The organism is Streptomyces sp. NPDC052042 (genome assembly GCF_044548345.1).
In the GTDB taxonomy this organism is placed as follows: Bacteria; Actinomycetota; Actinomycetes; order Streptomycetales; family Streptomycetaceae; genus Streptomyces.
Window position 1 is genome coordinate 57,672 of record NZ_JBIUBU010000005.1, and the last position, 57,671, is coordinate 115,342.

A 57,671-nucleotide genomic window follows, 5' to 3' on the forward strand; every position below is an offset into this window, starting at 1 on the left:
GGCCAGCTGATCCATCTGGAGGACGTCGTCAAGGTCAAGGTGGTCGACCGGACCGCCCTGATCCTCGACATCTTCGCCCAGCACGCCAAGTCCCGAGAGGGCAAGGCGCAGGTCTCGCTGGCGCAGATGCAGTACATGCTGCCGCGGCTGCGCGGCTGGGGTCAGTCGCTGTCCCGGCAGATGGGCGGCGGCGGTTCCAGCGGCGGCGGTGGCATGGCCACCCGTGGTCCCGGTGAGACCAAGATCGAGACCGATCGGCGCCGGATCCGCGAGAAGATGGCCAAGATGCGCCGGGAGATCGCGGAAATGAAGACCGGCCGCGAGATCAAGCGGCGGGAGCGCAAGCGCAACAGGGTGCCGTCGGTCGCCATCGCCGGCTACACCAACGCGGGCAAGTCCTCGCTGCTCAACCGGCTCACCGGGGCGGGCGTCCTGGTGGAGAACGCGCTGTTCGCCACCCTGGACCCGACCGTGCGCCGGGCCGAGACGCCGAGCGGCCGGGTCTACACCCTGGCCGACACCGTCGGGTTCGTGCGGCATCTTCCGCACCACCTCGTCGAGGCGTTCCGCTCCACGATGGAGGAGGTCGGCGAGTCGGACCTGATCCTGCACGTGGTGGACGGCTCCCACCCGGCGCCGGAGGAACAGCTCGCCGCGGTCCGCGAGGTCATCCGCGACGTCGGCGCGGCGGACGTGCCCGAGATCGTGGTGGTCAACAAGGCGGACGCCGCCGATCCGCTGGTGCTCCAGCGACTGCTGCGCATCGAGAGGCACTCCATCGCCGTCTCGGCCCGAACGGGTGAGGGCATCGACGAACTGTTCGCCCTCATCGACACCGAACTGCCCAAGCCGTCGGTCGAGGTCGAGTCACTCGTGCCGTACACCCGGGGCGGCCTCGTCTCCCGGGTGCACGCCGAAGGCGAGGTGATCTCCGAGGAGCACACCCCGGAGGGAACCCTGCTCAAGGCTCGGGTCTACGAGGAACTGGCCGCGGAACTCTCCGCGTTCGTCGCCGTGACGCACTGACGCCGCCGCGGCGCCGTCCGATACGGCCCCGAAGGCCCGCTCCCCGCAAGGCACTTCTGCCGGGGAGCGGGCCTTCGCACGACATGTCCGGCCGGTCACCGGCACCCGGCCGCGGTCTCCCGGCCGGACGGCCGAGCCGCCGTGGGCGGGACGCCGCACGAGGGTTGAGACACCGTCATCGACGCGGTCGAGTGCGCACGGCCGAGCCGGGGCCGAAGCCGCGCCGCCGTGGGGCGAGCCGTCGCCGGACACGGGCCCGGCGACGGCTCGGTCTCACTGCCCCGCGTACTTCTTGCTGACCGACTCGTAGACGCCCCTGGCCTCCTCGCCGAACCGCGGCCCGGCCAGCCAGCCGGCCGTCACCGGGCCGATGGAGGTGTTCGAGACGAGCGCGGGCTTGCCGTCCCGCCCGGTCGCGACCCAGCCGCCACCGGAGGCGCCGCCGGTCATGGTGCAGCCGATGCGGTACATCGTGGGGTCCTGCGCGCTCAGCGACAGCCGTCCCGGCTTGTCCTCGCACCGGAACGCCTTCTGACCGTCGTAGGGAGGTGCCGCCGGGAATCCGGTGGCGGACATGCCGGCGATCTCCGGCACGGCCGGGGCGTCGAACTCGACGGGCAGCGCGGAACCGACCGTCTCCTCCAGGGACTTGCCCGGCGACCCCTTCTCCGGCGTGACGCGCAGCACCGCGAAGTCGTACGGGGCGCCCTGCCCGCCGACCGAGGACCCCTGCGAGATCCACTGGTCGGACGTCTGCGCCCACTGACCCCACCACACGCCGTAGGGGGCTATCTGCTCCCTGGTCGCCGCCTTCAGCGCGGCGGTCGGCAGACCCTCGTTGTTGTAGGACGGCACGAAGGCGATATTGCGGTACCAGCCGCCCTTCTTGCCCGCGTGCACGCAGTGGCCCGCCGTCCAGACCAGATTGGACTTCCCGGGGTGCGCCGGGTCCTTCACCACGGTCGCGGAGCACACCATGGAGCCCTCGGGGCCGTCGAAGAACAGCTTCCCGGCCTCCGGGGCGGTGGTGTGGTACGGCGTGGCGACGGCCGCGGCCCGGACCGGCGCGGGCGTCGGGTCCGTCACGCCGGTGTCGCCCGAGATGTCGTTGTCGACCGGACGCTCAGGGGCCTTGTCGGCGTCCCGCATCCGGTCGGGATCCCAGAGGTCCTCGATGATCGGGTTGACGAAGTCCCTGGCCTCGCGCAGCCACTTCTCCTTGTCCCAGTTCTTCCACTCGCCGTTCCTCCACCGGTCGAGGTCGATGCCGCGCTCCTTGAGCCGGTCCTTCAGATCGTCCGGAATGGTGATCTTGCCGTCGGAGGCCTGGGTCGCGGTCGCGCTCGGAGCGTCGACGTCCTCCTCCGGGCCGCACGCGGTGGCGGTGAGCGCGAGGACCGCGGTGACCGCGGTTACGGCCGGCACCGAGAAGCGGGTTCGCCGCACACCCCTCCGGCGTGCGGCGAGAGCCGGTCGACTGAGTCGCATGTGGTGATCCCCCTGGGACTTCGTAACCCAACACTTCGGTTCCGCACTTCGGCGCTGCTCCGGGCCCGAGGCCCCGAACGCCCTGTCGGCACGCGGAAGGCCGCGCGAGCGCCTCGTGCGGCCCCCCACTATGCCGGTGCCAGTGGGGACGGTGCGCGGCAGGTCCGTGGTTCCACCCCCGCAAGGATCTTCGGATATACCCGTGATCCCCCGGGCCCGGCGTCGTTGGTACGTGCGAGGGACCTCGGGGACGGTGCTCTTCCCCGAGGTCCGTCCGTTCGCGCACCGACACGCCGACGTGCGACGCAACCGTTACAGCGGGAGGACCGACAGCCGTGGCCGTGACCGAACCAGCTCCGGTGGCAGCACCGGCGGTGCACGAGGGGATCCTGCGCCGCCAGTCGTTGCGCGAGTCCGCCGCCCGTACCTACGCGCGCTCACTGCCGATCGTTCCGGTGCGGGCCAGGGGGATGACCATCGAGGGCGCGGACGGGCGCCGGTATCTCGACTGCCTCTCGGGGGCGGGCACCCTGGCGCTCGGTCACAACCATCCGGTGGTGCTGGAGGCCATCAAGAAGGTGCTCGACTCGGGCGCGCCCCTGCACGTCCTCGACCTCGCCACCCCGGTCAAGGACGCGTTCACCACCGAGTTGTTCGCCACCCTGCCGCGGCGGTTCGCCGACGACGCCCGGATCCAGTTCTGCGGTCCCGCCGGCACGGACGCCGTGGAGGCCGCCCTCAAGCTGGTCCGCGCCGCCACCGGCCGCGAAGGACTCCTCGCCTTCACCGGCGCCTACCACGGGATGACCGAGGGGGCCCTGGCCGCCTCGGGCGGAGCCGAGGACGTGAGGGTGACGCGCCTGCCGTTCCCGCGCGACTACCGCTGCCCCTTCGGGATCGGGGGCGAACGCGGCGCGGAGACCGCCGCCCGCTGGACCGAGAACCTCCTGGACGATCCCAAGGGCGGTGTACCGGCACCGGCCGGGATGATCCTGGAACCGGTCCAGGGGGAGGGCGGAGTGATCCCGGCCCCCGACGGCTGGATGCGCCGCATGCGTGAGATCACCCGCGCCCGCTCCGTACCCCTGATCGCCGACGAGGTGCAGACGGGCGTCGGCCGCACCGGCGCCTTCTGGGCGGTCGAGCACAGCGGGATCACGCCCGACGTGATGGTGCTGTCCAAGGCCATCGGCGGTTCCCTCCCGCTCGCGGTGATCGTCTACCGCTCCGCTCTCGACACCTGGCAGCCCGGGGCGCACGCAGGCACCTTCCGGGGCAACCAGCTCGCGATGGCCGCCGGAACCGCCACTCTCTCCTTCGTCCGGGAGAACCGCCTCGCCGAGCGCGCCGCGACGCTCGGGGCCCGGATGCTGGCGCGCCTCCAGGGCCTGGCGGCGGAGCACCCGTGCGTCGGGGACGTCCGGGGCCGGGGACTGATGATCGGGGTGGAACTCGTCGACCCCGGGGCCCCCGCGCCGGGCGGCGGCTCCGAACCGCCACCCGCCCCCGCACTCGCCGCCGCCGTCCAACAGGAATGCCTGCGCCGCGGGCTCATCGTCGAACTCGGCGGACGCCACTCCGCCGTCGTACGCCTCCTCCCGCCCCTCACCCTCACCGACGAACAGGCGACGGCGGTCGTGGACCGCCTCGCCGACGCCCTGGCAGCCGCCGAGCGACTGCCGCATCGCAGGACCACGACCGGGCCGACCCACTGACCCGGCCACCACCACAAGGAAGACCGCAGTGAACTCCACCCCCCCGCCCCAGGCCGACGGCCCGCCCTCCCTGCCGCAGCGAGCGGAGGCCGGACACGCCAAAGACCTCCTCGTCGAGCCCACCGTGCCGCGCCAGAAGGCCGCACCGCACGACGAGCGGTACGTCCCGCCGGCCGGGACCGTCGACGCGACACCGGCCGACCACCTCGATCACCTCGACCGCGCCGATCACCTCGACCATCCGGACCCGCTGCACGCCGCCGACGCGGCGGGCACCGAGAACCTCCTCCGCTGCTGGGTCCGGGAGAGCGGCCTGGCCCGCCCCGAGGCGGATGTACTGCGCGTCCCGCTCCCCGCGAGCGGAACGGCGCTGCTCGTCCCCGTCGTGCACTGGTCCACCACGGGCTGGCACCGGTTTGGGCAGCCCGCCCTGGAAGGGGCGCCCGAGGACGCTCCGTACGCCGACGCCGTCACGGTCGCCGCCCTGCTCGGCCGCGAGGCCGACCGCGGCGAGGGCACCGACATGGTGGCCCGGGTCGCCGATTCGGTCCGACGCACCGCGGGCTTCATCGCGGAGCGGCGCCGAGCCCCCGAGCCCCCGGCGGCGGCCGACCCCTTCCTCGCGGCCGAGCAGTCACTGCTCCTCGGCCACCCGCTCCACCCCACACCCAAGAGCCGTGAGGGACTCTCCGACTCCGAGGCCCGCCGCTACTCGCCCGAGACGTACGGCTCCTTCCCCCTGCACTGGATGGCCGTCGACCGCTCCGTCCTGGCCACCGACTCCGCCTGGACCGACCGTGGCCGCCCGGTGCCCGCCGCGGAACTGCTCACCGCCCAGGCCGAAGGGCTGCGCCTGCCCGACAACACCGCACCGCTCCCGCTCCACCCCTGGCAGGCCCGCGACCTCCCGCACCGGCCCGAAGCCGCCGCCCTGCTCGACGCCGGACTCCTCCACGACCTCGGACCGCACGGCGGGCACTGGCACCCCACCTCCTCCATCCGCACCGTGCACCGGCCCGGCGCCCGGCTCATGCTCAAGCTCTCGCTCGGCCTGCGCATCACCAACTCCCGCCGTGAGAACCTGCGCAAGGAGCTCCACCGCGGTGTGGAGGTCCACCGCCTGCTCCGCAGCGGACTCGCCGCGCGGTGGCACGCCGCCCACCCCGGCTTCGACATCGTCCGCGATCCCGCCTGGCTCGCCGCGAACGGCCCGGACGGCGCACCGGTCGCCGGTCTCGACGTGGTGCTGCGGCACAATCCGTTCGGCCCGCACGACGACGCGGTCTGCGTCGCCGCGCTCACCGCGCCGCGTCCGTGGCCGGGCCGCAAGAGCGTGCACTCGCGCCTCTCGGAGGTCGTCCTCTCCCTGTCCTCCACGACCGGGAGGGCCGTGGGCGCCGTGGCCACGGAGTGGTTCCTGCGCTACCTCGACCGGGTCGTGCGCCCGGTGCTCTGGCTCGACGCCCACGCGGGCGTGGCCCTCGAAGCACACCAGCAGAACACCCTGGTGCTGCTCGACCGCCACGGCTGGCCCGTCGGCGGCCGGTACCGCGACAACCAGGGGTACTACTTCCGCGAGTCCCACCGCGCCGCCCTGGAACGGCGGCTTCCCGGCATCGGAACGGCCAGCGACACCTTCGTCTCGGACGAGGTCACCGACGAACGCTTCGCCTACTACCTCGGCATCAACAACGTGTTCGGGCTGATCGGGGCCTTCGGCTCCCAGAAGCTCGTCGACGAGCGGGTTCTCGTCGCCGCGTTCCGCCGGTTCCTGGGCACGGCCGCCGCACTCGGCTCCCCGTTGCCCGCCCATCTCCTGGACAACGCCCGGCTGCGGTGCAAGGCCAACCTGCTGACCCGGCTGCACGGCCTCGACGAACTCGTCGGTCCCGTCGACACCCAGTCCGTGTACGTCACCATCGCCAACCCGCTGCACGCCTGAAGGAGGCACGCCGTCCGAGGAACGGGGCGGCCCGGAACCATGACCACCGAAGCACCATGACCCCCGCCTGAACGACCGAGAGGAGAGCGGCACCATGGCTTCCGCCGATGCGCCCGCCGGCGCCGGTACCGGCCCAGTCCCGCACACCGACCCGAGTGCCGAGGACACCCTGGATCTGCCGCTCTCCGAGGAACTCCTCGGTCTGTTCGGGGACGGCACGGGTGCCACGGCGACTACGACGGCGCCGAACGCGCCCGGGCCGACGGCACCGTCCTCCGTGCCACCCCCACCATCCGCCATGCCGGCAGGAGACGTCGGCGCGGACCCGACGGGGCCCATGCGCACGACCCCGAACAGGGCGGCATCCTCCGACCTGCTCGACCGGCCGGCCGACTGGGGCCCCGTCAACACCCCGGCCGGAGTGTTCCAACTCGTTCCCGTGCGGCTGGAACGCGATCTCGCGCTCATCAGCCGGTGGATGAACGACCCCGCGGTGGCGGCGTTCTGGGAACTCGCCGGAGCCGAAACGGTCACCGCGGACCATCTGCGTCCGCAACTGGACGGCGACGGACGCAGCGTCCCCTGCCTCGGCGTGCTGGCGGGCACCCCCATGAGCTACTGGGAGATCTACCGCGCGGATCTCGATCCGCTGGCCCGCCACTACCCGGCACGTCCGCACGACACCGGCGTCCATCTGCTCATCGGCGGGGTCGACGACCGCGGACGCGGCGTGGGCACCACCCTGCTCCGGGCCGTCGCCGACCTGGTCCTCGACAACCGTCCCCTGTGCGGGCGCGTCGTCGCGGAGCCCGACCTGCGCAACACCCCGTCCGTGTCCGCCTTCCTGAGCGCCGGCTTCCGCTTCTTCGCGGAAGTCGAGCTTCCCGACAAACGAGCCGCCCTGATGGTCCGCGACCGAATCCACCGGGCCCACCTGTGAACGAACCGCTGCGCTACCCACACCGCCTGAACCCCATCGGTTCCCTCCCGAGGAGTCCCCGTGCCGACATATCCCGCGCGCAATGACGCGGCCGAAGACGCCGCATCGCTCAGCACACCGGAACTGAACCGGACGGTCTGGGAGGGAGCAGCCGCCCGACTGCTCGCGAAGATGCTCGGTCAGTTCGCCTACGAAGAGGTCATCGAACCGGTCGGCCCCGCCGAGGACGGCGAGACGTACACCCTCCGGCTCGACGACGGGGGCACCCTGGCCTTCAGGGCCCGGCGGGGGGTGTACGACGGCTGGCTCGTCGCCCCCGACTCGATCCTGGAGCTGCGCGGAGACGTCGGGGAGACCGGGGACGTGCCGTTGGGGGCCGCACACGACACCGATGGGAGCGCGTCGCCGGAATCGACGCGCCACCGGGCCCGGGACCTCGCGACGCCGACGGAACCGGCGGCCGGATCGGCACGGAGCGGCCCGTACGGCGCCCCCGACGAGCCGCCCCGGGACCGGAACGTGGACGCCGCCGGGCCCCGGGAGCGAGGAGCCCACCCCGCACCGGTCCCGGGTCCGGACACGGACGATGCCGTACCGCCGAGGCGCCCGAGCACCGGCGCCCTGCCCCCACGGCACGCGAGGACCGGCGCCGTCCCCTTCCGCGACCCGCTGCGCTTCCTCGCCCGCGCCCGCCGCCTCCTCCGGATTGACGGGGCCACGCTCGGCCATCTGATCCGAGAGATCACCACCACCCTCGCCGCCGACGCACGGCTCGACCACACCGCGCTCCCCGCCGCCCGCCTGGCCGAACTCGACTACGCCGAGCTGGAGGGGCACCAGACCGGCCACCCCTGGCTCGTCGCCAACAAGGGCCGCATCGGATTCTCCGCCACCGACGCCTCCCGCTACACGCCCGAGGCCCGCCAACCTGTACGGCTCCCCTGGATCGCGGTGTCCACCCGGATCGGGGCCTACCGCGGCGTCGCGAGCCTCGCCACCCCCGAGCAGCTGTACGCACGGGAACTCGACCCGGCCGTCCGCGACTCCTTCGCCGCCGCGCTCCGCGCCCGCGGCCTCGACACCGCCGACTACCTCTGCCTGCCCGTACACCCCTGGCAGTGGGACGAATGGATCGTTCCGCTCTTCGCCCCGGCCATCGCCTCGGGCGACATCGTGCCCCTCCACGCCGACCCGGACCTCAGACTGCCCCAGCAGTCCATCCGCACTTTCACCAACGTGGCCCGGCCCGACCGGCACACCGTCAAGCTGCCGCTGTCGATCCTCAACACCCTGGTCTGGCGCGGCCTGCCGACGGAGCGCACCTTCGCGGCCCCGGCCGTCACCGCCTGGGTCCAGGGCCTGCGTGACCACGACAGCTATCTGCGCGACACCTGCGGGGTCATTCTGCTCGGCGAGGTGGCCTCCGTGACCGTGGAGCACCCCCTCTACGACCATCTGCCGGAGACTCCCTACCAGTTCAAGGAGATCCTCGGCGCGATCTGGCGAGAACCCCTCCGGCCCCGGCTCGCCCCCGGAGAGCGGGCCCGGACCCTCGCCTCGCTGCTCCACACCGACCCGCACGGGCGCGCCTTCACCGCCGAACTCGTCGCACGATCCGGTCTCGCCCCCACCACCTGGCTGACCCGGCTCTTCGCCGCGCTGCTGCCCCCGCTGCTGCACTTCCTCTACCGCTACGGCACGGTGTTCTCCCCGCACGGCGAGAACGCCATCGTCGTCTTCGACGAACAGGACGTCCCCGTGCGTCTGGCCATCAAGGACTTCGTCGACGACGTGAACATCAGCGCCCAGCCACTGCCGGAACACGACTCCATGCCGCGGGAGGTGCGCGAGATCCTGCTCACCGAGGAGCCCTCCTTCCTCACCCAGTTCATCCACGCGGGACTGTTCATCGGCGTCTTCCGCTTCCTCTCGCCGCTGTGCGAGGAGCAACTGGGCGTCTGCGAGGACGACTTCTGGTCACTCGTACGGGCCGAAGTGCGGCGGTACCACGCCTGTTTCCCGGAGCTCAAGGACCGCTTCGAGATGTTCGACATGCTGGTGCCGCGCATCGACCGACTCTGCCTGAACCGCAACCGTCTGCATGTGGACGGCTACCGGGACCGCCCGGGCCGCCCGCACGCCGCCAGCCACGGCAGCGTTCCCAACCCGCTCCACCCCCTGGATTCCGACCGGGAGTGATCGCCGTTGTCAGTGGCGCCCCTTAGGGTGGTCGGGCTATGACGAAGCCATCCCTCCCCGAGCTCCTCCACGCCGCCGTGACCGCCGTCGGCGGTACGGAACGGCCCGGCCAGGCCGCCATGGCCGAGGCCGTCGCCGAGGCCGTGGACGACAACTCCCATCTGCTCGTCCAGGCCGGCACCGGCACGGGCAAGTCCCTCGGCTACCTGGTCCCCGCGTTGGCGCACGGCGAGCGCGTGGTGGTGGCCACGGCGACCCTGGCACTGCAGCGTCAGCTCGTGGAGCGCGACCTTCCGCGCACGGTCGACGCACTGCACCCGCTGCTGCGCCGACGTCCCCAGTTCGCCATGCTCAAGGGCCGGTCGAACTACCTGTGCCTGCACCGGCTCCACGAAGGGGTGCCGCAGGACGAGGAGGAGGGCCTGTTCGACCAGTTCGAGGCGGCGGCGCCGTCGAGCAAGCTCGGTCAGGACCTGCTCCGGCTGCGGGACTGGTCGGACGAGACGGAGAGCGGTGATCGCGACGATCTCACCCCGGGAGTCTCCGACCGCGCCTGGGCGCAGGTCTCCGTCTCCTCCCGGGAGTGCCTGGGCGCCACCAAATGCGCCTACGGAGCCGAGTGCTTCGCCGAGCAGGCCCGTGAGCGGGCCAAGCTCGCCGATGTCGTCGTCACCAATCACGCACTTCTCGCCATCGACGCCATCGAAGGCGCCCCGGTGCTCCCGCAGCATGAGGTGCTGATCGTCGACGAGGCCCATGAGCTGGTCTCCCGGGTCACCGGCGTGGCCACCGGCGAGCTCACGCCCGGCCAGGTCAACCGCGCGGTGCGCCGTGCGGCGAAGCTGGTGAACGAGAAGGCGGCCGACGCCCTCCAGACCGCTGCCGAGGGCTTCGAGCGGGTGATGGAGCTGGCGCTTCCGGGCCGCCTGGAGGAGATTCCCGAGGACCTGGGGTATGCGCTGCTGGCCCTGCGCGACGCCGCGCGCACGGTGATCACGGCACTGGGAACCACGCGCGACAAGTCCGTCCAGGACGAGGACGCGGTCCGTAAGCAGGCTCTCGCGTCCGTGGAGACGATCCACGGCGTCGCCGAGCGCCTCACCCATGGCTCCGAGTACGACGTGGTCTGGTACGAGCGCCACGACCGCTTCGGAGCGTCGCTGAGGGTCGCCCCGCTCTCGGTCTCCGGGCTGCTGCGGGAGAAGCTCTTCTCCGAACGGTCCGTCGTCCTCACCTCGGCCACCCTCAAGCTCGGAGGCGACTTCAACGGGGTGGGGGCCTCGCTGGGGCTCGCCCCGGAGGGCACCGAGGGCGACGACCTCCCGATGTGGAAGGGGCTCGACGTCGGATCGCCGTTCGACTACCCGAAGCAGGGCATCCTGTATGTCGCCCGGCATCTGGCCACGCCTGGCCGGGACGCGTCCCGCACCGACATGCTGGACGAGCTCGCCGAACTGGTGGAGGCGTCGGGCGGGCGCACGCTCGGGCTGTTCTCGTCGATGAGGGCGGCCCAGGCGGCCGCCGAAGAGCTGCGCGGCCGGCTCGACAAGCCGATCCTGCTCCAGGGGGAGGAGACGCTCGGCGAGCTGATCAAGAACTTCGCGGCCGATCCCGAGACCTGTCTCTTCGGCACCCTGTCGCTCTGGCAGGGCGTCGACGTGCCCGGTCCCAGTTGTCAGCTGGTGGTCATGGACCGGATTCCCTTCCCGCGCCCCGACGACCCTCTGATGAGCGCGCGCCAGAAGGCGGTGGACGAGGCCGGAGGCAACGGTTTCATGGCCGTCGCGGCGACGCATGCGGCGCTGCTGATGGCCCAGGGGGCCGGTCGGCTGGTCAGGGCCACCGGGGACAAGGGAGTGGTCGCGGTCCTCGACCCGCGGCTGGCCAACGCCCGGTACGGCAGTTTTGTGCGCGCCTCGCTGCCCGACTTCTGGTACACCGTCGATCGCAATCAGGTGCGGCGCTCCCTCGCGGCGATCGACGCGGCGGCCAAGGCCGACGGCCGCTAGTGCCGCGGCAGGCAACGGTTGCCCCGTCGCGACGCCTCGCACGCATGCTCGCGGCGGTGGCGGAGTCGTCCTCGTACGGTTGAGTGCCAGGACGACTCCGCCTCACGATGGCACGTGCCGGGCGCCGCACCGCTCGGCCGACGGCTGAACGCCGTCGGTGCGGAGACAGGGGCCAGTGCTGTGGCCGGGAGGTCTGCCATGCGTCTGGGGCGCTCCTCGGGAGTTTCGGTCCGGGCCGCCTCCCGGTTTCCGGCCCGCTTCTCGCTACCGGCCGGGGAGGGGCGTTCAGGCGCAGGGCGGGAGCGGGGGGCATGAAAAAAAGGGGCCCCGGGATCGGCGCAGTGGATCCCGGGGCCCCGCTCGGGGCCTGCGACGTCTCAGACGCGCCGCAGAACCGCCACCACCTTGCCGAGGATGGTCGCCTCGTCACCCGGGATCGGCTGGTAGGCGGCGTTGTGGGGGAGGAGCCAGACATGGCCGTCCTCCCGCTTGAAGCGCTTGACCGTGGCCTCGCCATCGAGCATGGCGGCCACGATGTCACCATTCTCCGCGACGGGCTGGCGGCGTACGGTGACCCAGTCGCCGTCACAGATCGCCGCCTCCACCATCGAGTCGCCGACGACCTTGAGGACGAAGAGCTCGCCGTCGCCGACCAGCTGGCGGGGGAGCGGGAAGACGTCTTCGACCGATTCCTCGGCGAGGATCGGGCCACCGGCTGCGATCCGCCCGACGAGCGGCACATAGGACGCGGAGGGCTTGCCGGCCGTGTCGGCGGGCTGCGCGCTGGGCTGGTCCGAACCGCGGACTTCGTACGCCCGCGGGCGGTGGGGGTCGCGACGGAGGAAACCCTTGCGCTCCAGGGCCATCAGCTGATGGGCCACGGACGACGTGCTGGACAGCCCCACCGCCTGACCGATCTCCCGCATGGAGGGCGGGTAGCCGCGCCGCTGCACGGAATCCCGGATCACCTCGATCACGCGCCGCTGCCGGTCTGTGAGCCCGGAGCTGTCCGCGCGGATCCCTGGAGGTCGACCGGGCAATGAGCGTGTTGGGCGCATGGGCTCTGGCCCCTCCGTGCTCGTGAGATGGTCGTTCATGGCCCGTACCGGCTCAAGTCGGCCCTGGGAGCGGTCCTGGGTGGTGATGGTGGCGCTGTCTGCGGTGGTGGTCACGTCGGCCCCTCTCGAATGGTCTCCCTGGCTGCACAACGGTAGTGGCTTTCGAAAGGTTGCGCCAAACACACGTTCGAGTGAAAAACGAATAAAAGCCTGTCACGGACTTGCTGGGCGGTGTATACGGGTTCAATGCCGGGTGTATGTGCGAACGGGCACCGGAAAGGGTGGCGGGGGCGGCCTGGCAGAGTGCTGGCTGCTTTTCTGCGGTGGGGCGTTTCGGCCCCGGAGGCTGTCCGGCCACTCCGCCCCGCCCGGTGGCCCCTTCCGCCCCGTCGGTGGCTTCTTCGGCCCTGCCCGGCGGGCCCCGCTCCTCGGGGCGCCTCCCTCCGCCCTCCTCGATGGTCTTCCGTTCCCTCGAAGGCTCCTCGCATTCCCCCGGAGGCCCGGAAGATTGCGTCGGAGCGTCCGTCGTCCGGATCGCGTCCTTCGCTGATCCCGCTCGTAGCAGTGACGTCCGCGGCGCGGAGTTGCCGCGGCGTCCCGGCCGACTCGCCGCGCCGGTGCGGCGCCGGGCCCCGCAATGCCGGCGGCCGGGTGGGTCCCGTACCCTCGTGCACGGCCGTACGCTGCCTGCCGACTGTTCGCGCGCCGCGACACGCTCGCAGGGCCGAATGCGCGACCAAACCCAAGATCTAGTGGTTGGATTGTTCCAGCCACCCAGAAGTTGTGGTCCCTGGTCCGCTGGGGGTGTGGCCATCGCCTATGCTTGTGACTGCTTCGAGGGGCCCCGACGGGCCCCGGCGAGGCTGTTCAGTCGTGCTGTGAAGGAGGGTTGGGAGCCATGCACTGCCCCTTCTGCAGGCACCCCGACAGCCGGGTCGTCGACAGCCGCACCACCGACGACGGCACGTCGATCCGCCGTCGCCGCCAGTGCCCCGACTGCTCCCGCCGTTTCACGACGGTGGAGACCTGCTCGCTGATGGTGGTCAAGCGCAGCGGCGTGACCGAACCCTTCAGCCGGACCAAGGTCATCTCCGGCGTGCGCAAGGCGTGCCAGGGGCGGCCGGTCACCGAGGACGCCCTCGCCAAGCTCGGCCAGCGGGTCGAGGAGGCGGTGCGTGCCACCGGAAGCGCCGAGTTGACCACGCATGACGTGGGCCTGGCGATTCTCGGCCCCCTGCAGGAACTCGACCTCGTCGCATACCTGCGTTTCGCGTCCGTGTACCGGGCGTTCGACACACTTGAAGACTTCGAGGCCGCCATCGCGGAACTCCGCGAACAACGGCCTCCCGCGGAGGAGTGCGGGACCGGCGCGACCCATGAGGTCCCCGTTCCCGCCGTTGCCGCCGACTGAGCGGCACCGGCCGATCCCGCGGCGTGCCCGCGGGTCGGCGGTCAGCGGCTTTATGAACCCGCTCAGGGCACCCTCTGTGGCGCCCTGAGCAGCAGAGACAGACTGTGCCCTGGGAAGTTCTGGGCACTTCAGGGCGTTTTTGCCCACATATGGGAGGCGGCATGACAGAGACGGCGAGCGGCCCGGCACGAGGTTCCCGCGCCAAGGGTTCCAAGGCGAACAAGGGGCTGCGCATCGAGCGCGTCCACACCACCCCCGGCGTACATCCGTACGACGAGGTGGTCTGGGAGCGCCGTGACGTCGTCATGACCAACTGGCGCGACGGTTCGATCAACTTCGAGCAGCGCGGCGTCGAGTTCCCCGACTCCTGGTCGGTGAATGCGGTCAACATCGTCACCAGCAAGTACTTCCGCGGGGCCGTCGGCACCCCGCAGCGCGAGACCGGCCTGCGGCAGCTCATCGACCGGATCGTGAAGACGTACCGCAAGGCCGGCGAGGACCACGGCTACTTCGCCTCCCCCGCGGACGCCGAGATCTTCGAGCACGAGCTGGCGTACGCCCTCCTGCACCAGATCTTCAGCTTCAACTCCCCGGTGTGGTTCAACGTCGGCACGCCCCAGCCGCAGCAGGTCTCCGCCTGCTTCATCCTGTCCGTCGACGACTCCATGGAGTCGATCCTCGACTGGTACAAGGAAGAGGGCATGATCTTCAAGGGCGGCTCCGGCGCCGGCCTGAACCTCTCCCGCATCCGCTCCTCCAAGGAACTGCTGTCCTCCGGCGGCAACGCCTCCGGACCGGTCTCCTTCATGCGCGGCGCCGACGCCTCCGCCGGGACGATCAAGTCCGGTGGTGCCACCCGGCGCGCCGCCAAGATGGTCATCCTCGACGTCGACCACCCCGACATCGAGGGCTTCATCGAGACCAAGGTGAAGGAGGAGGAGAAGATCCGCGCCCTGCGCGACGCGGGCTTCGACATGGACCTGGGCGGCGACGACATCACGTCCGTCCAGTACCAGAACGCCAACAACTCGGTCCGGGTGAACGACGAGTTCATGAAGGCCGTGGAGTCCGGCGGCAAGTTCGGGCTGCGCGCCCGGATGACCGGTGAGGTCATCGAGGAGGTCGACGCCAAGGCGCTCTTCCGCAAGATGGCCGAGGCCGCCTGGGCCTGCGCCGACCCGGGCATCCAGTACGACGACACCATCAACCACTGGCACACCTGCCCCGAGTCCGGCCGGATCAACGGCTCGAACCCGTGCAGCGAGTACATGCACCTGGACAACACCTCGTGCAACCTGGCCTCGCTGAACCTGATGAAGTTCCTCAAGGACGACGGCAAGGGCAACCAGTCCTTCGACGTCGAGCGCTTCTCGAAGGTCGTCGAGCTGGTCATCACCGCGATGGACATCTCCATCTGCTTCGCCGACTTCCCCACCCAGAAGATCGGCGAGAACACCCGCGCCTTCCGCCAGCTGGGCATCGGATACGCCAACCTCGGCGCCCTGCTGATGGCGACCGGCCACGCCTACGACAGCGACGGCGGCCGTGCCCTCGCCGGTGCCATCACCTCGCTGATGACCGGTACCTCGTACAAGCGCTCCGCCGAGCTCGCCGCGGTGGTCGGCCCGTACGAGGGCTATGCCCGCAACGCAGAGCCGCACCAGCGCGTCATGAAGCAGCACGCGGACGCCAACGCCGTCGCCGTCCGCATGGACGACCTGGACAACCCGATCTGGGCCGCCGCGACGGAGGCGTGGCAGGACGTGATCCGCCTCGGCGCGAAGAACGGTTTCCGCAACGCGCAGGCGTCGGTCATCGCGCCCACCGGCACCATCGGTCTCGCGATGTCCTGCGACACCACCGGCCTGGAGCCCGACCTCGCCCTGGTCAAGTTCAAGAAGCTGGTCGGCGGCGGCTCGATGCAGATCGTCAACGGCACCGTGCCGCAGGCGCTGCGCCGCCTCGGCTACCAGGAGGAGCAGATCGAGGCGATCGTCGCTCACATCTCCGAGCACGGAAACGTGATCGACGCCCCGGGCCTGAAGACCGAGCACTACGAGGTCTTCGACTGCGCCATGGGCGAGCGCACCATCTCTCCGATGGGCCACGTCCGCATGATGGCCGCGATCCAGCCGTGGATCTCCGGCGCCCTGTCCAAGACGGTCAACATGCCGGAGTCGGCCACCGTCGAGGAGGTCGAGGAGATCTACTTCGAGGCGTGGAAGATGGGCGTCAAGGCGCTCGCCATCTACCGTGACAACTGCAAGGTCGGCCAGCCCCTCTCCGCGAAGACCAAGGAGAAGGAGAAGGCCGAGGTCACGGCCAAGACCGAGGCGACCATTCGCGACGCGGTCGAGAAGGTCGTCGAGTACCGTCCGGTCCGCAAGCGCCTCCCCAAGGGCCGCCCGGGCATCACCACCTCCTTCACGGTGGGCGGTGCCGAGGGCTACATGACCGCCAATTCCTACCCGGACGACGGTCTCGGCGAGGTCTTCCTGAAGATGTCCAAGCAGGGTTCCACCCTCGCGGGCATGATGGACGCCTTCTCCATCGCCGTCTCGGTCGGTCTGCAGTACGGCGTTCCGCTGGAGACGTACGTCTCGAAGTTCACCAACATGCGCTTCGAGCCGGCCGGCATGACGGACGACCCGGACGTGCGGATGGCGCAGTCGATCGTCGACTACATCTTCCGCCGCCTCGCGCTGGACTTCCTGCCCTTCGAGACCCGCTCGGCCCTGGGCATCCACTCGGCCGAGGAGCGCCAGCGCCACCTCGACACCGGTTCGTACGAGCCCTCCCTGGAGGACGACGAGATCGACGTCGAGAGCCTGGCCCAGTCCGCCCCCCTGCGTACGGAGCCGCTGAAGGCCGTGCCCGTCGTACAGGAGGCCGAGACGCCGGCCCCGAGGACGGCGCACACCTCGGCGGAGCTCGTCGAGATGCAGCTCGGCATCAGCGCGGACGCGCCGCTCTGCTTCTCCTGCGGTACGAAGATGCAGCGCGCCGGCTCCTGCTACATCTGCGAGGGCTGCGGCTCGACCAGCGGCTGCAGCTGAGCGCGCCGGGTCGCGGTCCGGGCGGCGGCGCAGGCCGGCCGCTGAGCACGCCGTGACACATGCGAACGCCGTGACACATGTGCAGGAGGGTGTCGGCCATGGGCCGGCACCCTCCGCCACGTCCTGCCGCGTCCGCCGCGTCCTGCCATGTCACCGGCCGAACGAGGTTCGCCGCACCCCGTGCCGGGGGACGGAGCAACCGGTCTTTGGCCCCCGGGTTTCGGTGACGCCGGGTTCCGGAAACGCGGAACAGGGCGCGGCCGATGCGACTTCAGGGCGGCCCGTGCGGCCGGCCCGGCGCAGTGACGGCAGAGGCGGGCGGCTCCGCGACCGGCGTACGCGTCACGCCCCGGACGGACGGCCTCCCATCGACGCGGCGAAGGACTCCGGGTCGCCGTCGAAGCCCCTGACCGTGCCGTGGAACTCCCACACGCCAGAAGCGCCGCGCACGAACTCCGCGACGGTCGCGGCGGTGGCGCCGCCCACCGAGGAGAAGTCGTCCTCCGACAGATTGGCGTAGCCCTCCCGGACCTGCACACCGGTGTTCGCGATGTCCCCGAACGTCCTGCGGCCGTCGCGCTGTTGGATGACGACTCCGACCACGACCCGCGTGTACGCGGACGACAGACGGCTCAGTTCCAGCGTCAACACCTCGTCGAAGCCGAAGCCCTGACCGGTCCTGCTGTCGCGGTTGAGCGTGATGGTGCCGTCCGGCGAGCGGCTGTCGAAGTGCACGAGGTACGCGGGGCTGCCGTAGGGAGTGTCCGCGGTGTAGGTGCCCGCGATGAGGTCGAGGTCGTGGTCCGGGGCGCCGTGCGGGCTGGGATCCCACTTGAGCCTGACCTCGACCTTGTCGATGTCCTTGTTGGGGGTGCTCATCGGACTTTCCTCCTTGGTGCGCCGTTGTGGCGTCGGGCGGTTCATACCACTCGATCACGTCCGTAACCGGCCGCGGAACCAACCGGGTTGGACGGCGACGGATTCGGGCCACCTCGCACGGTCCGGATCTTCGGCGACACCGGCGTGCGGTGCGCGTACCGCGAATCGGTGCCCGTGAAACGGGGGTTGGTGAACCGAGGAGCGGACGGTCCCGAACGCCGTTGCCGGGAGGGCCGGTTGGAAATGGTCGCCTCCCGGGTGTGACCTCGGTGATGTCCGGCACCGTACGATGGCGCGGTGCTGGTCAAGTGGATTCGTTGCACCGTGGTGGACCGTCGGGGTTTTGAACGGGAACAGCGAAAGTGGGCGGAGCTGCTGGGAGAGTCGGGATTCAGCGGGCAGGGCGGTGGGTGGAGCCGAGAACGCCCCGATGTGGCTCACGTCTTCGCCTTCTGGGAGAACCGCGTCTTCTACGACTCGTTCATGGCACGCGGGCACGACCGGTTGGCCGCCGCGCAGTCCGGTACGTACAGCGGTCTCCAGGTCAAACTGTTCGAGCACCGCTTCGACGTGAAGACCGGTTTCGAACCGCGCTTCACCGATGCGGACGTCATCAGGGTGGCCCACAGCACGGTGCACGAGGACCGGGCTGAGCACTTCGCGCTGATGCAGGAACGGGTGTGGAATCCGGCGATGGCCGGATCGCCCGGTATGTTGCGAGGGATGTTCGGGGAGGCGCCGGGGCACGAGTTTCTGGTGTTGTCGATGTGGCAGTCGAGCGCCGAGCGGGGCAAGTACCGGGCGGGCAGCATAGAGCGGCTGACGCAGCGGACACAGCTCGAGGACGATGTGGCGGCGGTGGCGGGAGACGTCGTGCAACTCGAACCGTCCTGGACGGTGTGACCGAGGCACCGGACGCGTGCGCCCGACCTCGGGCTTACCTGCCGGGCGGGGAAGACGTCCCTTACGCGCCGGTCCGGCACGGAAAGGGCCTTGTCGCCGGGGGGAAGGAACTCGCCCGGCTCCGTTCCGCTACGTGGCGGCATCACGCCGGGCGGGGCCGACGGCCCGGCGGTCCCGACGGCCCGGCGGAAGAGCGGACCGGGCGAAACGGGCCGGCGAAGGGGTGAGCACCGCGGGCGCGGGGAGCCTGCGGGCGTCAGCAGGGCCGTTCGTACTCGACCTGCTCCAGAGGGTTTCCGTCGCCGAAGTCGAAGGTGCGCGTGGCCCCGCTCTCGGTGAAGCCGCACTTGGCGTAGAAACGGCGCGACTGCGGGGTGTCGCGCAGGGTCCACAGGTGGGCGCGGGGAAAGCCGTCGGCGGCCAGTCGGCGCAGGGTCTCGGTCATCAGGACCGTGGCGATGCCGCTGCCCCAGCCGTCGGGATGACCGTAGAAGCTGTGGATCTCGGCCTGGCCCGGACGGGTCGTGGACGGGGCGAAGAAGGAGAGCGCCAGCGGGCGGCCGTCCTGTTCGGCGAGCAGGATCGTGTCCGTCCGTCGTTCGACCCGCTCGTGCCACCGGGTCAGTCTGCTGAAGACCCCGCGGGCGGCGAACTCCGCATCGAAGAAAGGCGTGTAGGCCGCCTGCCAGGCCGTGGCATGGATCTCGCCCAGGACGTCTCCGTCACCCGGCCCGGCACGGCGCACTTCGATCATTCGCTCACCTTAGCCGCGGCGCCGCCGTGTCGCTGGTGCTTTTCCGGTCCCGCCCGTCCCCCTTCCCCTCGGTCTCCTCTCCCTTCCTCCCCGGCCTCCTCTCCGGTCTTCGTTCCGGCACGCGGATGCTCCGGCCCCGCCCGTCCGAGCCGCCGGGGCTGGCGCCGGTCCGGGGCGGAGCGGCAGCGCTTAGGGTCGAGCCATGGCACGACCGCAACGCATCGTCCTCGTCCGGCACGGTGAGTCCGAGGGCAACGTAGACGACTCGGTGTACGAGCGTGTGCCGGACCACGCGCTGAGGCTCACCTCCACGGGGCTCCGGCAGGCCGGAGAGACCGGCGCGCGGCTGCGCGAGCTGTTCGGCTCCGAGCGGGTCAGCGTGTACGTCTCGCCCTACCGCCGCACGCACGAGACCTTCAGGGCCCTGGACCTGGACCTGCGGCGGGTGAGGGTGAGGGAGGAGCCGCGGTTGAGGGAACAGGACTGGGGGAACTGGCAGGACCGGGAGGACGTGAGGCTGCAGAAGGAGTACCGGGACGCCTACGGGCACTTCTTCTACCGCTTCGCACAGGGCGAGTCCGGGGCCGATGTGTACGACAGGGTCGACGCCTTCCTGGAGAGTCTGCACCGGAGCTTCGATGCCCCCGACCACCCGCCGAACGTCTTGCTGGTCACGCACGGACTGACCATGCGTCTGTTCTGCATGCGGTGGTTCCACTGGTCGGTGGCCGAGTTCGAGTCGTTGTCCAACCCCGGCAACGGGGAGACCAGGACACTGATACTCGGAACGGACGGGCGCTACACCCTGGACCGGCCGTTCGAGCGCTGGCGCACCCCTGAGCCCTACGGCATCACCGGATAAAGTGGAAGGTGATGACGACCGCCTCCTCCGACTCCGACCAACGATTCCAACGTGCTCTGGCCAGCCTGCGCGGGCTGGCCGTGGGAGACGCGCTGGGATCCCAGTTCTTCGTGCCGGTGAACTACCCGCTGCTGAAGCGGCGCGATCTGCCACCGGGGCCGTGGCAGTGGACGGACGACACCGAGATGGCCACCTCGGTGCTGGCCGTGTTGGTGGCGCACGGGCGGATCGACCAGGACGCGCTGGCCCGCTCCTTCGCCGAGCACCACGACTTCGACCGGGGGTACGGCCCCGCTGTGAACCGGCTGCTCAGACTGGTCCGGGAGGGTGGCGACTGGCGAGATCTGTCGGCCGCGCTGTTCCAGGGGCAGGGCTCCTGGGGCAACGGTTCCTCGATGCGCATCGCGCCGCTCGGGGCCTGGTACGCCGACGACCCGGAGCAGGCCACGCACCAGGCCGAGATCTCTTCGTACACCACGCACCAGCACCGCGAGGCGGTCGCGGGCGCGATGGCGGTCGCCGCGGCGGCGGCGCTGGCCGCGGCGAGCGAGGGGCCGCCCACCCCGGCGGAGTTGCTCGACGGAGTGATCGACCTCGTGCCGCGCAGTGCGGTCGGCGCCGGACTGCGCCGGGCACGCGACATGCTCGACTACGACGACGAGGGGACGGTCGCCGCGGTACTCGGCAACGGGCGGCGTACCAGCGCCCATGACACCGTTCCGTTCGCCCTCTGGTCCGCGGCGCGGCACCTCGGGGACTTCGAGCGGGCGTTCTGGGGCACGGCTCGTGCGGGCGGCGACGTCGACACCACCTGCGCGATCGTCGGCGGCATCGTCGCGGCGAGCGAGGCGGGCGCACCGCCCGCAGCCTGGTCGGCGCAGACCGAGGAACTGCCGGACTGGCTCGCGCGATGACGGGAGCCGGGCGGACGGCGGCCCGAACCGGGCGGTGCTCCCGAACCTCCTGATGCCCTGGCCCAGAGGCCCGACCGGGCCGGAGCCGGGCCGGGCCTCCGACACCCGTACGGCACGGTCCTGGAGAGCCTGCGGGGAGCGGTCGGCCGGGGCGTACTGTCACGGCCCCGCCACAGCCTCCCCTCGAACGGATGTCCAATGAGAGTGGGGGTTACCCTTCCGTCACGCCGCCCGTGTCGATCGACGGGACGGCCGTGCACCGAAACGAGACGCCGGGGCGATCCCGCGCTGCAGCTCTCTCGCCGAGGGGACGGCCTGGGGCTGGAGAGGCGTGCGCGAACGCATGGCCGGGTCCCGGAAACGGTGGGATGCCGTACTCCGGACCACCGGCGTGGCGGCCGTCCTGCTCATCGTGTTCGGCACGCTCTTCGCGAGTGCCGATGTCGCCTTCGCCGATGTGCCCAGCGGTCTGATCCCCGACGTGTCGCTGGGTGACGGCCCCTGGCGGCTGCTCCTCTTCGCGCTCGGTCTGGTGGGTTCCCTCGCCGCCGCGTACACCGCCGCCGCCCCGGTGCGCTGGGACGGCCTCGGCCTCCAGCCGGGAAAGGCGCGCGGGCGGCTGGAATGGGCGCTGCCGCTCATCGTGCTCAACCTGCTGTTCGCCGCCTTCGTCGCCGTCCAGCTGACCGTGCTGCTCGGCGGATACGACAAGGTGATGGCCGAGACCCACCTCAGCCATGCCGAGTACGCGCGACAGGGCTTCTGGCAGCTTCTCTGGGCCACCTTCCTCACCCTGCTGGTCAATCGGGATCGCCCTGCGCCAGGCCCCGCGCGGACGGGACGGGGACCGCACTCTCGTACGGAGCGTGCTCGGCGCGCTCTGCCTGCTCGCCGTCGCCGTCGTGGCGTCCGCGCCCAGGCGCATGGACCTGTACGTCGACGCGTACGGTCTGACGCGGCTGCGCATCTTGGTGGCCGCGGTGGAACTCCGGCTCGGCGTGGTCCTCGCCCTGATCACGGTTTTTGGCGTAGTCCGTCCCCGTCTGCTCCCGCGCGCCGTCGCCGCGAGCGCCGCCGCGGCGGCGCTCGCGTTCGGGCTGGCCCCGCCCGACGGGCTGATCGCGGAACAGAACGTCCGGCGCTACCACGACGACCGCTCCATCGACGTCGCCTACCCCCGCGCCCTCTCGGCCGATGCCGTGCCGGCCCCCGACACCCTGCCCGAGCCGCTGCGCTCCCGCGCCCTTCGGGGCACCGAGCGTTCGCTGCGGTCCTCGGACATGCCCTGGTACGCCATGAGCCTGGGCGAGGCTCGGGCCCGGGAGGTCCTGCGCGAGCGCGGTACGAACGAGCCCGGGTACTCCTGTGCCGCCGTGCGCACGGGCGCCGGGGGACGCGTCGACCGCGGCCACGAGGACGCCCGCCCCGAGCCGAACGGCCTGGACTGACACGAACGTGCCGCGGGCGCGGGCCGGTGTGGGCGAGCCGCCGCCGTGCCCGCTGCGATCTTCGCCGTTCCTGCCCTGCCGACCGTCCGCAGGGTCGGCCGGCAGGGCCGATCCGTACCGTGTTCCGGGCTTCACGAATGTGACGCGGCCCCGCGCGAGGGCCCTGGGCCGCAATCCTCGACCGGATTCCCCCGACGTCGCCGCGACCGCTCGCGGACCGTGCCAGCCGCGCCCTGCCCGCCGCGTCGTGTACCGCAGCAAACCCGGCGCGAGGGACCCCGCTCCGGCGGCGGTTCGTCCCGCCGACCGGGTCGGCGTTCCGTGCGGTCATCAGGCGCCCCGGGGTGTTGCGTGCGTCCCCGTCGGCGTACGCTGACAGGCGCCATGCCGTACGAACCACCCACGCACACCGTCGAGCGCTCGCTGCGCGCCACCACCGGTGCCAAGATCGTCGCCGGTGTCGACGAGGTCGGACGCGGAGCGTGGGCGGGGCCGGTCACCGTGTGCGCGGCCGTCACCGGCCTTCGCAGACCTCCCGTCGGCCTCACCGACTCCAAGCTGATCAGCCCCAGGCGCCGCACCGAGCTGGCGACCCAACTGGAGCAGTGGGTCACCGCGTTCGCTCTGGGGGACGCCTCCCCGCAGGAGATCGACGCCCTGGGGATGACGACGGCTCTGCACCTGGCCGCGGTACGCGCGCTGGAAGCCCTGCCGGTGCGGCCCGACGCCGTGATCCTCGACGGCAAGCACGACTACCTGGGCCGGCCCTGGAAGGTCCGTACGGTGATCAAGGGCGACCAGTCCTGCGTCGTCGTCGCGGCGGCCTCGGTGATCGCGAAGGTCCGACGGGACGCGATGATGGCCGAACTGGGCGCGGCTTCCGGCGAGTACGCCGCGTTCGGCTTCGGCGCCAACGCCGGTTACCCGTCGCCCGTGCACAGGGCCGCTCTGGAGGAACGGGGCCCCACGCCCCACCACCGCCTCTCATGGTCCTACCTCGACGCGCTGCCCAGGTGGCAGCACCTCAAGAAGGTCCGAATCTCCGCCGAGGCGGCCGCACTGGAAAGCGGGGGCCAGCTCGGCTTCGACTTCTGACTGCGCACAAGTACCCACCCGCCGATGTCTCGCATGTCGGCGTTTGATAGACAACCACCCATGCCTCTCATCCCCGAGGAGCCTCAGATTCACGAGAGCGCCCAGGGTCCCCGCGTCACTCCGGCCGCAGGCCGCACCGCGTCGACCCCCCGTCCCGTACCCGGTCCGCGTTCAGCGGCCACGCCGCGTCCCGGCCGCCCGGTCCCCGGCCCCGCGAGGCCCGCGCCGCCGCGCCCGCACTCCACCTCCGGCACGCCGGGGACAGCCCGCCCGGAGAAACGTTCCGCACCGCAGTTCCAGCTGATACCGGCCTCGGCCGCCGCCGCGCTCGACGCCGCGGACGAGGCGGTGGACCTGCTGCTCGACTCCGGACGCACTCCGGGCGACATCCTGGTGGTCACCACCGGAGAGCAGCACCCCTGGGCCGCGCACGAACTCTCCTTCGGCGAGGCCGCCTACTGGGCCCAGTACGACTCCGGTGAGGACGTCTTCTTCGCCCATGCCGAGGCCACCGGTCGTCTGGCGCCCCGTCCCGTCGTGATCGTCGCCGTCAACGACGACGGCGGCGAAGGCATCGCGGACGTACTGTCCGGTGCCGGCGAACGAGCCGGTGCCCTGCTGATCGTGTGCGGGGACCCGCAGCGGGTCAACGCGGCGCGCGGCGCAGGGGTCTGAGCGGCGCCGCGCACGACGTCGCGGTGGGGCGCCCCGGCTGCCCGGCGGGGCGGCCGGGGGCATGCGCACCGGTCAGCGTGCCGCGGCGCGGCGCAGTGCCGGGGGCGCCCCGCCGCCGGTGCGCACGGGCATCGAACCGGTGGAACGCGCCGTTCCCCCGAGGGGTGACGGCTCAGAAGCGGCGTGGGGCCGCCGGCCGCCGCGTCCCTCGCCCAGCACCTGCCAGCCGCCCCGGGTCAGCGTGATGTACGCGCCGCAGCGCAGGCCGTGCAGGGTGCAGGCGTCCCGCAGCCCCCACATCCACGCCCCGTCCTCCTCCGTCCAACGCTCGTCGCCCTCGCGGCAGTAGAGCAGTGCGGCGGTGCGGACAGGGGTGCGGCGGCGGAGGTCGTGGGGAATGACCCGGCGCAGATGGGCCAGCAGCGCGTTGCGGAACTCCCAGCCGTCCGTGGCCGTGGCGCGGCGGGTGAACGAGGCGCTGGCCACGAGTCGTTCCTCATGGTCCAGCACGGCGACGACGGCGGTTCCCGGAGTGGGCCGGTGTCGGGCGTGCAGCCCACCGACGACCTCGCGGGGACTGCGCAGCAGAGGGATGCCCGCCTCGGCCCATTCGGCCGGTTCGAGCAGCCTTGTGAGGTGGTTGGGGGAGTCGGCGGACGTGGACGATGCCGGCATCGAGAAGGCCACGGGTGGGGCGAATTCGAACGTCACGATCCTCCCTTCGCGTACGCGCCCACATGGCGGGCAGGGGCGACTGGGGCGCACCGAGGCACAGCCGTTCCGATCAAGGGAACATCTGTGCGGGGGTGGGTTCGATTCTTCCTGGCACCGAGGCCGGCGGCAATGAGCATTCCCCGGAGCCCGACGGGAATGCGGGGAATGTCGGTGATATCCCCCCCCGCTGCGGGGCCCTCGTGGCCGAGTGCTCCCTTGCGGACCTCCCCTCGACCGGCGCCCGGCGGTCCACCCTGCGCGATCCGCCCGTCGCGCTGGGTGAATTGGCCGACAGCCCTCGGCATCGGGTTGCATGAGGGCATGGACAATGTGGAGCTCCGTTCCGAAGCCGATGCCGTCCTCGCCGAACTGGTCGGTGCCCCCGGCAGTTCGGCGCGGCTGCGGGAGGACCAGTGGCAGGCGGTGGCGGCACTGGTGCAGGAACGCCGGCGTGCCCTGGTGGTGCAGCGCACGGGCTGGGGCAAGTCGGCGGTGTACTTCGTCGCCACCGCTCTGCTGCGCCGGCGCGGCTCCGGTCCGACGGTGATCGTCTCGCCGCTGCTGGCCCTGATGCGCAACCAGGTCGAGGCGGCGGAACGGGCCGGTATCCGGGCCCGCACCATCAACTCGGCCAACCCGGAGGAGTGGGAGGCGATCTACGGGGAGGTCGAACGCGGCGAGACCGATGTGCTGCTCGTGAGCCCGGAGCGGCTCAACTCCGTGGACTTCCGCGAGCAGGTGCTGCCCGGGCTCGCGGCCACGACCGGTCTGCTGGTGGTCGACGAGGCGCACTGCATCTCCGACTGGGGCCACGACTTCCGCCCCGACTACCGCCGGCTGCGGGCGATGCTCGGCGACCTCGCCCCCGGTGTGCCGGTGCTCGCCACCACGGCGACCGCGAACGCGCGGGTGACGGCGGACGTGGCGGAGCAGTTGGGCACGGGCGCGGGGGAGGCCCTGGTGCTGCGCGGCTCACTGGAGAGGGAGAGTCTGCGGCTCGGAGTCGTTCTGCTGCCGGACGCCGCGCACCGGCTGGCCTGGCTGGCGGAGCACCTGGACGAGCTGCCGGGCTCCGGGATCGTCTACACCCTGACCGTCGCCGCTGCCGAGGAGGCCACCGCTTTCCTGCGGCAGCGCGGCTTCCGGGTGGCCTCGTACACGGGGCGCACGGAGAACGCCGACCGGCTGCAGGCCGAGGCCGATCTGCAGGAGAACCGGGTCAAGGCACTGATCGCGACCTCGGCGCTGGGCATGGGCTTCGACAAGCCGGACCTGGGATTCGTGGTCCATCTCGGTTCGCCGTCCTCGCCGATCGCCTACTACCAGCAGGTGGGGCGTGCGGGGCGCGGGGTGGAGCGCGCCGAGGTGCTGATGCTGCCCGGCAGGGAGGACGAGGCGATCTGGCGCTACTTCGCCGACACGGCCTTCCCGCCCGAGGCGCAGGTCCGCCAGACCCTCGCCGCCCTCGCGGACGCCGGGCGGCCACTGTCCGTGCCGGCCCTGGAAGCGGCGGTGGACCTCCGGCGCACCCGACTGGAGGCCATGCTCAAGGTCCTCGACGTGGACGGTGCGGTCAAGCGGGTGAAGGGCGGCTGGGAAAACACCGGGCGGCCCTGGACGTACGACACGGAGCGGTACGCCCGGGTGGCGAGGCAACGGGCGGCCGAACAGCAGGCGATGCGCGACTACGTGAGCACGTCCCGTTGCCGGATGGAGTTCCTGCGCAGGCAACTGGACGACGAGGGAGCCGCCCCGTGCGGCCGCTGCGACAGCTGCGCCGGTCCCTGGATCGACGCGTCCGTCTCGGCCGAGGCACTGACGGGGGCGGCGAAGGAACTGGACCGCCCGGGGGTGGAGGTCGAGCCGCGCCGGATGTGGCCGACCGGAATGCCCGCCCTCGGTGTCGACCTCAAGGGGCGCATTCCCGTCGGCGAGCAGTGCTCCACCGGGCGGGCGCTGGGCCGGCTCTCGGACATCGGCTGGGGCAACCGGCTGCGTCCGCTGCTGGCCGAGAACGCGCCCGACGACACGGTCCCGGACGACGTCCTGAAGGCCGCGGTGGCGGTCCTCGCCGACTGGGCGCGCTCCCCGGGCGGCTGGGCTCCGAGCGTCCAGGACGCCTCCGACCGGCCGGTGGGCGTCGTGGCCGTGCCGTCCATGGCCCGCCCGCGACTGGTCGGCTCTCTCGCCCAGGGCATCGCGGACGTCGGACGCCTCCCCTGGCTGGGCGCCCTGACGTACACCGGGACGGGCGGGGCGCACGCGGCACGCCGCAGCAACTCCGCCCAGCGCCTCAGGACCCTCTCCGGCGCCCTCACCGTCTCCGAGGAACTGGCCGCGGCTCTGGCCCGCACCCCGGGCCCCGTGCTGCTCGTGGACGACTACACGGACTCCGGCTGGACCCTCGCCGTCGCTGCCCGGCTCCTCCGCCGGGCAGGCGGTGGACAGGTCCTGCCGCTGGTCCTCGCCGCGGCGGGCTGAGCGGGAGCCGCCGGTGAGCGCTGTCGGAAGCCGGGAAACCATGGCGATCGGCCGCCTCCCGGCGGGCGTTGCGCTCTCCCGAGAACAAGCCGCCCGCCGGAGAGATCCCGGGCTGGGCAAGCAACGGGAACGGCCCGCCCTGCCGTCGGCCCGGAGCCCACGGCGCGACCGGAGAAGCGGGGCCTCGTTCTCCGGCGTCCCGGGCGCGCGGCCCAAGACCCCTTCCGGCAGCGGACTTGTCGGTCGGAATCGTCGGGTCGAGCCGTCGCCGACCGGGCGGGCAGGCACGGCAGCGGTCGAGCCCCGAACGCTGAGCAGGCTACGTCGCTCAGCCCCATACAACACCGCGGCTACGACGAACCGCGAGTCCCCTCCTGCGCCTGTGGATAAAGTTATCCACAGGGGTCGCGGAAACCGGTCGTTCGCGGGACCGTCATCCCATGAACCAGCACCACGAATCCACCGGTCCGGCCGAGGAGCAGCAGATCACCCTGCGTGGCCCCGCCGAACTCGCCGACGCGCTACCGTATCTGATGGGGTTTCACCCGAGTGACAGCGTGGTCATGGTCGCCCTGCACGGCGGCCGCGGCCGCTTCGGCGGGCGGCTGCGGCTCGGGATTCCGGAAGCGCCCCACGAATGGCCGGCTGTCGCCGAGCAACTCGCCGAGTGCCTGATCAAGGGGAGTGAGCGACGCGGGGCACGGCCTGACGCGATCGTCGTCTTCCTCTGCCGGGACCCCGCCGAGGGCGAGAACGGCAACCAGGTCATGGAGCGTCTGCGTCCCCTTGCCCAGAACCTGCGTACGGCCTGCGGAGCGCTCGACGTACCCGTGCTCGAGGCGCTCTGCATTTCCGACGGCCGGTACTGGTCGTACTGCTGCCCTGACGAACGCTGCTGCCCGGTCGAGGGGAACCGGATGGCGATGCCCGGTACCTCGGTGATGGCGGCCGCCGCGGCCTATGCGGGCATCCAAGTGCGCGGCACGCTGCGGGAGATGGAGGCCAGGCTCGCACCGCTGGCCACCTCGGCCGTGGCTGAGCAGCAACGCGCGCTCGACTCGGCCGGTGCCGAGCTGATCCCGAAGATCCTCGACGAGGTGGGGCGCGAGGACGTGTGCCGGCAGACCCTCGATCTCGTCCGGCGGCTCATGGAACGCCTGAGGGAAGCGCCGACGACGACACCCTCCGCGTCCGACGTCGACGACGACCGGCTGATCGGCCACGACGAGGCCGCCGCGGTGATCCTCGGTCTGCAGGACCGGGAGACGCGCGACAGGGCCGCGGAATGGATGGAAGGGCCCGAAGCCGACTGTGCGCTGAGGCTCTGGCGCGCACTCGCGCGACGTTGTGTCGCACCGTACGAGGAACACGCCGCCGCTCCGCTGACCCTGGCCGGGTGGGTCTCCTGGTCGACCGGTGACGAGCCCGGTGCGCGGGTGGCGCTCGGTCTCGCCCTGCGGGCAGACCCCCACTACACCTTCGCCCAGCTCCTCCACGAGGCGTGCAATCAGGGGCTGGACCCGGAAACCCTGCGCCGTTGCCTCCGCGGCTCGCGCAGTGCCCGCACGGCCGAGCAGGAGCAGGCCGTCGAGCGGACCGAGAGCCCCCGCGAGGAACGCCGCGCACGGCACCGGGCCGTCCACCCCGCTTCCACGCGGCGGAGGAAGTCGCTGCGGGGGCCGGTCTGCCCGGGACCGACATCCTCTCGACGCCGTTCGGGCCGGACGCCCTCGAACCGCCGCGGCTCCAGGAGCGGTTGACGACGGCGGCGCCCCGTGGCCCCCTCGCGCCGCTCGGTCGCGTTCCGCGGAGCGCGACGGGTACGGACAAGGGATGACCGCGACCTACGGGCCGCAGCCCGTGGGGTGGCGAACCGGCCGGCCCCGCCGTGCCGACGGTCGCCGTCCGGTGCAACGGCGGCCGACGCGCGACCCCGCCGCCTGCGGGCCGGCGGCGCCGTGGCCGCGCCTCTGTCCGTCCCACCCTGCGCGGGACGGACGGGAGCGATGGCCGTGCCCCGCCCGCAATCCGGACCATTCGGGAAGACGGGCAAGGCGTGGGGTGCAACGAACGGGACGACGGTGACAAGTGCGCCCGAGGACACGGCGAAGGGAGTGTTTATCGTCAGGAAGACGACTATGATCGCGGCATGCCGCCCTACGACCCGTCGACCTTTCCGCCGTTCGCAGTCACCGTCGACCTGGTTGTGCTCACGGTGCGCCGTCACGCGCTCTGTGCGCTGGTGATCCGTCGTGGTGAGCCGCCGTTCCAGGGCAGGTGGGCGCTGCCCGGTGGTTTCGTCAGAGCCGATGAGGACCTCGGCGCCGCCGCGGCGCGCGAACTGGTCGAGGAGACCGGCCTGTGCGCCCAGGACCCGGCGGCTCCGGCAGTCTGCAACGGTGCGCACCTGGAGCAGCTGGCCACGTACGGCGCCCCCGGGCGCGATCCCCGGATGAGGGTCGTCAGCGTCGCTCATCTGGCGCTGGCCCCGGACCTGCCCGCGCCCCGGGCGGGCGGCGACGCGAACTACGCCCGCTGGGCACCGGTCGAAGACCTGCTCGGGCCGGGGAACGGGGACGGCCGCGAGGGCGAGAGCCAGGCAGCGCTCGCCTTCGATCACGCGCAGATCCTCGCCGACGGTGTCGAACGGGCGCGCTCCAAGATCGAGTACTCCTCCCTGGCCACCGCCTTCTGCCCGCCGGAGTTCACGGTCGGTGAGCTTCGGCGGGTTTACGAGGCGGTGTGGGGTGTGGTCCTGGACCCACGGAACTTCCACCGCAAGGTGACGGGCACCCCGGGCTTCCTCGTGCCTTCCGGAGGAACGACCACCCGGCAGGGTGGCCGCCCCGCTCAGCTCTTCCGGGCCGGCGCGGCGACGGTGCTCAACCCGCCGATGCTGAGACCGGAGGTCTGACGTCGTGGATCGTCCGCGGGGCGACGCCGCGCGGAACACCGGACACGTCGCGTCGCCCTGCCGCGGCCGAGACGGCGGCTCCGGCCCTCCCTGCGGTTGTTCTGCCGCCTCCGCGAGCGGCTACTCCCTTGCGCACGTCGGTCATTTGGAACCCATCACCGCAACCATCCAAAGCCGGGCGTGAGTTGAGGGGTGGCCGTGGGGTGCGACTGGGCTGGTGGTCAGCCCGGTGTCGGCGTCTTCGAAGGGAGACGGCCGATGCTGTCGCCGTACTCGCCGTGCCTGAGCCCGCCGGTCCGTTGGTTCGGGGTCGACGGGCTGCCCGGCAGGCTGTGCGAACGGGTCCGGTCGTGTCGGCCGTGCGAGGCGGAGCGGTGGTCTGCGGCCGTCATGCGCGGGGCGACGCGCCAAGCTGTGGTGCGATGTCGTTGCCGCTGTCGAGCCCGGTCGCGCAATGCGCTCACTCGCCTTCGAGGCGGAGTTTGTTGGTGATCGGGCACGGCGGAGAGCCGTTGCGCGATCACAACTCCCTTGAAAATGCCTGAATTGCGGAGAAAAGGCGTCAATTGGGGGGCGGGTGCCGATCACCCTTTCGTGTGCTTTTCACCAAAGACCTCAAGGGGTGGAGGAGCCACGCCGACAAAGGATGCGTGAGTACCCTTGCGCACACCATGATGACCGCCGCCCGCTCCGCCGATTCCGGTCTCGCCGGCCCGGGTGAACTCGACCGCTACTCGTATGCGGAGGCGCCCGCCGGCGAGCGTGCCGCTCTGCGTTCCTGGGAAGGGTCCGATGTCGAGCTCGGCCGGGCCGGCCGACGGGGCTCGGCCAGCCGGGGACGCGGCCTGCACGGCCAACTCGTTCAGCAGCTGGGCCAGATGATCGTCTCCGGAGACCTGGGTGCCGACCGCCCCCTCGTGCCGGAGGAGATCGGCCAGCGCTTCGAGGTCTCCCGTACCGTCGTACGCGAATCACTGCGTGTCCTCGAGGCCAAGGGCCTGGTCAGCGCCCGGCCCAACGTGGGCACGCGGGTCCGCCCCGTCAGTGACTGGAATCTGCTCGATCCCGACATCATCGAATGGCGCGCCTTCGGCCCGCAGCGCGAGGACCAGCGGCGTGAGCTGGGGGAGCTGCGGTGGACCATCGAGCCGCTCGCGGCCCGTCTCGCGGCGGGTCACGGTCGCGAGGACATCCAGCAGCGCCTCGCCGACATGGTCGAGATCATGGGGCACGCGCTCGGGCAGGGCGATGTGATCACCGGCTCGCGAGCCGACGCGGAGTTCCACTCCCTGCTCATCCAGGCGGCGGGCAACCGCATGCTGGAGCACCTGTCCGGAATCGTCGCGGCGGCCCTGCAGGTGTCGGGCGGCCCCGCCACCAGCTGCGACCGTCCCACCGAGGCGTCCCTTGCCCATCATGCCCGGATCGTCGACGCCCTCGCTTCCGGCGACGCGTCGGGGGCCGAGGCCGCCATGCGCCAACTGCTCGTCGTCCACCCCGAGGTGGAACGGGTGGTGCCCGCCCCTCGCGAGCACTGAACACAGCGCGGTCAGGGTGTGTGAACCGTGTGTCGCCGGACCCCCGTGGTCCGGCGACATAATTGTGGTGAGATGACTGTCCTGATTGCTTTCGCCGCAAATGAGGTGTGACTCGGGCCACGCGGATTGGGCGTAACACTCCTCGAAGCAGTGCGATGACCTAAGAGGTGACCGCCACGGAAGGAATACAGCAGCCGTTCAGTGCGCTGTGCAGTTCTGAGGCCAAACCCGCGCCGTCGGTACATTCCCAGCCCGGCGGTCGTCGGCTCCGGTCCTCTCCAGGGCCGGGCCGGAAGCCGTTTCCATCGTTCCGAGAGGTTGTTCGTGTCGGCCAGCACATCCCGTACGCTCCCGCCGGAGATCGCCGAGTCCGAGTCTGTGATGGCGCTCATCGAGCGAGGAAAGGCTGCTGGGCAGATCGCCGGCGATGACGTGCGTCGGGCCTTCGAGGCTGACCAGATTCCGCCAACCCAGTGGAAGAATGTTCTGCGCAGCCTCAATCAGATCCTCGAGGAAGAGGGTGTGACGCTGATGGTCAGTGCCGCGGAGCCGTCCAAGCGTGCCCGTAAGAGCGTCGCAGCGAAGAGTCCTGCCAAGCGCACCGCCACCAAGACCGTCGCGGCCAAGACGGCCGTGACCAGGACCGTTGCGGCCGCTGCCGCCCCGTCGGCGGAGGCCGCGGGGGCGGTGGCCGACGGTGCGGCCTCGGCTGGACCCGCGAAGAAGGCGGCAGCCAAGAAGACGGCGGCGAAGAAGACCGCCGCGAAGAAGACAACGGCGAAGAAGACCGCGACCAAGAAGGCCGCCAAGCAGGACGACGACCTCCTCGACGGCGAGGAACTGGTCGAGGAGGTCAAGGTCGGCAAGCCCGAGGACGAGGAGGGCGAGGGCGAGAACAAGGGCTTCGTCCTCTCCGACGACGACGAGGACGACGCGCCCGCGCAGCAGGTCGCCGTCGCCGGCGCCACCGCGGACCCGGTCAAGGACTACCTGAAGCAGATCGGCAAGGTCCCGCTCCTCAACGCCGAGCAGGAGGTCGAACTCGCCAAGCGCATCGAGGCCGGCCTGTTCGCGGAGGACAAGCTGGCGAACTCCGACAAGCTCGCGCCGAAGCTCAAGCGCGAGCTGGAGATCATCGCCGAGGACGGCCGCCGGGCCAAGAACCACCTGCTGGAGGCCAACCTCCGTCTCGTGGTGTCGCTGGCCAAGCGCTACACCGGTCGCGGCATGCTCTTCCTGGACCTGATCCAGGAAGGCAACCTCGGTCTGATCCGCGCGGTCGAGAAGTTCGACTACACCAAGGGCTACAAGTTCTCCACGTACGCCACCTGGTGGATCCGCCAGGCGATCACCCGCGCCATGGCCGACCAGGCCCGCACCATCCGCATCCCGGTGCACATGGTCGAAGTCATCAACAAGCTCGCGCGTGTGCAGCGTCAGATGCTCCAGGACCTGGGCCGTGAGCCCACGCCGGAGGAGCTGGCCAAGGAACTCGACATGACGCCCGAAAAGGTCATCGAGGTCCAGAAGTACGGCCGTGAGCCGATCTCCCTCCACACTCCGCTGGGTGAGGACGGGGACAGCGAATTCGGTGACCTGATCGAGGACTCCGAGGCGGTCGTCCCGGCCGACGCGGTCAGCTTCACGCTCCTCCAGGAACAGCTGCACTCGGTGCTCGACACGCTCTCCGAACGCGAGGCGGGCGTGGTCTCGATGCGCTTCGGCCTCACCGACGGCCAGCCGAAGACGCTGGACGAGATCGGCAAGGTCTACGGCGTGACGCGTGAGCGCATCCGCCAGATCGAGTCGAAGACCATGTCGAAGCTGCGCCACCCGTCGCGTTCGCAGGTGCTGCGCGACTACCTCGACTAGTGCCGCTCCCGGCACTGGTGCGACTGCCTCCACCAGTGCCGGACCGGTGGGTCCGCCCGGGGCACTGGGCCGGGCCCGGTCGGAAGGGGCGTGCCGAGGGCCCGGCTCCCGTGGGAGCCGGGCCCTCGGCGTATCTGCGGGTGCGGTCGGGGTCGGTTGCGATCACCCTGGGTAGGAGGTGTCCACTGCAGAGTCAGGAGCGCGCATGTCCCGTACCGTCTTCCGTGCCTTGTCAGGGGCGCTTGCCCTGGTTGCCGCCACGGTCGCGATACCGCTCGGAGCCTCCGCTCCCGCCGCCGCTGACAGCATCGTCATCGGTGGCCAGCCCGCATACGTCAAGGACAGCCCCTGGGTCGTGGCCCTGTCCAGCCGGGAGCGGTTCGGGGAGACGCGCGCCGGTCAGTTCTGCGGGGGCGTCGTCGTGGCGCCGAAGAAGGTCCTCACCGCCGCGCACTGCCTGAGCCAGGAGGCGCTCGGCGTCGACCTGGACCGGGTGCGCGACCTCAAGGTGATCGCGGGCCGGGACAGTCTGCGCGGAATCGACGGGCAGGAGATCCCCGTACAGGCGGCCTGGAGCAACCCCGCATTCGATCCCGCGACGAACAAGGGGGATCTGGCGGTGCTCACCCTGGCCGAGCCGCTCCCCGCCGAGAGCGTGGTCCCCTTGGCCGAGTCCGGTGACGCGGCGTACGAGCCAGGCACGAGCGCGATGGTCTACGGATGGGGTGACACCACGGGCAACAGCGATTACGCCTCGTCACTCCGGGCGGCGAAGGTGAGCGTGCTGCCGGACAGCATGTGCGAACGCGTCTACCCGGGGGGCAGGGGCGGCACCTACGACGCGTCGACGATGCTCTGCGCGGGTGAACCGCAGGGCGGGTACGACTCCTGCCAGGGGGACAGCGGGGGGCCGCTGGTGGCCCGTGGGCGGCTCATCGGACTGGTGTCCTGGGGGAACGGCTGCGGTCACGCAGGCAGCCCCGGTGTGTACACCCGTATCTCCGCCGCCATCGACTGGATGCCGGAGCGTGTCTGAACGGCACCGGACCGTGACGACAAGAGCGGGCGGCTCCTCCGGGAGGCCGCCCGCGGCCCGGTCGTGACCTGGCCCTGGCTCGTCGTGGATGCGAGGTGTCAGTGCCGTTCCTCTTCGACGGCGTGGCCCTGCACGGCCGTCAGCCTGTTCGTCTCATCCTGTATCTCTGCGGCGATCTTCTTGAGTTCCGGCTCGAACTTGCGACCGTGGTGGGCGCAGAAGAGCAGCTCACCACCGCTGATCAGGACGACGCGCAGGTATGCCTGGGCGCCGCAGCGGTCGCAGCGGTCTGCTGCGGTCAGCGGGCTCGCGGGGGTCAGAACAGTAGTCACGTCGCCTCTTCTCTAGCTCGACGAGCTGTCGTACCAGGGTCAACATCCAACCAGGCCGAAAACGTTCCCGCTCGTGGCTTTTCTTTGAAACTTCTTCTCGGGATGGCTGTCTGTCGCCGGGTGGCGGCGAATGTGCCGTATTGCGTAGCACTACGGTTTCGCGTTGCTTGTCTCAGTGGATCGGTCCTCCCGGCCGGCTTGCCGGTTTGTTTCATGAGGACGTGCCCGGAGCCTAAATGGTTCATGCCTGGAAAGGAACGTGATGTGCGCGTCACCCCCACGAGGGATCGAACGTGCATGCGAAGCTGGACTAGTGTGAGGGTTCTCGGAGGGTGGCGTGACAACCGCTCTACCAGGCCTCGGTACCCTCTCAGCGGCGACCGAAGCCGAACGCCTTACCCACTGGGCCCCAGCAAGAAATTCAGCGAGGAGCGAACCGCGTGACCGCCGATACGTCCGTGCCGTCCACTGCGCTGCTGACCGGAGCAGACCGAGAGGGTTCCAACTACACCGCGCGGCACCTCCTCGTACTCGAAGGGCTCGAAGCGGTTCGCAAGCGTCCCGGCATGTACATCGGGTCCACGGACAGCCGTGGCCTCATGCACTGCCTCTGGGAGATCATCGACAACTCCGTCGACGAGGCCCTGGGCGGCTACTGCGACCGCATCGAGGTCATCCTCCATGACGACAATTCCGTGGAGGTCAGGGACAACGGCCGGGGCATCCCCGTCGACGTCGAGCCCAAGACGGGCCTGTCCGGCGTCGAGGTCGTGATGACCAAGCTGCACGCCGGCGGAAAGTTCGGGGGCGGTTCGTACGCCGCGTCGGGCGGTCTGCACGGCGTCGGCGCCTCCGTGGTCAACGCCCTCTCCGCCCGGCTCGACATCGAGGTGGACCGCAGCAGTGCGACCCACTCGATCAGCTTCCGCCGGGGAGTCCCGGGGATCTTCACCGAACAGGGGCCGGACAGCCCCTTCGACCCGGCCAACGGCCTGATCAAGGGCAAGCGGGTGCCGAAGACCCGCACCGGCACCAGGATCCGCTACTGGGCGGACCGGCAGATCTTCCTGAAGGACGCCAAGCTCGGTCTGGAGACCCTCCACCAGAGGGCGCGGCAGACGGCCTTCCTCGTCCCCGGCCTCACGATCGTCGTGCGCGACGAGCGCGGTCTCGACGGTGAGGGGAAGTCGGAGGAGGTCTTCCGCTTCGACGGCGGGATCAGCGAATTCTGCGAGTACCTCGCGCCGGACAAGGCGGTCTGTGACGTGCTGCGCCTGACCGGGCAGGGCACGTTCAAGGAGACCGTGCCGGTCCTGGACGAGCGCGGGCACATGACGGCGACCGAGGTCACCCGGGAACTCGGGGTCGACATCGCGCTGCGCTGGGGCACCGGGTACGACACCACCATCAAGCCCTTCGTCAACATCATCGCCACCCCCAAAGGCGGTACGCACGTCACCGGGTTCGAACGCTCCGTGACCAAGACCCTCAACGAGGCCCTGCGTTCCGCGAAGCTGCTCCGGGTTGCCGAGGACGACATCGTCAAGGACGACGCGTTGGAGGGGCTCACCGCGGTCGTCACCGTGCGGCTGGCGGAGCCGCAGTTCGAGGGGCAGACCAAGGAGGTGCTCGGCACCTCGGCGGCCAACCGGATCGTCGCCAACATCGTCGGCAAGGAGCTCAAGGCGTTCCTGACCTCGACGAAACGCGATGCCAAGGCACAGGCCAGGGCGGTGCTGGACAAGGCCGTCGCCGCCGCACGCACCCGTATCGCCGCCCGTCAGCACAAGGACGCCCAGCGCCGGAAGACGGCACTGGAGTCCTCCTCGCTGCCGGCGAAGCTCGCCGACTGCCGCAGCGACGACGTCGACCGCAGCGAGCTCTTCATCGTCGAGGGCGACTCCGCGCTGGGCACGGCCAAGCTCGCGCGGAACAGCGAGTTCCAGGCGCTGCTGCCGATTCGGGGAAAGATCCTCAACGTGCAGAAGGCGTCCGTCTCGGACATGCTGAAGAACGCCGAGTGCGGGGCGATCATCCAGGTCATAGGAGCCGGGTCCGGGCGGACCTTCGACGTCGACGCGGCCCGCTACGGGAAGATCGTGCTGCTGGTGGACGCCGACGTCGACGGCGCGCACATCCGCATCCTGCTGCTGACGCTGTTCCAGCGCTACATGCGGCCCATGGTCGAGGCGGGCCGGGTCTTCGCGGCCGTTCCCCCGCTGCACCGGATCGAACTCGTCCAGCCCAAGAAGGGCCAGGACAAGTACATCTACACGTACTCCGACAACGAACTGCGCGAGCGGCTCATGGAACTGAAGCGGAAGAACATCCGGTACAAGGATTCGATCCAGCGCTACAAGGGGCTGGGCGAAATGGACGCCGACCAGCTGGCGGAGACCACGATGGACCCCCGCCACCGCACGCTGCGGCGCATCAACATCGGCGACCTGGAAGCGGCCGAGCAGGTCTTCGACCTGCTGATGGGGAACGAAGTGGCGCCCCGCAAGGAGTTCATCACCAACTCGGCCGCCACCCTCGACCGCTCGCGCATCGACGCCTGAGCCCTGCCGTCTCCACCCGGTCTCCACCCGCCGGTGGAGACGGCAGCCCGCCGGGCCGCGGCTTTGGTGCCGAGGGAGCCTCCGTACGGGGCTGCAACGTCGGCGGGCGTACCTCGGGGCAGTTCCGCGCCGTCGTCGCGGGGGTCAGGCTCGGCTCGTCGGCCTTTGTCGCCCATGACCTCTACGCCTCGCTCAGGCATCCGGGGGCCGGGCGGTACAGCGAGGTCACCGTGGCCCGGTTCGCCGCGGCGGGGATCGGGGTGCATCGGGGAACCGCATGGCACGGAGCCGGCCCCTGCCCGGCGGGTATCCCACCGCCGGTCAGGGGCCGTGCCGTGACCGATGGGCGGAGACCCCGCGGCGTCAGTCCCCGCCCGGCGCGGCCCGCTCGCCGGCCGAGGGCAGCGGCTGAGGGGGGCGGGGGCCGCTGTACTGGCCGGTGGGCCGTATGCGCAGCGGCCGTTCCGCGTACTCCTCCAGGGCGTGCGCGATCCAGCCCGCCGTGCGGGACACCGCGAACACCGTCTCGCCCGCCTCCGCGGCCATGCCCGAGGAGACCGACAGCACGGCCAGCGCCAGGTCGACATTGGCGTGCAGAGGCGTGTGGCGGGCGGCCGTGGCGACCACATCGCGCGCGGCGGCGAGGGCGGGAGCGGCTCGGGGCACGTCCGCGAGCAGGGCGAACAGCGCCCTCGCCCGTGGGTCCTCGGAGGCGTAGAGCCGGTGGCCGAGCCCCGGCACGCCGCGTCCGGCACGTAGATGATCCGCCACCACCGGAACGGCGCTGCCACGTTCCAGGACCTCGGTCAGCATCCGGTGCGCGAGGCCGCTCGCCGCCCCGTGCAACGGGCCCTCCAGAACCCCGAGGCCCGCGGAGACCACCGCGTACGGGTGGGCATGGGCGGACGCGGCCACCCGGGCGGCCAGGGTCGAGGCGGCGAGATCGTGGTCGATCAGCAGGGCGAGCGCGGTGTCCAGCACCACGAGGGACGGTTCGTCCGCCGGGCGGGCGGTGAGCCTCGGCCACAGCCGTCGGGCGAGCCCGGGTTCCGCGCCGGACGTCCGCCCCTTCCCGTCATCGGCGGAGGCGGCGCCGGGCGCCGGGGGCAACGCGCGGACCAGCGTCGGGATCAGGTTTCGCGCGCTTGCCAGCACCGACTCGCGCGAGAGGTCGAAGCGGAGCGGATCGGCCGTCGCCGCGGCGACCACGGCCACCCGCAACCGGTCCGTCGGGCCGCTGTGGGCGGGCAGCGCACCGACCGCCCGGCGTGCCGCCGCCAGGGCCTCTGCGGGGGCCGTGAAGCGGATCCCCGGCCGCAGAACACCGGTCCAGAGCCACTCGGCGACCTCCTCGTAGGCGTAGCGCCGGGCCAGTTCCGTCGCGTCGACCCCGCGGAAGTAGTAACGGTCGCCGTCGATCAGCGTGATGCCGGTACGGAAGACCAGGTCGCCGGTGGCGGCAGAGGGTTCACGGCGACCCGAGCGGCGGGCCAGCGCGTCCACCTCCGCGGCGTCGAACGTGCTGCCTCTCCCGCCGGGGGCGCGCCTGCTGCTCAGCTGGCCCCGGCTGACATAGGCGTACACCGTCTCCGGCTTCACTCCGAGACGCTCCGCCGTCTCCTTCGTGCTGAGCCGCCGCGATGCCACCCCGTCGTGACCGGTCCCGGAAACCTCCTGCTCCTTCATGTGCCGACTGTATCCATATTGATTCAGTCAATGTTGACACCATTGAAGTCAATCATGAATGGTCGGATCAATATCGATGGTCCGGCGGAACGCTCATGAAGGAGAACGATGAGGAGAACGACGCAGAACACGACCGGCGGAAGCCCGATCGAGGTGCCCCGGGGACTCGCGGGTGTCGTCGTCACGGACACGTCACTCGGCGATGTCCGCGGGCGCGAGGGCTTCTACCACTACCGGCAGTACTCGGCGATCGAACTGGCGCTGACCCGGAGCTTCGAGGACGTCTGGTACCTGATGTCCGAGGGCGAACTGCCCGACGCCGCCGCCCGGGACGCCTTCACCGCCCGGACCGCCGGGCTGCGACGGCTGCCCGCGGAGGTGCGGGACGCCCTGCCCGCCATAGCCCGCGCGGGGGCCGGCGCCGGCCCCTTGGCAGGTCTGCGCACCGCCCTCTCGCTCCTGGGTGCGTCGGCGGGCTTCCGGCCGGTGTACGACGTCGACACCGACCGCCGCCGCGCCGACGCGCTGGCCGCCTGCGCCGCCGTCCCCACCGTGCTCGCCGCCCTGTACCGGCTCGGGCAGGGGCTCGAACCGGTCGAGCCCCGCGACGACCTGCCGCACGCCGCCAACTACCTGTACATGCTCGACGGCTCGCTGCCGGACGCCGCCCGCGTGCGGGCCGTGGAGCGGTACCTGATCTCCACGGTCGACCACGGCTTCAACGCCTCGACGTTCACCGGCCGGGTCGTCGCCTCCACCGGCGCCGACGTCGCCGCGTGCCTGGTGGCGGCCGTCGGTGCCCTCTCCGGCCCGTTGCACGGCGGGGCGCCCAGCCGCGCCCTGGACACCCTGGACGCCATCGGGACCCCCGACCGGGCCGACGGCTGGATTCGTGAACGGGTGCGCGCGGGGGAGCGGATCATGGGATTCGGCCATCCCGTCTACCGCACCGAGGACCCCCGCTCCCGCATGCTCCGGGGCATCGCCCAGGACTTCGGCGGTCCTCTCGTCGACCTGGCCGTCGAGGTGGAGCGGCAGGTCGAGGCGATCCTCGCCGAGCTCAAGCCGGGCCGCGAACTCCACACCAACGTGGAGTTCTACGCCGGAGTCGTCATGGAGCTGTGCGGGCTGCCGCGCGAGATGTTCACACCGACGTTCTGCGTGGCCCGAGCCGTCGGCTGGAGCGCCCATATCCTGGAGCAGGCGGAGGACTCGAAGATCATCCGCCCGGCGGCCCGTTACGTCGGCACGCCTCCGCCGCAGCCGGTCCCGACGCCCTGACGACCCCGAGGAAGGTCCCGTTGAACCCGTTGTCCCCGCCCCGCACGAAGCAGATTCCGGTCATCGTCCTTGCGGGGTTCCTGGGGTCGGGCAAGACGACATTGCTCAACCACCTCCTCCACAACCGTGCGGGAAACCGGATCGGAGTGATCGTCAATGACTTCGGTTCGATTGAAATCGATGCGATGACGGTCTCGGGGCAGGTCGGTTCGACGGTCTCGCTCGGCAACGGCTGCCTGTGCTGCGCGGTCGACGCGAGTGAACTCGACGCCTTCCTGGAGATGCTGACCCGGCCGTCCGCGCGCCTCGACGTGATCGTCATCGAGGCCAGCGGGCTGGCGGAGCCGCAGGAACTCGTGCGGATGCTCCTGGCCAGCGACAATCCGCACATCATGTACGGCGGGCTGGTGGAGGTCGTCGACGCGGCGGAGTTCGAGGCCACCCGACGGCGTCACCCGGAGATCGACCGCCATCTGGCCGTCGCCGATCTCGTCGTCCTGAACAAGGCCGACCGGGTCGGGGACGAGGAACTGGCACGCATCCGCGAGACCGTCGCCGCGACCGGCACGCCGGGTGCCGACGGACCGGCGGGCGGCACAGCGGGCGCGGTCATCTGCGCCACGTACGGGCGCGTCGACCCCGAGCTGCTCTTCGATCCGTCGCTGCGCCCGGACGGCGAGGACAAGGCACGCCAGCTCAGCTTCGAGGATCTGCTCCTGGCGGAGCGGGCCGAGGGGGAGGGGACCGGTGCCGGACACGAGCATCATCTGCACGCGGCGTACGAAAGCGTGTCCTTCACCGCCGACGTGCCCATGGACCCCCGTCGGCTGATGGAGTTTCTGGACTCCCGGCCGCAGGGACTCTACCGGATCAAGGGGTTCGTCGACTTCGGCGCGGGCGACCGCGCCAACCGGTACGCGGTGCACGCGGTCGGCCGGTTCCTGCGGTTCGAGCCGCAGCCGTGGGCGCGCGACGAACCGTGCCTCACCCAGCTGGTGCTGATCGGCTCGGGCATCGACCCGGAGGCCCTGCACAAGGAGCTGACCGACTGCCGTCAGACGGATGCGCCGACCGCCGACGCGCCGGACCCGGACGCACCGGAACCGGCTGCGCCGAGCCCGGAGGTCGCCGCGCCGTACGCGGCGCAGGACACCGCACTCGAACGGGGCATGTGGGGCGTCCTGCGGTATGTGCGGCGGCCCGACGACGAGGAATGATGGACGAGGAATGACGAGGGAGGTGGCGGGGAGCGGCCGGGCCGCCCCCCGCACGTCGTCCGGCGGGCCGGTTACGCGGGTCCCGCGATCGCCGCGACGGGCTTCGCCAGCGGAGCCCCGGAGCCGTCGCGCCGCGGGTCCGGCGCCGGCAGTTCGGCGGGCGCGCCGTTCGCCTGGGCGGCCCGCGCGGGCGTGGGGCCCGCCCAGGCGAACACCAGGGCGTCCTCCCCCTTCAGGAACCGCTGGCAACGCACCCCGCCGGTGGCCCGGCCCTTGCGCGGATACTGGTCGAACGGGGTGAGCTTGGACGTCAGCATCGAGTCGTCCAGCACGCCCTGCGAGCCCGCCACCGTGAGCACCACCGCGTCCGCCGCCGGATCCACCGCGGTGAACGAGAGCACCGAGGCTCCCGCCGTGAGCTTGACCCCCGCCATGCCGCCTGCGGCCCTGCCCTGCGGACGCACTTGCGACGCCGGGTATCGCAGCAACTGGGCGTCGGACGTGATGAAGACCAGGTCCTCCTCGCCCGTGCGCAGTTCGGCCGCGCCGACGATCCGGTCGCCGTCCTTGAGGGCGATGACCTCCAGTTCGTCCTTGTTGGCCGGGTAGTCCGGAACCACCCGCTTGACGATCCCCTGCAGGGTGCCGAGCGCCAGCCCGGGGGACGCCTCGTCCAATGTGGTCAAGCAGACGACGTTCTCCTCACCCTCCAGGGTGAGGAACTCCGAGACCATCGCCCCGCCCGAGAGATTGGGCCCCGCGTGCGTGTCCGGCAGTTGCGGCAGATCGACGACCGAGAGCCGCAGCAGCCGGCCCGCCGACGTCACCACACCCACCTCGCCGCGGGCCGTCGTCGGCACGGCGGACACGATCACGTCGTGCTTGGCGCGCTTGGCGTCCTCGGCGAAGACGATCGGTTCGTCGCCTGCGGTACGGGCCAGCAGACCGGTCGACGACAGCAGCACCCGGCACGGGTCGTCCGCGACCTGCAGCGGCACCGACGCGACCTGCGCACCGGCCGACTCCAGCAGGACCGTCCGCCGCTGGGTGCCGAACTTCTTGGCGACCGCGGCCAGTTCCGCCGAGACGAGCTTGCGCAGCACGGCGTCCGACTCGAGGATCGTCGTCAGCTCGTCGATCTCCTTCGTGAGCCGGTCCCGCTCGCTCTCCAGCTCGATCCGGTCGAACTTCGTCAGCCGGCGCAGCGGGGTGTCCAGGATGTACTGCGTCTGGATCTCGCTCAGCGAGAATCGCTCGATGAGCCGCTCCTTGGCCTGTGCCGAATTCTCGCTGGACCGGATGAGCCGGATGACCTCGTCGATGTCGAGCAGCGCGACGAGCAGGCCCTCGACCAGGTGCAGGCGGTCGCGGCGCTTGCCCCGCCGGAACTCGCTCCGCCGGCGCACCACGTCGAAGCGGTGGTCGAGGTAGACCTCCAGCAGCTCCTTGAGGCCGAGCGTGAGCGGCTGTCCGTCGACCAGCGCCACGTTGTTGATCCCGAAGGAGTCCTCCATCGGCGTCAGCTTGTAGAGCTGCTCCAGCACCGCCTCGGGCACGAAGCCGTTCTTCACCTCGATGACCAGGCGCAGACCGTGCTCGCGGTCGGTCAGGTCCTTCACGTCCGCGATGCCCTGGAGCTTCTTCGACCCGACCAGGTCCTTGATCTTGGCGATCACCTTCTCCGGGCCCACCGTGAAGGGCAACTCCGTGACGACCAGGCCCTTGCGGCGGGGGGTCACGTTCTCCACGGACACCGTCGCACGGATCTTGAACGTCCCGCGTCCGTTGGCGTACGCGTCCTTGACGCCGCTCAGGCCCACGATCCGGCCGCCGGTCGGCAGGTCGGGGCCCGGGACGAACCGCATCAGCGTCTCCAGGTCCGCGCCCGGATGCTTGATCAGGTGGCGTGCGGCGGCGACGACCTCGCCCAGGTTGTGCGGCGGCATGTTGGTCGCCATGCCGACCGCGATCCCGGACGACCCGTTGACCAGGAGGTTCGGGTACGCGGCCGGGAGCACGGACGGCTCCTGCTCCTGGCCGTCGTAGTTCGCCTGGAAGCCGACGGTGTCCTCGTCGATCGACTCGGTCATCAGCGACGTCGCGTCGGCCATCCGGCACTCCGTGTACCGCATGGCGGCCGGCGGGTCGTCGTTGCCGAGCGAGCCGAAGTTGCCGTGGCCGTCGACCAGCGGGAGACGCATGGAGAACGGCTGCGCCAGCCGGACCAGCGCGTCGTAGATCGACGCGTCGCCGTGCGGGTGCAGCTTGCCCATGACCTCGCCGACGACCCGCGCGCATTTCACGAAGCCGCGGTCGGGGCGCAGCCCCATCTCGTTCATCTGGTACACGATGCGGCGGTGCACCGGCTTCAGGCCGTCACGGGCATCGGGCAGGGCCCGTGAGTAGATCACCGAGTATGCGTACTCGAGGAAGGAGCCCTGCATTTCGTCGACGACATCGATATCGAGGATGTTCTCCTCGAAGTCGTCCGGCGGCGGGGTCTTCGTGCTGCGGCGGGCCATCGCTGCTGCGACTCCTTCACGGATTCTGTTCGGGCAACCTCAGGTTCTGACGCCGACCATTGTGGACCGCCGCACCGACAACGCCGACCTCGACCCGTCCCAACCAGGTGTTCCGCCCCGCCGGGCGGGATGCCCGAAGGGCCGCAGGGGGCGCGTGCGTCGGGTGGTGCGCCCCTCTTTCACGCGAACTTCCGCGGTATGGGAACTTCGCCAGGTGTCTGTGCGCTTGCTTACAGTGGCAGGTCACGCAGGAAAACCAGTAACGCGATCGAAGGGACGTACATGCCCATGGGTCACACGGCCACAGCCCAGGCCGGTTCCGGCGGCTTGACAGCGACCGAGCACCGCCTGGCCAACGGCCTGCGCGTGGTGCTCTCCGAGGACCATCTGACCCCGGTCGCCGCGGTCTGCCTCTGGTACGACGTCGGCTCGCGCCACGAGGTCGAGGGGCGCACGGGTCTGGCTCACCTCTTCGAGCACCTGATGTTCCAGGGTTCGGCCCAGGTCAAGGGGAACGGGCACTTCGAGCTGGTGCAGGGCGCCGGGGGTTCGCTCAACGGGACCACCAGCTTCGAGCGCACCAACTACTTCGAGACGATGCCCGCGCACCAGCTGGAGCTGGCCCTCTGGTTGGAGGCGGACCGGATGGGGTCCCTCCTCGCCGCGCTCGACGAGGAGTCCATGGAGAACCAGCGCGACGTCGTCAAGAACGAGCGGCGCCAGCGCTACGACAACGTGCCCTACGGCACGGCGTTCGAGCGGCTGACGGCGCTCGTCTACCCCGAGGGGCACCCGTACCACCACACCCCGATCGGCTCGATGGCGGATCTGGACGCCGCCACGCTGGAGGACGCGCGCACCTTCTTCCGCACGTACTACGCGCCGAACAACGCGGTGCTGTCGGTCGTGGGCGACATCGACCCCGGGCAGACGCTCGCCTGGATCGAGAAGTACTTCGGCTCCATCCCCTCCCACGACGGGAAGCGGCCGCCGCGCGACGGTGCGCTGCCCGAGACCGTCGGCGAGCAGCTGCGCGAGGAGGTCCGCGAGGAGGTTCCGGCGCGCGCGCTGATGGCCGCCTACCGGCTGCCGCACGACGGCACCCGTGAGTGCGACGCGGCGGACCTCGCGCTGACCGTGCTCGGCGGCGGCGAGTCCTCACGGCTGCACAACCGCCTGGTCCGCCGTGACCGTACGGCCGTGGCGGCCGGATTCGGGCTGCTGCGGCTGGCGGGTGCCCCCTCGCTCGGCTGGCTGGACGTCAAGACCTCCGGCGGCGTCGAGGTGCCGCAGATCGAGGCGGCGGTCGACGAGGAGCTGGCCCGCTTCGCCGCCGAGGGTCCGACGCCCGAGGAAATGGAGCGCGCCCAGGCCCAGTTGGAGCGCGAGTGGCTGGACCGGCTCGGTACCGTCGCGGGCCGCGCCGACGAACTCTGCCGGTACGCCGTGCTGTTCGGCGACCCGCAGCTCGCCCTGACCGCGGTGCAGCGGGTCCTCGACATCACGGCGAAGGAGGTCCAGGCGGTCGCCGAGGCACGGCTGCGTCCCGACAACCGGGCGGTGCTGGTCTACGAACCGGTCGAACCGGCCGAGGCCGCCGATGAGACCGACGCCGACGACACCGACGCGCACGAAGGAGCGGACAAGTGACCGACGCCGCCGCGACTGGAGTTTCGATGCAGTTCCACCCCCAGCCCGCCCCCGGTGTCGCCCGCCCCTGGGCCTTCCCCGCGCCGGAGCGCGGCTCGCTGTCCAACGGCCTCACGGTGCTGCGCTGCCACCGCCCAGGCCAGCAGGTGGTGGCGGTCGAGATCGTCCTCGAAGCCCCGCTGGACGCCGAGCCGGAGGGCCTGGACGGGGTGGCCACGATCATGGCGCGGGCCCTGTCCGAGGGCACCGACAAGCACACCGCCGAGGAGTTCGCGGCCGAACTGGAGCGCTGCGGCGCCACGCTCGACGCGCACGCCGACCACTCCGGCGTGCGGGTCTCCCTGGAGGTCCCGGCCTCCCGGCTGGCCAAGGCGCTCGGGCTGGTCGCCGAGGCGCTGCGGGCCCCCGCCTTCGCCGACAGCGAGATCGAGCGGCTCGTGCGCAACCGGCTCGACGAGATCCCGCACGAGCAGGCCAACCCGGCCCGGCGCGCTGCCAAGCAGCTCTCCAAGGAGCTCTTCCCGGCCACGTCCCGGATGTCGCGTCCGCGCCAGGGGACCGAGGAGACCGTGGGCCGGATCGACGCGCCGGCGGTGCGCGCCTTTTTCGACGCCCATGTCCGGCCGTCCGCGGCGACCGCCGTGGTCGTCGGCGATCTGACCGGCATCGACCTGGAGGCCCTGCTCGCCGACACGCTCGGCGACTGGTCGGGCGACACGGCCGAGCCGCGCCCCGCACCGCCGATCACCGCCGACGACACCGGCCGCGTGGTCATCGTGGACCGCCCGGGCGCGGTGCAGACGCAGCTCCTGATCGGCCGCATCGGGCCCGACCGCCACGACAGCGTGTGGCCCGCCCAGGTGCTCGGCACGTACTGCCTGGGCGGCACGCTCACCTCACGGCTGGACCGGGTGCTGCGCGAGGAGAAGGGCTACACCTACGGCGTCCGGGCCTTCGCCCAGGTGCTGCGGTCCTCGGCCCCGGACTCGGTCACGGGGGCGACCGGTGCCGCGATGCTCGCCATCAGCGGTTCGGTGGACACCGAGTCGACCGGACCGGCCCTGGAGGACCTGTGGACGGTCCTGCGGACGCTGGCGGCCGAGGGACTCACCGACGAGGAGCGCGAGACGGCGGTGCAGAACCTCGTGGGCGTCGCGCCGCTGAAGTTCGAGATGGCGGCGTCCGTCGCGGGCACCCTCGCCGACCAGGTCGAGCAGCGCCTTCCGGACGACTACCAGGCCCATCTGTACGCCCGGCTCGCGGAGACCGGAACGGTCGAGGCGACCGCGGCCGCGGTCAGCGCCTTTCCCGTCGACCGGCTGGTGACGGTTCTCGTCGGCGATGCCTCCCGGATCGAGGAGCCGGTACGGGCCCTGGGTATCGGCGAGGTGTCGGTGGTCGCCGGCTGACGGACGCGCCGTCACGGATCCGGGGCCGACCAGCTCCTCCGGAGCGGTCCCCTCGGCACTGGCCCCTCCGGGACTGGCGGTTCACCTGCCCTCGGCACCGGCCCACCGGCCTGCGGCCGGGCGCGAGGACGAGGAAGACCCCTGTGAGCGATGTCTCACGGGGGTCTTCCTTTCCAGCGGCCGCGGTTCCGGCGCACCCTGTGGGATGCGCTACAGAACGGCTTGTCCGTTTGGTGAACGAACAGGCCCGCGCTTAGCGTCGACCGGGCTGTCCGCCACCCGTACGTCGCGACCGCGACGCACCGGACGGCCATCGCCGAGTCCCCACCGGGCGTGAGCCCAGGGGAGCCGGGGACCCATGCAGTCCCTGGGGTGAATCGGAAGCCTGGACCACGATGAGGCCGGGGCGTCCGTAGGAGACCTTCCTTGCTCCGAACCCGTCAGCTAACCCGGTAGGCGAGAAGGAAGGAAAGGACCAGCCACTTCATGGCGTTCACCCGTTCCACCGGGAAGCACCGAGCCCCCGGCCGGCTGACGCGCGGCGGCGCCAAGGTCGCTGGCGTCGCGGCGCTGGCCACCACCGGCGTCGTCGGAGGGCTCGCCTCCCCGGCCCTCGCGGCGGACACCGAGCCCTCCGCCGTCGGCGACACCGGACTGAACCAGGTCATCGCCATCCAGGACGTCATCGCCGACCGGATCGACGCCCAGGCCGACGCGCAGCAGCACCGGGCCGACGTCGTCGCCGAGGCGAAGGCGGCGGCCCAGCGGAAGGCCGAGGCCGAGAAGCGCGCCCAGGCCAGGGCCGAGGCGAAGCGCGCCGCCGAGGCACGGGCCGAGAGCATGCGTGCTGCCCGCTCCGCCGAGCGCGCCCGTCTGGGCCTCTTCCAGCTCCCGGTCGCCGGCTCCTACGTCACCACCGGATACAAATCCAGCGGTTCGCTCTGGTCCTCGGGCCACCACTCGGGCATCGACTTCCACGCGGCGTCCGGGAGTCCCGTCGTCGCCGTCGGAGCCGGCACGGTCGTCGAGGCGGGCTGGGGCGGTGCGTACGGCAACAACATCGTCCTGCGGATGACGGACGGCACGTACACCCAGTACGGGCACCTCTCGTCGATCGGCGTCCGGGTCGGCCAGAGCGTCGGGGCGGGCCAGCGGATCGGACTCTCCGGCTCGACCGGCAACTCCACCGGACCGCACCTCCACTTCGAGGCCCGGACCGCCCCGCACTACGGATCCGACATGGACCCCGTCGCGTATCTGCGGGCCCACGGCGTCTCCGTCTGACCGACGGCGCCCGGCGAGCCGCTCGCGAACCGCTCTTCGAAGGCCCCGGCATGCCGGGGCCTTCGGCGCTTCCGGCTCTCCCCGCCCATGGACCGCCCCTGCCGCGGCCGAAAAAGGGCGGTGGCCGCAGAGCGTTCACCCCGTTCCCCCACCATCGGAATACGGCCGCGCCGCAGCGCTTCAGGACGAGGCCCCCGGCGCGGCGCATCGCGAGAGGACTGCGGAGCGGGGTCGGGGCGACCTCGCTCGGGGCGACCGCGTGCCACGGGAAGCGGGCCGGCCCCGACCGGGAGACGTGAGGAGCCGCGGTACCGGTCGGCGGTACCGCGGCTCCTTCGCGGGTTCGGCCCCAGGGGCGGTCGCTACGGCAATCGGCCCTCCGGGGATTCCCGGAAGGCCGGACGCGGGCCCGAAAGCCGGACGTGGGTCAGACGGTCTCCGGGAGTTCGTCGAGGCCCTCGGCGACCAGCCTCGCCAGGCGGTCCAGGGCGATCTCGGCGCCGTCCGCCTCGGACGCCAGCACGATCTCCTCGCCTCCTCGCGCGCCGAGACCGAGCACCGCGAGCATGGAGGCGGCGTTCACCGGAGTCCCGTCGGCCTTCGAGACCGTCAGGGGAATGCCGGAAGCCGTGGCGGCACGGACGAATATGGAAGCGGGGCGGGCGTGCAGGCCCTCGGCCCAGCCGACGTTGACGCGGCGCTCAGCCATGGTTCTGCCCTTCATGATTCACTAGTTGTCTAGACCATTCTCTCATGGTGGTGCGCGGTGCTCCGGCCGACCCGCGCCGCACCCGGGAGCAGTGCCGCAATGCCGTTCGGCCCCCCTTAGACTGCCTTGGTCCCGGGAGCTACGCGAGTGGTGGACGAGCCGTAGTCTGTGCCCATGCAGTCCTCGCCGGAGCAGAGTCCGCCCCACGCCTACCCCGACCACTGGGAAGCGGATGTGGTCCTCCGCGACGGAGGCACCGCGCGCATCCGGCCCATCACCACGGACGACGCCGAACGGCTGGTCAGCTTCTACGAGCAGGTCTCCGACGAGTCGAAGTACTACCGCTTCTTCGCGCCGTACCCGCGCCTGTCCGCCAGGGACGTGTACCGCTTCACCCACCACGACTACGTCGACCGGGTGGGGCTCGCGGTCACCGTCGGCGGCGAGTTCATCGCGACCGTCCGCTACGACCGGATAGACGACCGGGGCAGGCCCGCCTCCGTGCCCGCGGACCAGGCCGAGGTCGCCTTCCTCGTGCAGGACGCGCACCAGGGCCGAGGGGTGGCGTCGGCCCTTCTGGAGCACATCGCCGCCGTGGCCCGCGAACGCGGCATCCGCCGCTTCATCGCCGAGGTGCTCCCCGCCAACACCAAGATGATCAAAGTGTTCCGCGACGCCGGCTACACCCAGCAGCGGAGTTTCGAGGAAGGCTCCGTCCACCTCACCCTGGACCTCGAACCGACGGCCGAGTCCCTCGCCGTCCAGCGCGGCCGTGAGCAGCGGGCCGAGGCGCGTTCCGTGCAGCGGCTGCTCGCCCCCGGCTCCGTGGCCGTCATCGGTGCGGGCCGGACGCCCGGCGGGGTCGGCCGCACCGTCCTGCGCAACCTCCTCGGGGCCGGCTTCACCGGCCGTGTGTACGCCGTGAATCGTTCCTTCGCCGCCGATCAGGGCACCGTCGACGGCGTTCCGGCCCACCGTTGCGTCGGCGAGATCGGCGAGCCGGTGGACCTCGCGGTCGTCGCCGTCCCCGCCGAGCGCGTCCCGGAGGCCGTGGCCGACTGCGGCGAGCACGGCGTCCAGGGTCTCGTCGTCCTCTCCGCCGGGTACGCCGAATGGGGTGCGGAGGGCAGGGACCGGCAACGCGAACTCGTCCGCCAGGCCCGCGCGTACGGGATGAGGATCATCGGCCCGAACGCCTTCGGCGTCATCAACAACGCCGAGGCCGTCCGGCTCAACGCCTCCCTCGCCCCCGAGCCGCCCAAGCCCGGACGCATCGGCCTGTTCACCCAGTCCGGGGCGATCGGCATCGCCCTGCTCTCCCGGCTCTACCGGCAGGGCGCCGGACTCTCCACCTTCATCTCCGCGGGCAACCGGGCCGACATCTCGGGCAACGACTTCCTGCAGTACTGGTACGAGGACCCTGACACCGACGTCGCCCTGCTGTACCTCGAATCGTTCGGCAACCCGCGCAAGTTCATACGGCTCGCCCGGCGCACCGCGGCCATGAAGCCCGTCGTCGTGGTGAAGGGGGCCCGGCACAGCGGCTCCACCCCGCCCGGCCACGCCGCGCCGGTCAGCCGGATCCCGGACGCGACGGTCTCCGCCCTCATGCGGCAGGCGGGCGTGATCCGCGTCGACACGGTGACGGAGATGGTCGACGTGGGCCTGCTCCTCACGGACCAGCCGCTCCCGGCGGGCCCCCGGGTCGCCATCCTCGGCAACTCGGAGTCGCTCGGCCTGCTCACGTACGACGCCTGTCTGACCGAGGGGCTGCGCCCGCAGCTTCCCCTCGACCTCACCACCGCCGCGACGCCGCAGGACTTCCGGGACGCCCTGGCCGAGGCGCTCGCCGATGAGGACTGCGACTCGGTGATCGTCACGGCGATCCCCCGGGTGGGCGAGGGCGGAGCGACGGAGACGGACGGCGGGGAGGTGCTGGCGACCGCGCTGAACGAGGCCGTGGCGGCCGGCCCCGCCAAGCCGGTGGCCGTCGTCCACGTGGAGATCGGCGGGCTGGCGGAGGCCCTTGCCGCGGCCGCCAGCACGGTCGCACCGCCGCGTACGGCGAAGCCGCCCGCCGCGGACACGCAACCGACGACCGCCGAGCCCGCGTCCACCCGGTCCGCGCACTCCGGGGCCGCTCCCGCCGAGGCCCCGGCCGCCCGGAGCGCCCAGGACGGCCGGACCGCCCGAACCACCCCCGGCGGCCCCGTGACGGACGACCGCACGAGCCGGATCCCCGCCTACCCCGCCGCCGAACGGGCCGTACGCGCCCTGGCCGAATCGGTGCGGTACGCGCAGTGGCGGCGGCACTCCGCCACACCCGGCAAGGTGCCGGAGTTCCTCGACGACACCATCGACGAGTCCGGGGCCTCCGAACTGATCGACGCACTCCTCGGCCCGGACCCCGAACCGCGCGGCAGACAACTCACCCACGACGAGGCGTGCGAGCTCCTGGGCCGCTACGGGATCGCCGTACTGCCGACGCTGCCGGCCCCCGACCCGGAGGCCGCCGTCGCCGCGGCGGAGCGGCTCGGTTACCCCGTGGCGCTGAAGACCACCGCCCCCCACCTGCGCCACCGGGCCGATCTCGGCGGGGTGCGGCTGGACCTCCCGGGCGAGAGCGCGCTGCGTCGCGCATACGGCGAACTGACCGACCTGCTCGGCGGCCCCGCCGAACTCCGGCCCGTCGTCCAGGCCATGGCGCCGCGCGGGGTCGACACCGTCGTACGGGCCTCCATCGACCCGGCGGCGGGCGCCGTGCTCTCCTTCGGGCTCGCGGGCGCGCCCTCCGAGCTGCTCGGCGACACCGCCCACCGTCTGGTTCCGGCCACCGACCGCGACGCCGGCGAGCTGATCCGCTCCATCCGCGCGGCCCCGGTGCTGTTCGGCTGGCGGGGCGCGGCGCCCGTGGACACCGCGGCGCTCGAAGAAGTGCTGCTGAGGGTGTCCCGGCTGGTCGACGACCACCCCGAGGTGGTTTCCGTCGCGCTGGAACCGGTCGTGGTGGCCCCGCACGGACTGACCGTTCTCGGCGCGAGCGTCCGCCTCTCACCGCCGCCGCCCCGCACCGACCTCGGTCCCCGCCGCCTGCCCGACTACTGACCGGTCGGCAGCCTGCGGAACAGGGGACCGCCCCGGCCCCGCCGCCGCGCCCCGGCCGCGGTCCGCGCTCCCGTGCGCCCGCCGATGCGCGGACCGCCGAGCCCGCCCCGCCCTCCCGCGGTCCGCGCCGCCGCACGCCGTCCCCGGCAGTCGTCCACCCCCCGTAGGATGGTGCCCATGGCTAAGACCGGTACGACGACCCAGGGGCTGCGCGCGGCGATCGAGCGCAGCGGCTACTACCCGGCCCTCGTGGCCGAGGCGGTGGAAGCGGCCGTGGGCGGTGAGCCCGTCGCCTCGTACCTGGTCCACCAGGAGACCACCTTCGACTCCAACGAGGTGCGCCGCCATGTGACGGTCCTGGTCCTCACGGCCACGCGCTTCATCGTCAGTCACACCGACGAGCAGAACGCGGACACCACGTCCCCGTCGCCGTACGCCACCACGTCCACGGAGTCGGTCAAGCTCGACCGGATCTCCTCGGTCGTCGTCAGCCGGGTCGTGGCCAACCCCGAGAAATACGTGCCGGGTGCGCTGCCCCGCGAAGTCGTCCTCACCATCGGCTGGGGCGCGGTCTCCCGCATCGATCTGGAACCGGCCGCCTGCGGCGACCCCAACTGCGAGGCCGACCACGGCTACACGGGCAACTCCACCGCCGACGACCTGAGCCTGCGGGTCAGCGAGGCCGGCGACGGCCCGGACACCGTGCGCCAGACCCTCGCCTTCGCGCAGGCCCTCTCCGAGGCCACGGCCGCGACCGCGACGACCGGCCGCTGATGGTCCAGCCGGCCTGGCAGGACCCCGTTCTGCTCGACATCGACACCGCTCCCGTGCCCGAGTACGGCAGCGGCTCGCTCGCCGATCTCCTCCCCACGCTCGTCGCCGGGCAGGGCGTGCCCGGCTTCACCGCGACGATCCCCGAACTCACCCCGGCCGACCGGAACTGCGTGTTCCTGATCGACGGTCTGGGCTGGGAGCAGATCAAGGCGCACCCCGACGAGGCGCCTTTCCTGCACGCGCTGCTCCCCACCTCGCGCGGTGGTACCGGCCGCCCGGTCACGGCGGGCTTCCCGGCCACCACGGCGACATCACTGGCCTCGGTCGGCACCGGACGCCCGCCGGGGGAGCACGGCCTGCCCGGCTACACCGTGCGCGATCCGGGCACCGGCGAGCTGATGAACCAGCTGCGCTGGCAGCCCTGGACCCCACCCGCCGTCTGGCAGCCGCACCCCACCGTCTTCGCGCTCGCCGACGCCGCGGGGGTGCACACCGCGCAGGTCTCCGCGCCGGCCTTCGAGCGGACCCCGCTCACCCAGGTCGCGCTCAGCGGCGGCACGTTCCTCGGCCGGCTGACCGGTGAGGAGCGGATGGACGTCGCCGCCGAACGCCTCGCGGCGGGCGACCGCTCGCTCGTCTACACGTACTACAGCGAGGTCGACGCCAACGGCCACCGCTTCGGCGTCGACTCCGACGCCTGGCGCGGGCAGCTCATGCATGTGGACGGCCTGGCCCGGCGACTGGCCGAACGGCTCCCGCCCCGCTCGGCGCTCTACATCACCGCCGACCACGGCATGATCGACATCCCCTTCGACGAGCTGTCCCGCATCGACTTCGACGAGGACTGGGAGCTGCGCGCGGGCGTCGCGCTGCTCGGCGGCGAGGGCCGGGCCCGGCACGTCTACGCCGTCCCGGGTGCCGAGAACGACGTCCTGGCCGTCTGGCGGGAGGTGCTCGGCGAGCGGTTCTGGGTGGCGAGCCGGGACGAGGCGATCGGGGCCGGCTGGTTCGGCCCGAAGATCGACGAACGCGTCCACGGCAGGATCGGCGATGTCGTCGCGGCGGCCCACGACGACGTGGTGATCACCGCATCGGTCGGTGAACCCCACGAGTCCGCGATGGTCGGCATGCACGGCTCGATGACCCCCGCCGAGCAACTCGTGCCCCTGCTCGAAGTACGCTCTTAGCCGCTCCCGCACCGCCGCCCCCTCCCGCCGCCCACCGCGCTCCGCAGCCCGAAAGGTCCTCAGTTCCCCATGTCCGAGCCCGTGTTCTTCTCCGGAACGACGGAGCATGGGGAGAGTCCCGTCGCGTCCGGGCGGCCGTCGCCCCGGGAGCGGGGCGTCCCGCGCCGATGCCGGTCGGGCAGCGCGGCGCCCCGGAGCTCCCACACGAACCGGAAGATTGTCCTCTGCTGATGTCCGAACTGGTTTTCTTCTCCGGCACCATGGACTGCGGAAAGAGCACTCTGGCGCTGCAGATCGGGCACAACCGGTCGGCCCGGGGGCTGCAGGGCGTGATCTTCACCCGGGACGACCGTGCCGGCGAGGGAAAGCTCTCCTCCCGGCTCGGCCTGGTGACGGAAGCGGTCGAGGCCGCCCCGCGGATGGACCTGTACGCCTACCTCGTGGCCCGGATGTCGCAGGGCGACAAGGCCGACTACGTCATCGTGGACGAGGCACAGTTCCTCGCCCCCGAACAGATCGACCAACTGGCACGGATCGTGGACGACCTGGGCCTGGACGTGTTCGCGTTCGGCATCACCACGGACTTCCGCACCAAGCTCTTCCCGGGCTCGCAGCGGCTGATCGAGCTGGCGGACCGCGTCGAGACGCTCCAGGTCGAGGCGATGTGCTGGTGCGGCGCACGGGCCACCCACAACGCGCGCACGGTGGGCGGTGAGATGGTCGTCGACGGCGAGCAGGTCGTGGTGGGGGACGTGGGGGTGGCCGCGGAGTCCGTCGGCTACGAGGTCCTGTGCCGCCGCCACCACCGCAGGCGGATGACGAGCGCGACGGCGCGAGCGGCGGCCCTTTCGCCCGACGTGCTGCCGGTCACGCCGGGCTGACTCGGCCCTGCCCGGACGCCCGGTGCGGTGCTCAGGATGACGCCGTGAACACGGTGAGCGGCGAGGAACCCGGGTCCGGACCGGGCTCCCCGGGCAGGGCGCAGCCGCGGCGGCTGATCGTGACGATCTACGGGCGCTACGCGCGACACCGGCGGCTGGATGTCCGTGGCCGGGAAGGCGGCCGGGGCGGGCCGTGCGGAACTCGCCGCGAAGGTCCGCGCCTGGTGGGACACCAACCGGCTGCAGCGGCTCTACACCGCGTTCCTGACGGCGTACCGGCCGGTGGTGGAGCGGCTCGCGAGCGGGGACCTGCGAGGCGTTCACGACGTACATCGGGGTCATCACCGACTGGCGCCGGCTCGTCTCCCTCGACCCCGGTGTCGCGCGGGAGCTGCTGCCGGCCGAGTGGAGCGGAACCGAGGCATCCGATCTCTTCGACGAGCTCCACGCCCGGCTCTCCGGTCCCGCCCGCCGCCATGTGGAACGGCTCCGGGTCGGCTGACGCACCGACCCGGAGCCCATCGGCTCAGCCCGAGGCCGACCGCACGATCGTGAACACGGCACCCTCCGGGTCCGCCACGGTCGCCACTCGGCCGGTGGAGCCGTCGCGGGGCTGCCGGAGGACGTACCCGCCCAGGTCCACCACTCGACGGGCGGCCGCGTCGGTGTCGTCGACCTCGAAGTACGTCATCCAATGCGGCCCACGGTCGCGGAGGAGGGCATGGCCGACGCCGTGGAGCGAGGCGACTGGACGGCCGTGCAAGTGCAGCGTCTGGTGGTCGAAGTCGGCGGACACGATCGCCTTCGCCTCGTAGCCGAACACCGTCTGGTAGAACTTGCCGACCGTCGAGGTCTCACGGGTCAACAGCTCGTTCCAGACCGGGGTGCCGTGGGCGCCGGTGAGCGCCGTACCGAGGTGCGCGGCGGCCTGCCAGATCCCGAAGACCGCTCCACCGGGGTCGGCGGCGATGGCCAGTCGTCCCGCCTCGCCCGCGTCGAGCGGCCCGACGGCGACCGTCCCGCCGCAGGAGCGGATCATCTCCGCCGTGGCATCGGCGTCGTCGGTGGCCAGATAGGTCGTCCAGGCCACCGGCAGCAGGCGGTCGGACGGCAGCTGCCCGATACCGGCCACCACCCTCTCGCCGATCGACGCACGGACATACGGACCCAGTTGGTCCGGTCCGGGCGCGAACTCCCAGCCGAACAGATCCGCGTAGAAATCCTCTGTGGTGCTCAGGCCGTGCACGATCAGACTCACCCAGCAAGGTGTTCCGGGCGTGCGCCGGGCGGGAGCCTCGGTCATCGTCACTCTCTCCTCGGACCATCATGGTGGCCGTACGGGGGAACGGGGCCGGTGTGCCGTGGTGCGGCGGGTGGTGAGCGCCCCGTGCAGATGCTCGCACCACCCGGCGTACGACACGGCCCGGCCGCGCCGCACCGTCCGGGATCTCGGTGAAGAGGCCGGAAACATGCGGTACGTCCGGTTCGGTGGTGTGACGGTGTTACGGGCGGGGCCACCCCTGCGCGAGGATGGCACCCATGAAGCCCATCATCACGGCATCGGAATGCGCGAGCGAGATTGCGGGGCCGCGCCCGCCGGTGCTCCTGGACGTACGTTGGCGGCAGGGCGGCCCGCACGGCCGCCCGGACTACGAGGCCGGGCACATCGCGGGGGCGGTCTTCGTCGACCTGGACGCGGATCTCGCCGGTCCCGCGGGCAGCGGCGGACGCCATCCGCTGCCCGATCCGGAGGAGTTCGGCGCGACCATGCGCCGGGCCGGTGTCTCCGCAGACACCCCGGTGGTCGTGTACGACGGCGGTCAGGGGTGGGCGGCGGCCCGCGCCTGGTGGCTGCTGCGGTGGACCGGGCACGAGAACGTCCGGGTGCTGGACGGCGGTCTCGCGGCCTGGGAGGGGGCACTCGACACGGAGCTCCCGGTGCCCGTCGAGGGCGACTTCAAGCCGGTGCCCGGGGCTCTGCCGCTGCTGGACGCCGACGGCGCCGCGGCGCTGGCCCGGTCGGGACTGCTGCTCGACGCGCGGGCCGCTGAGCGCTACCGGGGCGAGGTGGAGCCGATCGACCGGGTGGCCGGCCACATCCCGGGCGCCGTCTCGGCCCCGACCACCGAGAACGTGGAGAAGGG

At 71.5% G+C, this 57,671-nt stretch carries 40 protein-coding genes, 2 pseudogenes and 1 riboswitch (2 of these 43 cut by a window edge); of the genes and pseudogenes, 32 read left to right on the forward strand and 10 right to left on the reverse strand.

The features are described from left to right. A protein-coding gene (hflX, locus tag ACIHCL_RS11515; RefSeq protein WP_399859948.1) for a GTPase HflX crosses the window boundary here: on the forward strand, positions 1-1,026 show its 3' portion. Its footprint begins 495 nt before the window's first position; the window shows 1,026 of its 1,521 coding nt (coding positions 496-1,521); the start codon falls outside the window, past its left edge; it ends in the stop codon at positions 1,024-1,026. Positions 1,027-1,299: 273 nt separating this feature from the next. Here hflX and ACIHCL_RS11520 read toward each other — a convergent pair whose 3' ends face one another. Further along, on the reverse strand, positions 1,300-2,514 hold the full coding sequence (locus ACIHCL_RS11520) for a trypsin-like serine peptidase (protein ID WP_399859950.1): 1,215 nt from the start codon (positions 2,512-2,514) through the stop codon (positions 1,300-1,302). Positions 2,515-2,849: 335 nt separating this feature from the next. Here ACIHCL_RS11520 and ACIHCL_RS11525 point away from each other — a divergent pair, with 335 nt between their 5' ends. The 5 genes from ACIHCL_RS11525 (at position 2,850) to ACIHCL_RS11545 (ending at position 11,319) form a co-directional block, all read left to right on the forward strand. Continuing rightward, on the forward strand, positions 2,850-4,229 hold the full coding sequence (locus ACIHCL_RS11525) for a diaminobutyrate--2-oxoglutarate transaminase family protein (protein ID WP_399859952.1): 1,380 nt from the start codon (positions 2,850-2,852) through the stop codon (positions 4,227-4,229). Positions 4,230-4,257: 28 nt separating this feature from the next. Then, positions 4,258-6,171, forward strand: coding sequence for an IucA/IucC family protein (locus ACIHCL_RS11530; protein WP_399859955.1), 1,914 nt, complete (start codon positions 4,258-4,260; stop codon positions 6,169-6,171). Between the two features lie 94 nt (positions 6,172-6,265). Continuing rightward, on the forward strand, positions 6,266-7,111 hold the full coding sequence (locus tag ACIHCL_RS11535) for a GNAT family N-acetyltransferase (RefSeq protein ID WP_399859958.1): 846 nt from the start codon (positions 6,266-6,268) through the stop codon (positions 7,109-7,111). Between the two features lie 123 nt (positions 7,112-7,234). Beyond that, positions 7,235-9,310, forward strand: a complete 2,076-nt coding sequence (locus ACIHCL_RS11540; protein ID WP_399860544.1) for an IucA/IucC family protein — start codon at positions 7,235-7,237, stop codon at positions 9,308-9,310. A 38-nt stretch (positions 9,311-9,348) separates the two neighbouring features. After that, positions 9,349-11,319 (forward strand): ATP-dependent DNA helicase, encoded by a 1,971-nt coding sequence (locus ACIHCL_RS11545; RefSeq protein ID WP_399859960.1) that lies wholly within the window; start codon positions 9,349-9,351, stop codon positions 11,317-11,319. 377 nt (positions 11,320-11,696) lie between these two features. Here the strand turns inward: ACIHCL_RS11545 and lexA are convergent, their stop codons facing one another. Further along, positions 11,697-12,491, reverse strand: a complete 795-nt coding sequence (gene lexA, locus ACIHCL_RS11550) for a transcriptional repressor LexA (protein ID WP_399859963.1) — start codon at positions 12,489-12,491, stop codon at positions 11,697-11,699. Positions 12,492-13,275: 784 nt separating this feature from the next. Between lexA and nrdR the strand changes: the two genes are divergently transcribed. Continuing rightward, a complete protein-coding gene (gene nrdR / locus ACIHCL_RS11555) occupies positions 13,276-13,788 on the forward strand; it encodes a transcriptional regulator NrdR (protein ID WP_399859966.1) in 513 nt (170 codons plus the stop codon). Between the two features lie 161 nt (positions 13,789-13,949). After that, complete coding sequence (locus tag ACIHCL_RS11560) at positions 13,950-16,844, forward strand: vitamin B12-dependent ribonucleotide reductase (protein WP_399859969.1); 2,895 nt, start codon at positions 13,950-13,952, stop codon at positions 16,842-16,844. A gap of 342 nt (positions 16,845-17,186) precedes the next feature. Here the strand turns inward: ACIHCL_RS11560 and ACIHCL_RS11565 are convergent, their stop codons facing one another. Next, positions 17,187-17,723 carry a TerD family protein gene (locus ACIHCL_RS11565; RefSeq protein WP_399859970.1) on the reverse strand — a complete coding sequence of 179 codons (537 nt, stop codon included), beginning with the start codon at positions 17,721-17,723 and terminating at the stop codon, positions 17,187-17,189. 297 nt (positions 17,724-18,020) lie between these two features. On the opposite strand from ACIHCL_RS11565, the gene ACIHCL_RS11570 reads away from it, so the two are divergent. Next, entirely contained in the window at positions 18,021-18,626 is a 606-nt protein-coding gene (locus ACIHCL_RS11570) for a YdbC family protein (RefSeq protein ID WP_399859972.1), read from the forward strand. A gap of 256 nt (positions 18,627-18,882) precedes the next feature. On the opposite strand, the gene ACIHCL_RS11575 is transcribed toward ACIHCL_RS11570, so the two are convergent. Then, positions 18,883-19,380: a GNAT family N-acetyltransferase gene (locus ACIHCL_RS11575; protein WP_399859975.1), complete on the reverse strand. Its 498-nt coding sequence runs from the start codon at positions 19,378-19,380 to the stop codon at positions 18,883-18,885. A gap of 202 nt (positions 19,381-19,582) precedes the next feature. Here ACIHCL_RS11575 and ACIHCL_RS11580 point away from each other — a divergent pair, with 202 nt between their 5' ends. From ACIHCL_RS11580 to ACIHCL_RS11600, 5 genes and pseudogenes are all read left to right on the forward strand, one after another. Next, complete coding sequence (locus ACIHCL_RS11580) at positions 19,583-20,242, forward strand: histidine phosphatase family protein (RefSeq protein ID WP_399859978.1); 660 nt, start codon at positions 19,583-19,585, stop codon at positions 20,240-20,242. 11 nt (positions 20,243-20,253) lie between these two features. Beyond that, the gene (locus ACIHCL_RS11585) at positions 20,254-21,156 is read left to right on the forward strand and encodes an ADP-ribosylglycohydrolase family protein (protein ID WP_399859980.1); all 903 of its coding nucleotides are present in this window, start codon (positions 20,254-20,256) and stop codon (positions 21,154-21,156) included. A gap of 292 nt (positions 21,157-21,448) precedes the next feature. Next, positions 21,449-22,604: pseudogene (locus ACIHCL_RS11590) on the forward strand (DUF4153 domain-containing protein); the annotation flags it as partial. Positions 22,605-22,988: 384 nt separating this feature from the next. Further along, complete coding sequence (locus tag ACIHCL_RS11595; protein ID WP_399859983.1) at positions 22,989-23,699, forward strand: ribonuclease HII; 711 nt, start codon at positions 22,989-22,991, stop codon at positions 23,697-23,699. Positions 23,700-23,759: 60 nt separating this feature from the next. Beyond that, positions 23,760-24,374 (forward strand): hypothetical protein, encoded by a 615-nt coding sequence (locus tag ACIHCL_RS11600; protein ID WP_399859985.1) that lies wholly within the window; start codon positions 23,760-23,762, stop codon positions 24,372-24,374. 72 nt (positions 24,375-24,446) lie between these two features. On the opposite strand, the gene ACIHCL_RS11605 is transcribed toward ACIHCL_RS11600, so the two are convergent. Then, on the reverse strand, positions 24,447-25,085 hold the full coding sequence (locus ACIHCL_RS11605; RefSeq protein ID WP_399859988.1) for a hypothetical protein: 639 nt from the start codon (positions 25,083-25,085) through the stop codon (positions 24,447-24,449). 324 nt (positions 25,086-25,409) lie between these two features. Between ACIHCL_RS11605 and ACIHCL_RS11610 the strand changes: the two genes are divergently transcribed. The 6 genes from ACIHCL_RS11610 (at position 25,410) to ACIHCL_RS11635 (ending at position 34,929) form a co-directional block, all read left to right on the forward strand. Beyond that, a complete protein-coding gene (locus ACIHCL_RS11610; RefSeq protein ID WP_399859990.1) occupies positions 25,410-27,569 on the forward strand; it encodes a DEAD/DEAH box helicase in 2,160 nt (719 codons plus the stop codon). 440 nt (positions 27,570-28,009) lie between these two features. Continuing rightward, positions 28,010-29,329: a DUF4192 domain-containing protein gene (locus ACIHCL_RS11615; protein ID WP_399859992.1), complete on the forward strand. Its 1,320-nt coding sequence runs from the start codon at positions 28,010-28,012 to the stop codon at positions 29,327-29,329. Positions 29,330-29,718: 389 nt separating this feature from the next. Further along, complete coding sequence (locus ACIHCL_RS11620; protein WP_399859995.1) at positions 29,719-30,483, forward strand: NUDIX domain-containing protein; 765 nt, start codon at positions 29,719-29,721, stop codon at positions 30,481-30,483. A gap of 650 nt (positions 30,484-31,133) precedes the next feature. Next, positions 31,134-32,021 carry a FadR/GntR family transcriptional regulator gene (locus ACIHCL_RS11625; RefSeq protein WP_399859998.1) on the forward strand — a complete coding sequence of 296 codons (888 nt, stop codon included), beginning with the start codon at positions 31,134-31,136 and terminating at the stop codon, positions 32,019-32,021. Positions 32,022-32,345: 324 nt separating this feature from the next. Further along, positions 32,346-33,893, forward strand: a complete 1,548-nt coding sequence (locus ACIHCL_RS11630) for an RNA polymerase sigma factor (RefSeq protein WP_399860000.1) — start codon at positions 32,346-32,348, stop codon at positions 33,891-33,893. 205 nt (positions 33,894-34,098) lie between these two features. Next, the gene (locus ACIHCL_RS11635; RefSeq protein WP_399860003.1) at positions 34,099-34,929 is read left to right on the forward strand and encodes a S1 family peptidase; all 831 of its coding nucleotides are present in this window, start codon (positions 34,099-34,101) and stop codon (positions 34,927-34,929) included. A 98-nt stretch (positions 34,930-35,027) separates the two neighbouring features. On the opposite strand, the gene ACIHCL_RS11640 is transcribed toward ACIHCL_RS11635, so the two are convergent. Then, positions 35,028-35,261 carry a hypothetical protein gene (locus ACIHCL_RS11640; protein ID WP_399860006.1) on the reverse strand — a complete coding sequence of 78 codons (234 nt, stop codon included), beginning with the start codon at positions 35,259-35,261 and terminating at the stop codon, positions 35,028-35,030. Between the two features lie 440 nt (positions 35,262-35,701). Here ACIHCL_RS11640 and ACIHCL_RS11645 point away from each other — a divergent pair, with 440 nt between their 5' ends. Then, the gene (locus ACIHCL_RS11645; protein WP_399860008.1) at positions 35,702-37,822 is read left to right on the forward strand and encodes a type IIA DNA topoisomerase subunit B; all 2,121 of its coding nucleotides are present in this window, start codon (positions 35,702-35,704) and stop codon (positions 37,820-37,822) included. A gap of 363 nt (positions 37,823-38,185) precedes the next feature. Here ACIHCL_RS11645 and ACIHCL_RS11650 read toward each other — a convergent pair whose 3' ends face one another. Further along, a complete protein-coding gene (locus ACIHCL_RS11650) occupies positions 38,186-39,508 on the reverse strand; it encodes a citrate/2-methylcitrate synthase (protein ID WP_399860010.1) in 1,323 nt (440 codons plus the stop codon). A gap of 108 nt (positions 39,509-39,616) precedes the next feature. On the opposite strand from ACIHCL_RS11650, the gene ACIHCL_RS11655 reads away from it, so the two are divergent. After that, positions 39,617-40,789, forward strand: a complete 1,173-nt coding sequence (locus ACIHCL_RS11655; protein ID WP_399860013.1) for a citrate synthase — start codon at positions 39,617-39,619, stop codon at positions 40,787-40,789. Positions 40,790-40,818: 29 nt separating this feature from the next. Then, positions 40,819-42,006, forward strand: a complete 1,188-nt coding sequence (locus ACIHCL_RS11660) for a CobW family GTP-binding protein (RefSeq protein WP_399860547.1) — start codon at positions 40,819-40,821, stop codon at positions 42,004-42,006. Between the two features lie 71 nt (positions 42,007-42,077). Here ACIHCL_RS11660 and ACIHCL_RS11665 read toward each other — a convergent pair whose 3' ends face one another. After that, on the reverse strand, positions 42,078-44,528 hold the full coding sequence (locus tag ACIHCL_RS11665; protein ID WP_399860016.1) for a DNA topoisomerase (ATP-hydrolyzing) subunit A: 2,451 nt from the start codon (positions 44,526-44,528) through the stop codon (positions 42,078-42,080). 282 nt (positions 44,529-44,810) lie between these two features. On the opposite strand from ACIHCL_RS11665, the gene ACIHCL_RS11670 reads away from it, so the two are divergent. The 3 genes from ACIHCL_RS11670 (at position 44,811) to ACIHCL_RS11680 (ending at position 48,871) form a co-directional block, all read left to right on the forward strand. Continuing rightward, entirely contained in the window at positions 44,811-46,178 is a 1,368-nt protein-coding gene (locus tag ACIHCL_RS11670; RefSeq protein WP_399860018.1) for a M16 family metallopeptidase, read from the forward strand. A 26-nt stretch (positions 46,179-46,204) separates the two neighbouring features. Beyond that, positions 46,205-47,587, forward strand: a complete 1,383-nt coding sequence (locus ACIHCL_RS11675; protein ID WP_399860550.1) for a M16 family metallopeptidase — start codon at positions 46,205-46,207, stop codon at positions 47,585-47,587. 304 nt (positions 47,588-47,891) lie between these two features. Beyond that, positions 47,892-48,060: riboswitch (cyclic di-AMP (ydaO/yuaA leader) on the forward strand. 13 nt (positions 48,061-48,073) lie between these two features. Then, the gene (locus tag ACIHCL_RS11680; protein ID WP_399860020.1) at positions 48,074-48,871 is read left to right on the forward strand and encodes a M23 family metallopeptidase; all 798 of its coding nucleotides are present in this window, start codon (positions 48,074-48,076) and stop codon (positions 48,869-48,871) included. Positions 48,872-49,298: 427 nt separating this feature from the next. Here the strand turns inward: ACIHCL_RS11680 and ACIHCL_RS11685 are convergent, their stop codons facing one another. Further along, the gene (locus tag ACIHCL_RS11685) at positions 49,299-49,580 is read right to left on the reverse strand and encodes an HPr family phosphocarrier protein (protein WP_399860022.1); all 282 of its coding nucleotides are present in this window, start codon (positions 49,578-49,580) and stop codon (positions 49,299-49,301) included. Between the two features lie 174 nt (positions 49,581-49,754). Between ACIHCL_RS11685 and ACIHCL_RS11690 the strand changes: the two genes are divergently transcribed. The 5 genes and pseudogenes from ACIHCL_RS11690 to ACIHCL_RS11710 all read left to right on the forward strand — a co-directional run. Beyond that, positions 49,755-52,685: a GNAT family N-acetyltransferase gene (locus ACIHCL_RS11690; RefSeq protein ID WP_399860024.1), complete on the forward strand. Its 2,931-nt coding sequence runs from the start codon at positions 49,755-49,757 to the stop codon at positions 52,683-52,685. Positions 52,686-52,862: 177 nt separating this feature from the next. After that, positions 52,863-53,459, forward strand: a complete 597-nt coding sequence (locus ACIHCL_RS11695; RefSeq protein ID WP_399860026.1) for a DUF5998 family protein — start codon at positions 52,863-52,865, stop codon at positions 53,457-53,459. Then, positions 53,459-54,646 carry an alkaline phosphatase family protein gene (locus ACIHCL_RS11700; RefSeq protein ID WP_399860028.1) on the forward strand — a complete coding sequence of 396 codons (1,188 nt, stop codon included), beginning with the start codon at positions 53,459-53,461 and terminating at the stop codon, positions 54,644-54,646. The genes ACIHCL_RS11695 and ACIHCL_RS11700 overlap by 1 nt, the downstream gene beginning before the upstream one ends. 230 nt (positions 54,647-54,876) lie before the next feature. After that, positions 54,877-55,527 carry a thymidine kinase gene (locus tag ACIHCL_RS11705; RefSeq protein WP_399860031.1) on the forward strand — a complete coding sequence of 217 codons (651 nt, stop codon included), beginning with the start codon at positions 54,877-54,879 and terminating at the stop codon, positions 55,525-55,527. Between the two features lie 322 nt (positions 55,528-55,849). Beyond that, positions 55,850-56,029 (forward strand): annotated as a pseudogene (locus tag ACIHCL_RS11710) (PaaX family transcriptional regulator C-terminal domain-containing protein); the annotation flags it as partial. A gap of 24 nt (positions 56,030-56,053) precedes the next feature. On the opposite strand, the gene ACIHCL_RS11715 reads toward ACIHCL_RS11710, so the two are convergent. Further along, positions 56,054-56,830 carry a VOC family protein gene (locus ACIHCL_RS11715; RefSeq protein WP_399860034.1) on the reverse strand — a complete coding sequence of 259 codons (777 nt, stop codon included), beginning with the start codon at positions 56,828-56,830 and terminating at the stop codon, positions 56,054-56,056. Between the two features lie 236 nt (positions 56,831-57,066). Between ACIHCL_RS11715 and ACIHCL_RS11720 the strand changes: the two genes are divergently transcribed. Beyond that, on the forward strand, positions 57,067-57,671 hold the 5' portion of the coding sequence (locus ACIHCL_RS11720) for a sulfurtransferase (RefSeq protein ID WP_399860036.1). It continues 223 nt past the right edge of the window; 605 of the gene's 828 nt are visible here — the first part of the coding sequence; the start codon lies at positions 57,067-57,069; its stop codon lies beyond the right edge, outside the window.

Coding starts and splice junctions, on each gene's coding strand:
- ACIHCL_RS11520 (WP_399859950.1), bottom strand. CDS start 2,514: ATGCGACTCAGTCGACCGGCTCTCGCCGCACGCCGGAGGGGTGTGCGG.
- ACIHCL_RS11535 (WP_399859958.1), top strand. CDS start 6,266: ATGGCTTCCGCCGATGCGCCCGCCGGCGCCGGTACCGGCCCAGTCCCG.
- ACIHCL_RS11545 (WP_399859960.1), top strand. CDS start 9,349: ATGACGAAGCCATCCCTCCCCGAGCTCCTCCACGCCGCCGTGACCGCC.
- nrdR (WP_399859966.1), top strand. CDS start 13,276: ATGCACTGCCCCTTCTGCAGGCACCCCGACAGCCGGGTCGTCGACAGC.
- ACIHCL_RS11560 (WP_399859969.1), top strand. CDS start 13,950: ATGACAGAGACGGCGAGCGGCCCGGCACGAGGTTCCCGCGCCAAGGGT.
- ACIHCL_RS11565 (WP_399859970.1), bottom strand. CDS start 17,723: ATGAGCACCCCCAACAAGGACATCGACAAGGTCGAGGTCAGGCTCAAG.
- ACIHCL_RS11575 (WP_399859975.1), bottom strand. CDS start 19,380: ATGATCGAAGTGCGCCGTGCCGGGCCGGGTGACGGAGACGTCCTGGGC.
- ACIHCL_RS11580 (WP_399859978.1), top strand. CDS start 19,583: ATGGCACGACCGCAACGCATCGTCCTCGTCCGGCACGGTGAGTCCGAG.
- ACIHCL_RS11585 (WP_399859980.1), top strand. CDS start 20,254: ATGACGACCGCCTCCTCCGACTCCGACCAACGATTCCAACGTGCTCTG.
- ACIHCL_RS11595 (WP_399859983.1), top strand. CDS start 22,989: ATGCCGTACGAACCACCCACGCACACCGTCGAGCGCTCGCTGCGCGCC.
- ACIHCL_RS11600 (WP_399859985.1), top strand. CDS start 23,760: ATGCCTCTCATCCCCGAGGAGCCTCAGATTCACGAGAGCGCCCAGGGT.
- ACIHCL_RS11610 (WP_399859990.1), top strand. CDS start 25,410: ATGGACAATGTGGAGCTCCGTTCCGAAGCCGATGCCGTCCTCGCCGAA.
- ACIHCL_RS11615 (WP_399859992.1), top strand. CDS start 28,010: ATGAACCAGCACCACGAATCCACCGGTCCGGCCGAGGAGCAGCAGATC.
- ACIHCL_RS11620 (WP_399859995.1), top strand. CDS start 29,719: ATGCCGCCCTACGACCCGTCGACCTTTCCGCCGTTCGCAGTCACCGTC.
- ACIHCL_RS11635 (WP_399860003.1), top strand. CDS start 34,099: ATGTCCCGTACCGTCTTCCGTGCCTTGTCAGGGGCGCTTGCCCTGGTT.
- ACIHCL_RS11650 (WP_399860010.1), bottom strand. CDS start 39,508: ATGAAGGAGCAGGAGGTTTCCGGGACCGGTCACGACGGGGTGGCATCG.
- ACIHCL_RS11655 (WP_399860013.1), top strand. CDS start 39,617: ATGAGGAGAACGACGCAGAACACGACCGGCGGAAGCCCGATCGAGGTG.
- ACIHCL_RS11665 (WP_399860016.1), bottom strand. CDS start 44,528: ATGGCCCGCCGCAGCACGAAGACCCCGCCGCCGGACGACTTCGAGGAG.
- ACIHCL_RS11670 (WP_399860018.1), top strand. CDS start 44,811: ATGCCCATGGGTCACACGGCCACAGCCCAGGCCGGTTCCGGCGGCTTG.
- ACIHCL_RS11675 (WP_399860550.1), top strand. CDS start 46,205: ATGCAGTTCCACCCCCAGCCCGCCCCCGGTGTCGCCCGCCCCTGGGCC.
- ACIHCL_RS11680 (WP_399860020.1), top strand. CDS start 48,074: ATGGCGTTCACCCGTTCCACCGGGAAGCACCGAGCCCCCGGCCGGCTG.
- ACIHCL_RS11685 (WP_399860022.1), bottom strand. CDS start 49,580: ATGGCTGAGCGCCGCGTCAACGTCGGCTGGGCCGAGGGCCTGCACGCC.
- ACIHCL_RS11690 (WP_399860024.1), top strand. CDS start 49,755: ATGCAGTCCTCGCCGGAGCAGAGTCCGCCCCACGCCTACCCCGACCAC.
- ACIHCL_RS11695 (WP_399860026.1), top strand. CDS start 52,863: ATGGCTAAGACCGGTACGACGACCCAGGGGCTGCGCGCGGCGATCGAG.
- ACIHCL_RS11700 (WP_399860028.1), top strand. CDS start 53,459: ATGGTCCAGCCGGCCTGGCAGGACCCCGTTCTGCTCGACATCGACACC.
- ACIHCL_RS11705 (WP_399860031.1), top strand. CDS start 54,877: ATGTCCGAACTGGTTTTCTTCTCCGGCACCATGGACTGCGGAAAGAGC.
- ACIHCL_RS11715 (WP_399860034.1), bottom strand. CDS start 56,830: ATGACCGAGGCTCCCGCCCGGCGCACGCCCGGAACACCTTGCTGGGTG.